The 57372-nt window shown below is 62.4% G+C and carries 51 protein-coding genes and 2 pseudogenes (1 of these 53 only partly in view); 34 read left to right on the top strand and 19 right to left on the bottom strand.

Annotated features, from left to right (window positions below; all coding sequences use genetic code 11):
- Window positions 1-820 carry the 3' portion of a LysR substrate-binding domain-containing protein gene (locus PQR42_RS00265; RefSeq protein WP_408385101.1) on the top strand. Its footprint begins 95 nt before the window's first position, so only the last 820 of its 915 coding nucleotides appear in the window; the start codon falls outside the window, past its left edge; it ends in the stop codon at window positions 818-820.
- 252 nt (window positions 821-1072) lie between these two features.
- The gene (locus PQR42_RS00260) at window positions 1073-1909 is read left to right on the top strand and encodes an aldo/keto reductase (protein ID WP_408385103.1); all 837 of its coding nucleotides are present in this window, start codon (window positions 1073-1075) and stop codon (window positions 1907-1909) included.
- 132 nt (window positions 1910-2041) lie between these two features.
- Here PQR42_RS00260 and PQR42_RS00255 read toward each other — a convergent pair whose 3' ends face one another.
- Entirely contained in the window at window positions 2042-2656 is a 615-nt protein-coding gene (locus tag PQR42_RS00255; protein ID WP_408385105.1) for an O-methyltransferase, read from the bottom strand.
- Window positions 2657-2659: 3 nt separating this feature from the next.
- Window positions 2660-2791, bottom strand: a complete 132-nt coding sequence (locus PQR42_RS00250) for a hypothetical protein (RefSeq protein WP_408217603.1) — start codon at window positions 2789-2791, stop codon at window positions 2660-2662.
- Between the two features lie 321 nt (window positions 2792-3112).
- On the opposite strand from PQR42_RS00250, the gene PQR42_RS00245 reads away from it, so the two are divergent.
- Window positions 3113-3391 (top strand): DUF1488 family protein, encoded by a 279-nt coding sequence (locus PQR42_RS00245; protein WP_408217600.1) that lies wholly within the window; start codon window positions 3113-3115, stop codon window positions 3389-3391.
- Window positions 3392-3416: 25 nt separating this feature from the next.
- On the top strand, window positions 3417-4208 hold the full coding sequence (locus PQR42_RS00240) for a phosphate/phosphite/phosphonate ABC transporter substrate-binding protein (RefSeq protein WP_408217597.1): 792 nt from the start codon (window positions 3417-3419) through the stop codon (window positions 4206-4208).
- Window positions 4209-4217: 9 nt separating this feature from the next.
- On the opposite strand, the gene PQR42_RS00235 is transcribed toward PQR42_RS00240, so the two are convergent.
- From PQR42_RS00235 to PQR42_RS00220, 4 genes are all read right to left on the bottom strand, one after another.
- The gene (locus PQR42_RS00235) at window positions 4218-6272 is read right to left on the bottom strand and encodes an acetyl/propionyl/methylcrotonyl-CoA carboxylase subunit alpha (RefSeq protein WP_408385107.1); all 2055 of its coding nucleotides are present in this window, start codon (window positions 6270-6272) and stop codon (window positions 4218-4220) included.
- 80 nt (window positions 6273-6352) lie between these two features.
- The gene (locus PQR42_RS00230; protein ID WP_408385109.1) at window positions 6353-7138 is read right to left on the bottom strand and encodes an enoyl-CoA hydratase/isomerase family protein; all 786 of its coding nucleotides are present in this window, start codon (window positions 7136-7138) and stop codon (window positions 6353-6355) included.
- A 31-nt stretch (window positions 7139-7169) separates the two neighbouring features.
- Window positions 7170-8777: a carboxyl transferase domain-containing protein gene (locus PQR42_RS00225; protein WP_408178183.1), complete on the bottom strand. Its 1608-nt coding sequence runs from the start codon at window positions 8775-8777 to the stop codon at window positions 7170-7172.
- 49 nt (window positions 8778-8826) lie between these two features.
- Entirely contained in the window at window positions 8827-10008 is a 1182-nt protein-coding gene (locus PQR42_RS00220; protein WP_132377550.1) for an isovaleryl-CoA dehydrogenase, read from the bottom strand.
- Between the two features lie 298 nt (window positions 10009-10306).
- On the opposite strand from PQR42_RS00220, the gene PQR42_RS00215 reads away from it, so the two are divergent.
- From PQR42_RS00215 to PQR42_RS00205, 3 genes are all read left to right on the top strand, one after another.
- On the top strand, window positions 10307-11056 hold the full coding sequence (locus PQR42_RS00215) for a TetR/AcrR family transcriptional regulator (RefSeq protein ID WP_408217585.1): 750 nt from the start codon (window positions 10307-10309) through the stop codon (window positions 11054-11056).
- A gap of 91 nt (window positions 11057-11147) precedes the next feature.
- On the top strand, window positions 11148-11978 hold the full coding sequence (locus tag PQR42_RS00210; RefSeq protein WP_408385111.1) for a DUF72 domain-containing protein: 831 nt from the start codon (window positions 11148-11150) through the stop codon (window positions 11976-11978).
- 127 nt (window positions 11979-12105) lie between these two features.
- Window positions 12106-13224: a 3-deoxy-7-phosphoheptulonate synthase gene (locus tag PQR42_RS00205; RefSeq protein WP_408217579.1), complete on the top strand. Its 1119-nt coding sequence runs from the start codon at window positions 12106-12108 to the stop codon at window positions 13222-13224.
- A gap of 203 nt (window positions 13225-13427) precedes the next feature.
- Here PQR42_RS00205 and PQR42_RS00200 read toward each other — a convergent pair whose 3' ends face one another.
- Window positions 13428-13706, bottom strand: coding sequence for an HU family DNA-binding protein (locus tag PQR42_RS00200; protein ID WP_006049832.1), 279 nt, complete (start codon window positions 13704-13706; stop codon window positions 13428-13430).
- 350 nt (window positions 13707-14056) lie between these two features.
- Between PQR42_RS00200 and PQR42_RS00195 the strand changes: the two genes are divergently transcribed.
- Together PQR42_RS00195 and PQR42_RS00190 are read left to right on the top strand one after the other, a co-directional pair.
- Window positions 14057-14440, top strand: a complete 384-nt coding sequence (locus PQR42_RS00195) for a hypothetical protein (RefSeq protein WP_408385113.1) — start codon at window positions 14057-14059, stop codon at window positions 14438-14440.
- Window positions 14441-14624: 184 nt separating this feature from the next.
- On the top strand, window positions 14625-16598 hold the full coding sequence (locus PQR42_RS00190) for a putative bifunctional diguanylate cyclase/phosphodiesterase (protein ID WP_408385115.1): 1974 nt from the start codon (window positions 14625-14627) through the stop codon (window positions 16596-16598).
- A gap of 35 nt (window positions 16599-16633) precedes the next feature.
- On the opposite strand, the gene PQR42_RS00185 is transcribed toward PQR42_RS00190, so the two are convergent.
- Window positions 16634-17365, bottom strand: a complete 732-nt coding sequence (locus tag PQR42_RS00185) for a DUF899 family protein (RefSeq protein ID WP_408217571.1) — start codon at window positions 17363-17365, stop codon at window positions 16634-16636.
- Window positions 17366-17600: 235 nt separating this feature from the next.
- Between PQR42_RS00185 and PQR42_RS00180 the strand changes: the two genes are divergently transcribed.
- A complete protein-coding gene (locus PQR42_RS00180) occupies window positions 17601-18539 on the top strand; it encodes a LysR substrate-binding domain-containing protein (RefSeq protein WP_408385117.1) in 939 nt (312 codons plus the stop codon).
- Window positions 18540-18647: 108 nt separating this feature from the next.
- Window positions 18648-19898 carry an MFS transporter gene (locus tag PQR42_RS00175; RefSeq protein WP_408385119.1) on the top strand — a complete coding sequence of 417 codons (1251 nt, stop codon included), beginning with the start codon at window positions 18648-18650 and terminating at the stop codon, window positions 19896-19898.
- A gap of 76 nt (window positions 19899-19974) precedes the next feature.
- Here PQR42_RS00175 and PQR42_RS00170 read toward each other — a convergent pair whose 3' ends face one another.
- Window positions 19975-20580, bottom strand: a complete 606-nt coding sequence (locus PQR42_RS00170) for a peroxidase-related enzyme (protein WP_408385121.1) — start codon at window positions 20578-20580, stop codon at window positions 19975-19977.
- Between the two features lie 180 nt (window positions 20581-20760).
- Between PQR42_RS00170 and PQR42_RS00165 the strand changes: the two genes are divergently transcribed.
- From PQR42_RS00165 to PQR42_RS00150, 4 genes are all read left to right on the top strand, one after another.
- Window positions 20761-21177 carry a cupin domain-containing protein gene (locus PQR42_RS00165; RefSeq protein ID WP_408217561.1) on the top strand — a complete coding sequence of 139 codons (417 nt, stop codon included), beginning with the start codon at window positions 20761-20763 and terminating at the stop codon, window positions 21175-21177.
- A gap of 334 nt (window positions 21178-21511) precedes the next feature.
- Window positions 21512-22531: a VTT domain-containing protein gene (locus PQR42_RS00160; RefSeq protein ID WP_408217559.1), complete on the top strand. Its 1020-nt coding sequence runs from the start codon at window positions 21512-21514 to the stop codon at window positions 22529-22531.
- A 108-nt stretch (window positions 22532-22639) separates the two neighbouring features.
- Window positions 22640-23173, top strand: a complete 534-nt coding sequence (locus PQR42_RS00155; protein ID WP_408217556.1) for a MarR family winged helix-turn-helix transcriptional regulator — start codon at window positions 22640-22642, stop codon at window positions 23171-23173.
- A complete protein-coding gene (locus tag PQR42_RS00150) occupies window positions 23170-24366 on the top strand; it encodes an MFS transporter (RefSeq protein WP_408385123.1) in 1197 nt (398 codons plus the stop codon). Before PQR42_RS00155 ends, PQR42_RS00150 begins: the two co-directional genes overlap by 4 nt.
- Window positions 24367-24407: 41 nt before the next feature.
- Here the strand turns inward: PQR42_RS00150 and speB are convergent, their stop codons facing one another.
- From speB to PQR42_RS00135, 3 genes are all read right to left on the bottom strand, one after another.
- Window positions 24408-25376, bottom strand: a complete 969-nt coding sequence (gene speB, locus PQR42_RS00145; RefSeq protein ID WP_408217549.1) for an agmatinase — start codon at window positions 25374-25376, stop codon at window positions 24408-24410.
- A gap of 137 nt (window positions 25377-25513) precedes the next feature.
- Window positions 25514-27007, bottom strand: a complete 1494-nt coding sequence (locus tag PQR42_RS00140; RefSeq protein ID WP_408217546.1) for an aldehyde dehydrogenase — start codon at window positions 27005-27007, stop codon at window positions 25514-25516.
- Between the two features lie 102 nt (window positions 27008-27109).
- Window positions 27110-27661: a cupin domain-containing protein gene (locus PQR42_RS00135; RefSeq protein ID WP_408217543.1), complete on the bottom strand. Its 552-nt coding sequence runs from the start codon at window positions 27659-27661 to the stop codon at window positions 27110-27112.
- 444 nt (window positions 27662-28105) lie between these two features.
- Between PQR42_RS00135 and PQR42_RS00130 the strand changes: the two genes are divergently transcribed.
- The 11 genes from PQR42_RS00130 to PQR42_RS00080 all read left to right on the top strand — a co-directional run bounded on the left by PQR42_RS00130 (window position 28106) and on the right by PQR42_RS00080 (window position 41017).
- Entirely contained in the window at window positions 28106-28327 is a 222-nt protein-coding gene (locus PQR42_RS00130; RefSeq protein ID WP_370577238.1) for a hypothetical protein, read from the top strand.
- 304 nt (window positions 28328-28631) lie between these two features.
- Complete coding sequence (locus PQR42_RS00125) at window positions 28632-29426, top strand: gamma-glutamyl-gamma-aminobutyrate hydrolase family protein (RefSeq protein WP_408217539.1); 795 nt, start codon at window positions 28632-28634, stop codon at window positions 29424-29426.
- A 32-nt stretch (window positions 29427-29458) separates the two neighbouring features.
- The gene (locus tag PQR42_RS00120) at window positions 29459-30793 is read left to right on the top strand and encodes a glutamine synthetase family protein (RefSeq protein WP_106277425.1); all 1335 of its coding nucleotides are present in this window, start codon (window positions 29459-29461) and stop codon (window positions 30791-30793) included.
- 27 nt (window positions 30794-30820) lie between these two features.
- Complete coding sequence (locus tag PQR42_RS00115; protein ID WP_408385125.1) at window positions 30821-32260, top strand: aspartate aminotransferase family protein; 1440 nt, start codon at window positions 30821-30823, stop codon at window positions 32258-32260.
- A gap of 73 nt (window positions 32261-32333) precedes the next feature.
- Entirely contained in the window at window positions 32334-33455 is a 1122-nt protein-coding gene (locus PQR42_RS00110; RefSeq protein ID WP_408217530.1) for a polyamine ABC transporter substrate-binding protein, read from the top strand.
- 215 nt (window positions 33456-33670) lie between these two features.
- Window positions 33671-34834 (top strand): ABC transporter ATP-binding protein, encoded by a 1164-nt coding sequence (locus PQR42_RS00105; RefSeq protein ID WP_408385127.1) that lies wholly within the window; start codon window positions 33671-33673, stop codon window positions 34832-34834.
- Complete coding sequence (locus PQR42_RS00100; protein WP_408385129.1) at window positions 34831-35805, top strand: ABC transporter permease subunit; 975 nt, start codon at window positions 34831-34833, stop codon at window positions 35803-35805. The genes PQR42_RS00105 and PQR42_RS00100 overlap by 4 nt, the downstream gene beginning before the upstream one ends.
- Complete coding sequence (locus PQR42_RS00095; RefSeq protein ID WP_408178201.1) at window positions 35802-36713, top strand: ABC transporter permease subunit; 912 nt, start codon at window positions 35802-35804, stop codon at window positions 36711-36713. Before PQR42_RS00100 ends, PQR42_RS00095 begins: the two co-directional genes overlap by 4 nt.
- A 39-nt stretch (window positions 36714-36752) precedes the next feature.
- On the top strand, window positions 36753-38321 hold the full coding sequence (locus PQR42_RS00090) for a DUF3138 family protein (protein ID WP_408385131.1): 1569 nt from the start codon (window positions 36753-36755) through the stop codon (window positions 38319-38321).
- 72 nt (window positions 38322-38393) lie between these two features.
- A complete protein-coding gene (locus PQR42_RS00085) occupies window positions 38394-39686 on the top strand; it encodes an NAD(P)/FAD-dependent oxidoreductase (protein WP_408385132.1) in 1293 nt (430 codons plus the stop codon).
- Entirely contained in the window at window positions 39686-41017 is a 1332-nt protein-coding gene (locus tag PQR42_RS00080; RefSeq protein ID WP_408385135.1) for an NAD(P)/FAD-dependent oxidoreductase, read from the top strand. Before PQR42_RS00085 ends, PQR42_RS00080 begins: the two co-directional genes overlap by 1 nt.
- Before the next feature lie 47 nt (window positions 41018-41064).
- Here the strand turns inward: PQR42_RS00080 and PQR42_RS00075 are convergent, their stop codons facing one another.
- Window positions 41065-41550 (bottom strand): hypothetical protein, encoded by a 486-nt coding sequence (locus tag PQR42_RS00075; RefSeq protein ID WP_408385136.1) that lies wholly within the window; start codon window positions 41548-41550, stop codon window positions 41065-41067.
- Window positions 41551-41837: 287 nt separating this feature from the next.
- Here PQR42_RS00075 and PQR42_RS00070 point away from each other — a divergent pair, with 287 nt between their 5' ends.
- Window positions 41838-42848, top strand: coding sequence for a DUF2891 domain-containing protein (locus tag PQR42_RS00070; protein ID WP_408217508.1), 1011 nt, complete (start codon window positions 41838-41840; stop codon window positions 42846-42848).
- Between the two features lie 196 nt (window positions 42849-43044).
- On the opposite strand, the gene PQR42_RS00065 is transcribed toward PQR42_RS00070, so the two are convergent.
- Window positions 43045-43470 carry a PRC-barrel domain-containing protein gene (locus PQR42_RS00065; protein ID WP_408217505.1) on the bottom strand — a complete coding sequence of 142 codons (426 nt, stop codon included), beginning with the start codon at window positions 43468-43470 and terminating at the stop codon, window positions 43045-43047.
- A 230-nt stretch (window positions 43471-43700) separates the two neighbouring features.
- Here PQR42_RS00065 and PQR42_RS00060 point away from each other — a divergent pair, with 230 nt between their 5' ends.
- Together PQR42_RS00060 and PQR42_RS00055 are read left to right on the top strand one after the other, a co-directional pair.
- Window positions 43701-46076, top strand: coding sequence for a DNA polymerase II (locus PQR42_RS00060; RefSeq protein ID WP_408217502.1), 2376 nt, complete (start codon window positions 43701-43703; stop codon window positions 46074-46076).
- Between the two features lie 59 nt (window positions 46077-46135).
- The gene (locus PQR42_RS00055) at window positions 46136-47101 is read left to right on the top strand and encodes an LLM class oxidoreductase (RefSeq protein ID WP_408385138.1); all 966 of its coding nucleotides are present in this window, start codon (window positions 46136-46138) and stop codon (window positions 47099-47101) included.
- A 26-nt stretch (window positions 47102-47127) separates the two neighbouring features.
- Here the strand turns inward: PQR42_RS00055 and PQR42_RS00050 are convergent, their stop codons facing one another.
- The 4 genes from PQR42_RS00050 to PQR42_RS00035 are packed head-to-tail and all read right to left on the bottom strand — an operon-like array spanning window position 47128 to window position 52231.
- Window positions 47128-48396, bottom strand: a complete 1269-nt coding sequence (locus tag PQR42_RS00050; RefSeq protein WP_408385140.1) for an MFS transporter — start codon at window positions 48394-48396, stop codon at window positions 47128-47130.
- Between the two features lies 1 nt (window position 48397).
- Window positions 48398-48952, bottom strand: coding sequence for a GAF domain-containing protein (locus PQR42_RS00045; protein WP_408385142.1), 555 nt, complete (start codon window positions 48950-48952; stop codon window positions 48398-48400).
- A 33-nt stretch (window positions 48953-48985) separates the two neighbouring features.
- Entirely contained in the window at window positions 48986-50398 is a 1413-nt protein-coding gene (locus tag PQR42_RS00040) for an MFS transporter (RefSeq protein WP_408385145.1), read from the bottom strand.
- 48 nt (window positions 50399-50446) lie between these two features.
- Complete coding sequence (locus PQR42_RS00035; protein ID WP_408385147.1) at window positions 50447-52231, bottom strand: gamma-glutamyltransferase family protein; 1785 nt, start codon at window positions 52229-52231, stop codon at window positions 50447-50449.
- A 231-nt stretch (window positions 52232-52462) separates the two neighbouring features.
- On the opposite strand from PQR42_RS00035, the gene PQR42_RS00030 reads away from it, so the two are divergent.
- Window positions 52463-53119, top strand: coding sequence for a FadR/GntR family transcriptional regulator (locus PQR42_RS00030; RefSeq protein WP_408385149.1), 657 nt, complete (start codon window positions 52463-52465; stop codon window positions 53117-53119).
- 17 nt (window positions 53120-53136) lie between these two features.
- On the opposite strand, the pseudogene PQR42_RS00025 reads toward PQR42_RS00030, so the two are convergent.
- A pseudogene (locus PQR42_RS00025) lies at window positions 53137-53436 on the bottom strand (MFS transporter); the annotation flags it as partial.
- A 215-nt stretch (window positions 53437-53651) separates the two neighbouring features.
- Between PQR42_RS00025 and PQR42_RS00020 the strand changes: the two are divergent.
- From PQR42_RS00020 to PQR42_RS00005, 4 genes and pseudogenes are all read left to right on the top strand, one after another.
- Complete coding sequence (locus tag PQR42_RS00020; protein ID WP_408385151.1) at window positions 53652-55100, top strand: aldehyde dehydrogenase family protein; 1449 nt, start codon at window positions 53652-53654, stop codon at window positions 55098-55100.
- 70 nt (window positions 55101-55170) lie between these two features.
- Window positions 55171-56313: an alkene reductase gene (locus PQR42_RS00015; protein WP_408385154.1), complete on the top strand. Its 1143-nt coding sequence runs from the start codon at window positions 55171-55173 to the stop codon at window positions 56311-56313.
- 26 nt (window positions 56314-56339) lie between these two features.
- Window positions 56340-56861, top strand: a complete 522-nt coding sequence (locus tag PQR42_RS00010) for a 6,7-dimethyl-8-ribityllumazine synthase (protein ID WP_408217476.1) — start codon at window positions 56340-56342, stop codon at window positions 56859-56861.
- Window positions 56862-57234: 373 nt separating this feature from the next.
- Window positions 57235-57372 (top strand): annotated as a pseudogene (locus PQR42_RS00005) (helix-turn-helix domain-containing protein); the annotation flags it as partial.

Raw genomic sequence — 57372 nt, 5'->3', positions numbered from 1 at the left:
GACGTCGAAACTCAGCCGGCGTGTTCGCGCACTGGAGGAGGAGCTTGGCGTTCGTCTGCTCAATCGCACCAGCAGAAGCCTGTCCCTGACGGAAACCGGGCGGCGGTTCCACCAGCATTGCCTCGCCCTGGTAGCGGAATCGAAGGCCGCCAGGGATTTTGTGGACCAGACGCGCTCAAAGCCGCAGGGCACCATACGGATAAGCTGCCCCGTGGGCCTGCTGACCTCCGGCATCTCCGCGATCATTGCGCAGTATGTCCAGGACAACCCGCAAGTGCAGGTCCTCGTCGATGCAACCAACCGGCGCGTGGATGTGGTCGAGGAAGGTCTGGACTTCGCCATCCGCGTCAGGCTTCCTCCTTTGGAAGACACCGATCTCGCGGTCAGGCAACTCGGCTTATCCGCTCAGATTCTCGTCGCCAGTCCGGATCTGGCGGCGCGCCATCCGGTGCCCACGTCCCTTGAATCGCTCAAGGAATGGCCCACTCTTGCCATGTCCAGCAGCAGCGAGCGGTTTGCGTGGAATCTGGTGGACGCAGAGGGTCGCACGACGTCATGGGCGCATCGGCCTCGTCTGGCGACAGACGACCTGGCGAGCTTGCGGGTTGCCGCCTTGCGAGGCGTCGGCGTGGCCATGCTGCCCCGTGAACTGGTCGACGCCGATATTCAGGCCGGCCGGTTGCAGCATCTGCTGGCGGGCCTGGCCACGGCGCCAGGCCTCGTTCACGCGATCTTCCCCACGCGACGCGGCATGGTTCCGGCCGTCCGGCAGCTACTGGACGCCCTGGTTGCGGGATTCGAAGATCTGAACCGCAAGTGATAGTGCGCGCGTACTTGCCCGTGGCATGGCGAATGGCCTCACGTCGATAAATCCTGCTCAATATGTATAGCCTGTGACGATGGGTCGCATCGAAACATATAGGCTTCTTTCCCGACACGCCAACGCTTACTCTTCCTTCCACCCTGATCGGAGGCACCTCTCACGATTCAACGCACAGGATTCCTACGTGCGACCTTCGAACGAATTCTTCCGTCTCATCTTCCTTGGCACTTAGTCAATAAGGAATAGTTCATGCAAAACGTCCGTGCCGGTAACGCGCTCATTCCGGCCATAGGCTTTGGCACCTACGGGATGAATGGCGACGACATCTATCGAATGATCCCTGCAGCCCTTCGCGCTGGCTTCCGCCATATCGACACCGCGCAGATCTACCGTAACGAGGCCGAAATCGGCGAGTGCGTCGCCGAATCCGGCATCCCAAGAAGCGAAATATTTCTGACGACCAAGGTCTGGGTTAGCAACTACTCCGCAAGACACTTCGATGCGTCCGTGAACGAGAGCCTGCGCAAGCTCAAGACGGACTATATCGATCTGCTCCTGCTGCACTGGCCGGGTTCGGATGTGCCCCTGGCCGAACCGATCGCGCAGCTCAATGCGGTCGTGCGCGCCGGCAAGGTCCGGCACATAGGCGTCAGCAATTTCAACCGTGCATTGATGGCGGAAGCTATCCGGCTTTCGGCGGCTCCGCTGGTCACGAATCAGTTCGAATACCATCCGTACCTGAACCAGTCCTTGCTCATAGAAAGCACGCGCCAGGCTGGGCTTGCCGTGACAGGATATTGCGGCATGGCGATTGGCCGCGTGTTCCCGGACCCGACGCTCAAGGAGATCGCGGCCCGTCATGACAAGACCATCGCCCAGATCGTCTTACGGTGGCTAGTTCAACAGCCCGGCGTGGTGGCGCTTTCGAGAACCACGCGGATCGATCGACTGGCACAAAACCTGGCGGTATTCGACTTCGAGTTAGACGGTGCGGACATGGCAGCCATACGCGCATTGGCGGCGGCAAACAGCCGAATCGTAGATCCGACCGGTCTTGCCCCACTGTGGGATAGTACGGACGCTTGACGGCCTGGTCTCCGGCGCGATACCGGCAACGCCGATCTCGAACACAGCGGGTGTTTGCTGGTAAGAGGATTTAAGGAATGGATGGCGAACCATGCACTGACATCGGTCAGTCGCTGGCAGCCACTCGAACCGTCAGCGATACCGGCTGATCTCCAGACCGGAACCGACCGGCAACGTTAAGCTCCTCATGCCCGGCTTCGCGCGAACCGCGCGGATATAACGCAAAGCGTTCTCGCCGCCCGGCCGGATCATATTGTCGGCGACGATGATCGCCCCCGGATTGAGCTTCGGGTAGAACGCGTCGAGACACGGCACGTACAGATCTTTCCAGAGATCGATGAAGACGAAATCCGGCTTGATCGGCATATCCTCGATTAGCGTGATCGCATTGCCGACCTTGAAATCGACATAAGCGGCAAGGCCGGCGCGTGCCGCCATCGCGCGTGCGTAGGCCGATTTGTCGTCGTGCAATTCCATGGTGGTCAAGCGGCCGCCCGCCGCTCGCGCGGCTTGCGCGAGCCAGAGCGTCGCATAGCCATCCGACGTGCCGAGTTCGAGAATGTGCGGCGCGTGCAGGCTTGCCGCGAGGATGTTGATGAAACGCGCGGTCTCCACGCCCGCCGCGCGAACATGGCGACTTTTCGTTTCCTTCTGCTTGCGTCGCGGGCGCGGCCTGCGTTCTTTCGTCTGCTCTTCTTCGGCGCGCTCCTGATAGGCGTCGAGCACGGCCAGAAAGTCCGGGTCCATCCGTTAGCGGCAACCGATCGCGCAGCCGAGCAGACTGAACGCGCCGACAATCCCGACACCCGCGCCGAGCCCGAACGTTTCGAGCGATGTGGCGCAGCCCTGCAGCCCGCAGGCGCACGCCAGCGCGGTTATCATGAGAAGTTGCCGCGTGCGGCTGCGCGCAAGCCCGCTGTATCGACTGCTATGGATCATTGTTCCCCCTTCCGTGTTGATTGGCCTGAGCCAACGCGAAATCGCTGAAACGAGTGTAGCCAGCGAGTTCCACCGCAGAACGGTCGAATACCGGGGACAAAGACGGCGCCGATTACAAAAGCTTCCGCAGACTATTCAGCTTCTGCTCGGCGCAGCCAATGAGGTCGTGGCCATTTCACCGAAAATGCCGGTTTTCCCACATACCGCCAGCTTACGACTTGTCATCCTGATGGCTCAGGCGTGTGTGTGTGGCGGGAGATGGCTATGTCGGTCTATGTCGATGAAGGGTTCAGGCCCTGTGTGACGGAATGCGCGACGGTCGCGTTCCGGGTGTGCTGCGATGATCGGGCGCAAATCTTCGAGGTCAGTGCCGAGGCACTCGTGACCTATTGTGGCGCGGCGAGCAAGCGCAAGGAAGATCTGCTCGTCGCCTTCGAGGATGCGCAGTTCGAGATCCTGTCGGTCGCGGCGCAGAAATGGGCATTCAGACCGACAGAGCCGGTGCGTCTCGGCCTCGACGAATTCCGAATGGTCAGACATTAAACAGCAGGTATGCCAGAATCGCATCATGACCTGGATCGCCGCCCTGCCGATGTATAACGTCACGCCCGCGCTCGACCTCGAGTGGCGCGAGTGGCTTGCCCACGTACTGCGCATGGTCAAGCCCGCGTGCCGCATCGTCGAACCGGACGAGGAATTGCACGGCTTCTGGCGGCGCCCCAATCTGCTGATCTCGCAGACCTGCGGTTATCCGTTGATGCACGGCTTGCACGAACAGGTTCAACTGATCGCGACGCCGCGCTTCGACGCGCCGGGCTGCGAGGGCGCGCATTATTCGAGCGTGCTGGTGACACGCGCGGACGCGCGGTTCGATACGCTCGCGGCCTGCCGCGGCGCACGCGCCGCCTACAACCAGGACGATTCGAATAGCGGCATGAACGTGTTTCGCCACGCCGTGGCGCCTCTCTCGAGCGGCGGCATGTTCTTTAGCTCAGTGTTGCGAACCGGCTCGCATCTCGGCTCGTTGCGCGCGGTGGCGGAAAATCGCGCGGATGTCGCCGCGATCGATTGCGTGACCTTCGCTTTCGTGTGCGACGAAATGCCGGAACTGGCCCGCCAGGTTCGCCGGATCGGCACGACGGCGCCGTCGCCGGGCTTGCCTTTGATCGCCTCCGACACGGTGCCCTCGGCGACGATCGAGGCATTGCGCGAAGCGCTGAACGAGGCGCTCGTCAACCAGCCCGAGCGCGCGAAACGCCTGCGTTTGCAGGGCTTTTCCGTGTTGCCGCCGTCGGACTACGAACGCATCGAGCAGCTCGAAAACGAGGCGCGCGCCGTCGGCTATACGCGCCTCGCCTGAGCCGCGAATTTACTGCTGCTTCACGTCCAGCACCAGAAGCTGCGCGCCGTCGGTAACCTGGTCGCCGACTGCATACAGCACCTCCGACACCGTGCCGGCCGCTGGCGCACCGATCGTGTGCTCCATCTTCATCGCTTCCATCACGATCAGCGGCGTGCCCTTCTCCACCACGGTGCCTGGCTCGACCAGCACCGCGATCACCTTGCCCGGCATCGGCGCGGTCAAACGGCCTTCGCCGCCTTCGGCGTCCGCGGCATGCGCGAGCAGGTTCTGCCACTCGAACGACAGCGCTTCGCCGAGGCAGAACACATGGAACGTATCGCCGTCGACGAACACGCGGCCCGTTGCGCGCGCGTCGCCGATCGTCGCGCGGAATTCATGCGGACCGTTGCCGCCCGACCAGCTGAAATCCCGGCGCACGCCGTCGTGTTCGAGCGTTTGCGTGCCGCCGTCGCGCGCGAACGTGACGGTGAAGGTGCTTTCGCTGTCGTTACCCGCACTGCCGCTGTCCAGATCGCGCCAGCCGAGCGTCTGCGTATAACCGCCGTTCAGGCGCCAGTGCGACAGCGCATCCCACGGCGACGCGCCGTGCGCCGTGCCGCCCTCGCGCTTGAGCAACGCCGCGCAAGCCAGCGCCAACGCTTCCTTGAACGGCTTCTTGCGCGGTGCGAATAAGGCGTCGTGATGACGTTCGATCAGGCCCGTGTCGAGATCGCCCGTTGCAAACGGCTCGCTCGCGACGATGCTTTGCAGGAACTCGACGTTGGTATGCGGGCCGACCACTTCGCATGCATGCAGCGCGCGGCTCAGACGCGCGAGCGCCTCCTCGCGCGTGGCGCCGTGCACGATCAGCTTGGCGATCATCGGGTCGTAGAACGGCGTGATGGTGTCGCCTTCACGCACGCCGCTGTCGATACGCACCGGCGCCTTGCGTCCGGACTCGCCGAGGCCCGCCGCGTCGAGGGTGAACTCCACGCCTTCCGGCATGCGCAGATGCTTGAGCGTGCCCGTCGACGGCAGGAAGCCGCGCGCCGGATGTTCGGCATAGATACGCGCCTCGATCGCGTGACCGTCGATCTTCAACTGAGCCTGCGTGAGCGGCAGCGGTTCGTCGGCGGCGACGCGCAATTGCCATTCCACCAGGTCCTGGCCGGTCACCATCTCCGTGACCGGATGCTCGACCTGCAGGCGCGTGTTCATTTCCATGAAGTAGAAGTCGCCCGTGCCGGTCATGATGAACTCGACCGTGCCCGCGCCGACGTAATTCACGGCACGCGCGGCCGCTACCGCCGCCTCGCCCATTTCACGCTTGATTTCACCGGACAATCCGGGCGCCGGCGCTTCTTCCAGAACTTTCTGATGACGCCGCTGCACCGAGCAATCGCGATCGAACAGATAGACCGCGCCGCCGTGACGATCCGCGAACACCTGCACTTCCACGTGACGCGGCCGCGTCAGGTACTTTTCGATCAGCACGCGATCGTTGCCGAAGCTGCTTGCCGCTTCCCGCTTGCACGAAGCCAGCGCCGCCGCGAAATCCTCGCTGCGTTCGACCACGCGCATGCCCTTGCCGCCGCCACCGGCGCTGGCTTTGAGCAACACCGGATAACCGATCGCATCCGCCTCGCGGTGCAGCAGTGGCGGGTCCTGATCGTCGCCGTGATAGCCCGGCACGAGCGGCACGGCCGCTGCATGCATCAGCGCCTTCGCGGCGGCTTTCGAACCCATCGCGGCAATCGCTTCAACCGGCGGTCCGATGAAGACGATGCCGGCCGCCTCGCACGCATGCGCGAAGTCCTCGTTTTCCGACAGAAAGCCGTAACCCGGATGCACCGCCTGCGCGCCGGTGGCGCGCGCGGCTTCGATAATGCGTTCGACGCGCAGATAACTCTCCGCTGCTGTCGAGCCGCCGATGTGCACCGCCTCATCGCACGCGGCCACGTGTTTCGCGTTGGCGTCCGCATCGGAATAGACGGCCACGCTCGCGATGCCGAGCCGCTTGCAGGTCGCGGCGACGCGGCACGCAATCTCGCCCCGGTTGGCAATCAGGATCTTGTTGAACATGAAGTGTCTCGATGAAGTGTGCCGCTTGTTCGGGGCTGTTGTTCTGGTCAAGGCGCGGCGAGCGCCCTGGAATGTGTGCTTCAGTTGCGCCAGACCGGCGTGCGTTTTTCAAGGAACGACGCGACGCCTTCGCGGCCTTCCGCGCCGGCACGCGTACGCGCGATGCGCGCCGCCGTATCCTCGATCATCGCGTCGTTCAACTCGTGGCCCGCGATGTCCTGCACGAGCTGCTTGCACGCGCGCACCGCTTGCGGACCGTTCGCGCAGAGCGTCTCGGCAATCTGCCGCACAGTGGCGTCGAGTTGCTCCACGCTCACCGCTTCGCTGACGAGCCCGAGGCGCAACGCCGTCGCGCAATCGAATTGCTCGGCGGTCGTGAAATAGCGGCGCGATGCCTGCTCACCCAGCGCGCGAATCACGTACGGCGCGATGGTGGCCGGAATCAGACCGAGCCGCGCCTCCGAGAGGCAGAAGCGCGCGCTTTCGACAGCCACCACGATATCGCACGCCGAGATCAAACCCATGCCGCCCGCGTACGCATCGCCGTTCACGCGCGCGATCACCGGCTTGTTGCAGCGATAGATCGACGACAGCATGTTCGCCAGCAGCATCGCGTCGGCGCGGTTCTCGTCGTCCGAGTAACCGGCCATCTTCTTCATCCAGTTCAGATCCGCGCCCGCGCAGAACGCCTTGCCGTTCGCGGCGAGCACGACCGCGCGCACGTCGTCGCGATCGTTGAGCGCCGTGAAGGCCGAGGTCACTTCGGCGATCATCGTTTCGTTGAACGCGTTGCGCACGTCCGGACGATTCAGCGTGACCGTGGCGACCTGTCCGGCGAATTCGACATTCAGTGTTTCGTATTGCATCGTCGCAGCTCCCGCGCTTCGTCGCGCATCGTCACATTCTGAACACGCCGAAACGCGTGTCTTCGATCGGCGCATTCATCGCCGCCGACAAGCCGAGACCGAGCACGTCGCGCGTTTGCGCCGGATCGATCACGCCGTCGTCCCACAGACGCGCGCTCGCGTAGTACGGGTGGCCCTGATGTTCGTATTGGTCGCGGATCGGCTGCTTGAACGCCTCTTCTTCTTCAGCGCTCCACGAGCCGCCCTTGCCTTCGATGCCGTCGCGCTTGACCGTGGCCAGCACCGATGCCGCCTGCTCGCCGCCCATCACCGAGATGCGCGCGTTCGGCCACATCCACAGGAAGCGCGGCGAATACGCGCGGCCGCACATGCCGTAATTGCCCGCGCCGAACGAACCGCCGATGATCACCGTGAACTTCGGCACCTTGGCCGTGGCCACGGCCGTCACCATCTTCGCGCCGTTGCGCGCGATGCCTTCGTTTTCGTATTTGCGGCCCACCATGAAGCCGGTGATGTTCTGCAGGAACACCAGCGGAATCTTGCGCTGGCAGCACAGCTCGATGAAGTGCGCGCCCTTGAGCGCCGACTCGGAAAACAGAATGCCGTTGTTCGCGATGATGCCGACCGGATGCCCCCAGATATGCGCGAAGCCGGTGACGAGCGTGGTGCCGTAGCGCGCCTTGAATTCATCGAACGCCGAGTCGTCGACAATACGCGCGATCACCTCGCGGATATCGAACGGCTTGCGGGTATCCACGGGAATCACGCCGTACATGCTCTTGACGTCGTAGCGCGGCGGCTTCGGTTCCTGCAACGCGACCGGCACCTGCTTGCCGCGATTCAGATTGCCGACGATGCTGCGCGCGATCCCCAACGCATGCGCGTCGTTCTGCGCGAGATGATCGACCACGCCCGACAGACGCGTATGCACGTCGCCGCCGCCGAGGTCTTCCGCGCTCACCACTTCACCAGTCGCCGCTTTCACCAAAGGCGGACCGCCGAGAAAAATCGTCCCCTGATTCTTGACGATGATCGACTCGTCGCTCATGGCCGGCACATACGCGCCGCCCGCGGTACACGAACCCATCACGACGGCGATCTGCGGAATGCCCGCAGCGGACAGATTCGCCTGGTTGTAGAAGATGCGGCCGAAGTGATCGCGGTCTGGAAACACATCGTCCTGGTTCGGCAGATTCGCGCCGCCCGAGTCGACCAGATACACGCAGGGCAAGTGATTTTCAGCGGCGATTTCCTGCGCCCGCACGTGTTTTTTCACGGTGACCGGATAGTAGGTGCCGCCCTTGACCGTTGCATCGTTGCAGACGATCACGCATTCCTGGCCGGCGATCCGGCCAATGCCGGTGATCACGCCCGCGCCCGGCGCATCGTTGTGGTACATGCCGTAGGCTGCGAGTTGCGAGAACTCGAGAAACGGCGTGCCCGGATCGAGCAGCTTCTCGATGCGATCGCGCGGCAGCAGTTTGCCGCGTCCCGTGTGTTTGTCGCGGGCCGCCTGACCTCCGCCCAGCGCGAGCTTCTCGACCTTCGCGCGAAGGTCGGCGACCAGCGCTTCGAGCGCCGTCGCGTTGGCGCGGAAGTCGTCCGAGCGCGGATTCAACTTTGATTCGATGATCGGCATTACGTGGCTCTCCTGTTCGCCGCTTCTTATTCGCTTCGAGCCGTTGCGCTCATGCCGTTTCGGCAAACAACTCGCGACCGATCAGCATGCGGCGGATTTCGCTGGTACCGGCGCCGATTTCATAGAGCTTCGCGTCGCGCCACAAACGGCCAACCGGATATTCGTTGATATAGCCATTGCCGCCGAGAATCTGGATCGCCTCGCCCGCCATCCACGTGGCTTTTTCCGCCGTGTAGAGAATCACGCCCGCGCAGTCCTTGCGCACCTGGCGCACATGTTCCTTACCGAGCGTATCGAGTTGACGGCCCACCGCGTAGAGATACGCGCGGCACGCCTGCAACGTGGTGTAGAGATCGGCCACCTTGCCTTGAATGAGCTGGAATTCGCCGATCGGCTGACCGAACTGCTTACGGTCGTGGATATACGGCACGACCGCGTCCATGACCGCGACCATGATGCCGGTCGGGCCGCCCGCGAGCACCGCGCGCTCGTAGTCGAGGCCGCTCATCAGCACCTTCGCGCCGCCGTTCAACTGGCCGAGAATGTTTTCTTCCGGCACTTCCACGTCCTGGAATACCAGTTCGCCGGTGTGCGAGCCGCGCATGCCGAGCTTGTCGAGCTTCTGCGCAACGGAGAAACCCTTCATGCCCTTCTCGACGATAAACGCGGTGATGCCGCGCGAATTCGCTTCGGGATCGGTTTTGGCGTAGACAACCAGCGTGTCGCAATCCGGGCCGTTGGTGATCCACATCTTCGTGCCGTTGAGCACATAGTGGTCGCCCTTTTTCTCCGCGCGCAGCTTCATGCTGACCACATCCGAACCCGCGTTCGGCTCGCTCATGGCGAGTGCGCCGATATGTTCGCCCGACACGAGTTTGGGCAGATACTTCTGTTTTTGCGCTTCCGTGCCGTTGCGATGAATCTGGTTGACGCACAGGTTCGAATGCGCGCCGTACGAGAGACCGACCGAGGCCGACGCTCGCGAGATTTCCTCCATGGCGATCATGTGCGCCGTGTAGCCCATGTTCGCGCCGCCGTATTCCTCCGAGACCGTCATGCCGAGCACGCCCAGATCGCCGAACTTGCGCCACAGGTCCATGGGGAACTGATCCGTGCGATCGATTTCCGCGGCACGCGGGGCGATTTCTTTGGCAGCGAATCCCGCGATGCTGTCGCGCAGCATTTCGATTTCTTCGCCGAGCGGGAATTGCAAACCGGGCAGGTTGCTCATTGCTGTGTCTCCAGAGTTCATTGGCGGCCGGCCTTGGGTGGGCGCCGGCTGGTCCGGTTGCGGCTCGGCGGACGGCGGCGGCCTTGTGGGCCGCCCCTGTCGTCCCGCACGAGGCGCGAAACGTTCAAGGCGCATTTCACGCTAGATTTACGTAAGCGTCAATAGGTATTTTTGAGTGTTACTCAGAAAATGGTGCAACCGCCTACAAACCCGATAAGGCGTGATAGCATCGTCGTCCACAGGCTCATTCCGCGCTCCTGCGAGCCGAATTCGCTTCATAAATCTGAACTGGACTCATATGACGGTTGCCACGAAGGCCGAGTTACCCGCCTCGCGCCGCCAGCCGGCCGGGCGCAAGTCGCAGCAACGCGTGAAGGAAATCCTTCAGGCGGGGCGCGACGTGTTCTCCGAAAAGGGCTACGAGCGCGCGACGACCGCCGAGATCGCGCAGCGCCTCGGCATTTCCGAGGCGACTGTGTTCAGCTACTTCCGCGGCAAACGCGAGTTGTGCGCGCGAGTGATCGGCGACTGGTACGACGAGATCATCGAAGCGATCGAATCCGGCTTGCCGCGCGACGGCAATGTGCGCCAGCAGTTCGCGTTCATTGTGCGCACGCATTTGCGGTTGATGCTGGTGAACGGCACTGATCTGTGCGCGCTGGTGTTGTCCGAAGGTCGAGCGCGGCATCATGAACTAAGCGAGGCGCTCACCGAATTGCAGCGCCGCTATACCGCGCCGTTGATGCGCGTGCTGGCGCAAGGCCAGGAAAGCGGCCAGATTCGCGCCGACATGCCATTGCGCTTGTTGCGTTCGATGGTGTTCGGGCCGATGGAGCATGTGTTGTGGGACGCCACGCTCGCGAACCGGCACATCGATATCGATGCGACGGCGGATCAGCTCATCGACGTGTTGTGGGCCGCGCTGACGCCGCCGAATCTGGCGGTGAGCGCGTTGCAGCAGTTCCGGGTGGAAGTGGCTGAGGCGAACCGGCGGTTTGAAGAAGCGGCGCGTGGTGCAACGGATACGCCTGTTGGCGGCAGCGAATAGCGGCCGCAATTTCGTAGCTGCGCGCTCCAGTTCTTCGGCGAAAAAACGGCTAATCTACTGCTTCCCGGGCGAAGTCAGATGGAGAAGCCAAGTGCCGAAAGAACCAGCCGCAAAGACCGCCAAGCCAGCCAAAATCTCAAACATCCGCATCGGCATAGGCGGCTGGACCTACGCGCCCTGGCGCGGCACCTTCTACCCCTCCGACCTCACGCAAAGCCGCGAACTCGAATACGCGAGCCAGAACCTCACATCGATTGAAATCAACGGCACGTTTTACGGTTTGCAGAAACCGGCGAGCTACGAAAAGTGGTACCAGGAAACGCCGGACGATTTCGTCTTTTCGCTGAAGGCGCCGCGTTACGCGACCAACAGAAAAGTCCTCGCCGACGCGGGCGAAACGATCGAACGCTTCTTCGGCAGCGGTGTGCTGCTGCTCAAGCAGAAGCTCGGCCCGATCAACTGGCAATTCGCGCCCACCAAGAAATTCGACAAGGAAGACTTCGAAGCCTTTCTGAAGTTACTGCCGGCCAGTATCGAAGGCCAGAAGCTCAGACATGCGATCGAAGTCCGCAACGACACCTTCAAGACGCCCGACTTCATCGCGCTCGCCCGCAAATACAAAGTCGCCGTCGTCTTGGCTGGCGACGCCGAATACCCGCAGATCGCCGACATCACGGCGCCCTTCGTGTACGCGCGCATCATGGGCACGACGGACAAACAGGCCAAAGGCTATTCGACCAAAGCGCTCGACGCATGGGCCGAACGGGCGCGGCAATTGGCAGCAGGCACGACACCGGACGACCTGGAAACCTCCGCGGATGCACCCGCGAAAACGGCCTCACGCGACGTCTATCTCTACGTGATCAGTGGTTTCAAGGAACGCAATCCGGCGGCCGCCATGGCGCTGATCAAACGTCTCTGACACGCGCCTCCCGGCCGCATCGCGCGAGTGTCATAATCCCGGCAGCGAAGACAAGCACGATCGACGCACCCACACTCACGCAGTCAGGCCGCGAGGCCGCTTCATCACCAAGGTCCGGGAGAATATTTTGAGCGCCATCGACAATCCTTTGCACGATCAGGAAGTCGGCTCGGCCGACGCCACCCAGGACACCACGCGCATCGACGACGTTCGGATCGGCGCGGTACGTCCACTGATTTCCCCTGCGCTGTTGCAGGATGAGTTGCCCGTGCCGCCTTCGGTGCAGACGCTGGTCGAGAAAACCCGCGCGGAAATCGCCGACATTCTGCATGGCCGTGACGACCGGCTCGTGATGATCGTCGGACCGTGTTCGATTCACGACCACGACCAGGCGATCGAATACGCACACAAACTGAAGGTCGCCGCCGACACCTACAAGGACGATCTTCTGATCGTGATGCGGGTCTACTTCGAGAAGCCGCGCACCACGGTCGGCTGGAAAGGCTATATCAACGACCCGCGTCTGGACGGCAGTTTCCGCATCAACGAAGGCCTGCGTCTTGCACGGCAACTGCTGCTCGACATCAACGGTCTCGGCTTGTCCACGGCCACCGAGTTTCTCGACCTGCTGAGCCCGCAGTACATCGCCGACCTGATCGCGTGGGGCGCCATCGGCGCGCGCACGACGGAGAGCCAGAGCCATCGTCAACTGGCGTCAGGCCTGAGCTGCCCGATCGGTTTCAAGAACGGCACGGACGGCGGCGTGCAGATCGCCGCGGACGCAATCGTCGCCGCGCGCGCGAGCCACGCGTTCATGGGCATGACGAAAATGGGCATGGCCGCGATCTTCGAAACGCGCGGCAACGACGACGCGCATGTGATCCTGCGTGGTGGCAAGAAAGGGCCGAACTACGACAGCGCGTCGGTGGAAGCCACCTGCGTGGCGCTCAAATCAGCGGGTTTGCGCGAGCAGGTCATGGTCGACTGTTCGCATGCGAACTCGGGCAAGTCGCATCTGCGTCAACTGGAGGTGGTGCAGGATCTGGCGCAGCAACTGTCGCAGCGCGAGCGCCGCATCATCGGCGTCATGCTGGAAAGTCATCTGGAAGAAGGCCGTCAGGATCTGAAGCCTGGCGTGCCGTTGCGTCACGGCGTATCGATCACGGATGCCTGCGTCAGTTGGGCGCAGACCGAGCCGGCGCTCGAGACGCTCGCCGAGGCCACCCGCAAACGTCGCGCGGGCTGAGCGCGAGCCGGGCCGCAAGCGCTGCGTCGAGCACGCCCCCCAGGAAGCCCCTTGGGGGAGAGCACAAAAACACACGCGCCGCACCAGCCGCCGATCGATCCACCTTACCGGGGTTGGGCAGCGCGTGATTCCTCACGCCCGATGCATCGCTCGCCGCGCGCCGGGTTGGCGCGTGTGGATGCTCCGGCGTGAAGCGCGTTGCATTACGACGCGTTGACGGCTTCCTTGAACGCCTTGCCGGCGGTGAACTTCACCGTCTTGGCAGCCGCGATCTGGATCTCGGCACCCGTCGACGGATTGCGGCCCACGCGTGCTGCGCGCGCGCCAGTCGAGAAAGAACCGAAACCGACCAGTTGCACCGTATCACCACCCACCACGGCTTTGGTCACCGCTTCGACAATCGCGTCGATGGTTTGGCCGGTGGCCGCTTTGCTTTCGCCCGTCGCTGCGGCGACTGCATCAATCAGTTCCTGTTTGTTCATAGCACTTCCCGTATGGTAATCATGGAACCGGCGCCACATCTGTTGCGCCGGGACCGACACACTAACGCATAGGCGCGGGTTCGCGCAAACCTTGGGTGTAAGCCTTGTATCACCCGCCCACAGGGAATTTGACGATTTTTTGGTGCAAAGTGCCATAAGAATCGCGCGCTTAGACGTTTCCTGGGCTTGATGCGCGCTTTCGCGTTATCACAATCCGTTGCAATTTCAGTGCTTTAGCGCGTCGCAAGCCACTACCGGCGGGCTTTTTTCGTATGTTATGGTGGATCGCAGAGAGTCGGCATTTGTCAGCGCGGCGTCCGGTAAATAAAGAATCCGGGAGGAATAAAAAAATGAAATTTCGCCATATTGCAACATGTGCGCTGCTCGCCGCGACGTCCTGCGCGGCCTTCGCAGCCGACGACAAAGGCTGCGCCACGCTCGTCGGCACGGCAAATTCACCCGCGCCGCAGAGCTTTCGGATACGTGACGGCGAGCCGGTCGACCTCGTCAGCGGCGCTGGAACCGTGCACGGCAAGCTGCTGGTTTTTGGCGACAGCGGCGTTTTCCGGGCCTATTGGCAGCCCGAGAACAGCCCGGAAAAATATGTGCTGGCGAACGCCGGCGTGAATACCGTGCGACTCGTCTCCACCCCGCCGCAAGGCACGCCGGCACAAAACGGCCAACCCGGTACGACGCTCACGCCGCAACGCGTGCTCTCATGTCCGGTGCTCTGATGCGACGAGCTGTCACGTCGGCCGTCCGGACGCGGCACAAATGACACACGACGCCTTGCCGACCGGTCGTACTTACCGTTTATTCGCAGGCCGATTGATTTCTGTCTGACACGGCCTCAAGGTCTCACCCGCCCTGCCGATATACCAAGCTGCGTGCGCTGCGCAAACGTTTAAAGGGACGGGGATGGTTCTGCTAACCAAATTGAGGGATGCGCTGTCGGTCGCGGAACGCGACCCCGAGCTCGTGCGTTCGCAACTCGAAGCATTCGGCCACCAGGTCCCGCTCCTCTACTTCATCCTGCTCGTCAACACCGCAGCCGTCGCGGTCACGCACGTCAGCTGCGCGCCGGCATGGTTGTCGATCTACTTTCCCGCGACGCTGTGCACGCTGTGCATCATCCGGTGCATACGATGGTGGCACCTTCGGCACCGCGTCCTGACGCTCGACAAGGCGGTGCCCGAACTGCGCAAGCTGACCTGGCTTGCCGGCCTCTTCGCCGTCGCATTCAGCAGCTGGTCGTTGCTCCTCTTTCCCTACGGCACCGCGTACGAACAGACGCAGGTCGCGTTTTACATGGCGACCACGCTGGTCGGCTGCGTGTTCTGCCTGATGCACCTGCGCGCGGCCGCCATGCTGCTGCTGTCGATCGTCATCCTAAGCTTCTCGACGTTTCTGGTTTTCACCGGCTATCCGGTCTTCATTGCGATGGCCGTCGACATGACACTGGTCGGCGTCGCGCTCGCCTTCATCATTCAGTTGTATTGCCGGACCTTTGCCGACGTGGTGCACGCGCAGCGCGAGTTGCAGGCGAGCCAGCAAAAAACGCAACGCCTGAGCGACGACAACTTCCGGCTCGCGAGCATCGACAGTCTGACGGACCTGCCCAACCGGCGCAGTTTCTTCGCCTCGCTGCGCGCGCTGTCCGAGCAGGCGCTCGGCACCCATGGCGGCTTCAATGTCGGGCTGATCGATCTCGACGGCTTCAAACAGGTCAACGATATCTACGGCCACGCCAGCGGCGATCTGGTGCTGCAGGAAGTCGGCTCGCGTCTGCTGGCGCTCGCCGAGCCGGGCATTTTCTTCGCGCGACTCGGCGGCGACGAATTCGGCGTGCTCGCGCAGCACAAACTGGCAAACGAGACGCTCGTCGAGTTGGGCGAGCGCATCTGCGCGGCACTCGGTCAGCCCTATCGGGTCGCCGGCAACGTCGCCGAGTTGTCGGGCACGATCGGCTGGGCCGCGTTCCCCGAAGCCGGCACGACGGTGGCGCAAGTGTTCGAACGCGCCGACGCGGCGCTGTACGTCGGCAAGGAAAGCCGGCGCGGCACGCCGGTCATCTTCTCGACCGAACATGAAACGCGCATCCGGCGTTCGAGTCTCGTGACCCAGGAGCTCCGCCATGCCGACCTCGAATCGGAACTGTTTCTGGAGTTTCAGCCGATTTACGACGTGGCCACGCAATGCACCCTCGGTCTGGAAGCGCTCGGGCGTTGGCATAACGCGCGGCTCGGCGCGGTCAGGCCGGAAGAATTCATCCGGATCGCCGAGCGTACCGAACTGATTCTGCGCATCACGGAAGTACTGCTGCATAAAGCGCTCGACGAAGCGGCGCGCTGGCCGTCCGAGCTTTATCTCTCGTTCAATCTGTCGGCGATCGATATCTGCACGTCGGCGCGCGCCCGCCGGCTGATCGATATCGTCATCGCAAGCGGCGTGCCGCCGCATCGCGTGTCGTTCGAAATCACCGAGACCGCCGTGACGCGTGATTTCGAACAGGCCCGCTGTTCGCTCAACTTGATCAAGAAAGCCGGCTGCCGCGTGTCGCTCGACGACTTCGGCACCGGTTATTCGAGCCTCAGCTATGTGCACCGCCTGCCCTTCGATACGATCAAGATCGACCGCAGCTTCATGACAGACGTGGATACCAACAGCGCGTCGAAGAAGATCGTCAAGTCGGTGCTCGACCTGTGCCGCAACCTTGGGCTCGAATGCGTGGTGGAAGGACTCGAGACGGCATCGCAAGTCGAGGTCGTGAAGGCGCTCGGCGCACGCGCGGTGCAGGGTTATCTGTTCAGCCGGCCGATGCGGGCAAGCGCGATTGCCGCGTATTTGAAGACGGCGCGCGGGCGCGACTTTGCGCTCGAGGCGCCGCCTTAGCTCTATCGACCCGCCACGAAGCCTTCACAAGCGCCCTAACGGCCCGCAGTACCGTATTCCAGCTTCGGATACCAGTCCGTGCCACGGCCACCGGGCGTCATGTCGAGCACGGTCCAGATCGGCATCACATCCGGCGCGCCGCGCGGATCCTGCCCGGGGTCCGCAGTCGACGGCCCCATCTCCTCTGCCCAGAAGTGCCGCACCGTGCCGCCCGAGCGCGTGAATACGTTGAACGCGGGATTGTCATCCCCGGCCGGATCTTCCGCCGCGTAGTCACGATTGAAGGTGTTGCCGCCCGACGAATACAGCCGCAGATGCCGCCAGCCCCGCTCCTTCTTGAACGCAACCAGCTTCTCGATCGGCGAGCGGCCGATCACGGCGAACGCCACACGCTGCAGGATGTCGGGCATTTCGCCGTCGTACGCGCTCAGAAGCGACGTGCACATCGGACACGGCCGGGCGCGCTGCGGGCCGAACATCCAGTTGTAGGTGACGAGCGTGTCATGCTCGCCGAACATTTCCGATAACTTCACCGGGCCGGCTTCGCCCATGAACAGATAATCCTCGGGCACGACGCCGCCGGGCGGCAGCGCGCGGCGCTGGGCGGCGACCCGTTCGATATGGCGGCGCAACTCGATTTCCTCGGCGAGCAGGTCGTTGCGCGCGCGGCGATAGTCGGCGCTTTCGCCGGGAAAGCGGCTTGGCGTGTCGGCCGCTAGTTGCCGGGCCGGCTTCAACGTTGGTGCGGATGCGTGTACGTCAGTCATCAGCCATCTCCTCTTACGGAACAAGGATAAAGGGCGCAGCAGTGCACCGCGACCGCGGGCGCGTTCTCGTCCTCTATATAGCCACGACGAACCGTGCGGCGGCAAATCGACAGCATCGGTCGAAATTTTTTGCTGCAACGCTCGCACCCGCCGCAACGGCAACCAAAAGCGCCCGGCAAGGTATCCTTGAGCGCAACAGTACGCGCGCTGGGCGCGCCGTCCATGGGGATGCAACATGCCGCTTCGTCTGCCACCGCTGCCGGCGCTTCGTTTTTTTGAAGCGGCCGGCAGGCATCAGAGTTTCAAACTTGCCGCCGCGGAACTGAATGTCACGCCGAGCGCGATCAGCCACGGCATTGTCGGACTGGAACAGGCGCTCGGCGTCGAACTGTTCGTGCGCGAGCCGCGCGGCATCTCGCTCACGGCGAGCGGCGCGGACTATCTGTCGTATGTCGCCGAAGCGTTTTCGCTGATCGCCATCGGCACGCAGCGCCTGCCGAATCACCGCGCGGATCGCCCGATCGCATTGAGTTGCGCGCCGACCTTCGCGTCGCGCTGGCTGCTGCCGCGCCTCGCCGGTTTTCGCGCGCGTTGGCCGAACGTGAACGTGAGCGTCGACACCTCGCACCGTCAGGTCGGCTTTCCCGTCGACGGTTTCGACTTCGCGATCCGCATGAGCCGTGCGCCGGTTGCAGGCACCGCGTGGACGCGGCTGTTCGGCGAGCGCTTCGTGCCCGTGTGCAGCCCCGGTTATCTGGCGAGTCTGCGCGACGAGCATGGCAATGCGGACCTGCATCGCGCGACGCTCATTCATGTGAACGCCGCCAGCGAGGACTGGCAGGCGTGGCTGGACGCGACCGGCACCGAAGGCATCGACACCACCACGGGCCTGCGCGTCGACACGATCCAGCTCGCCTTCGAAGCCGCCGCGATGGGCCTCGGCGTCGCGCTCGGCAGACGGCCGCTCGTGGATCGAGATATCGACAGCGGCGTGCTCGCGCTGGCTCATCCGGCGACGATCGCTTCCACCACGGCCTACTGGCTCGTCAGCGCGGAAAACGCGGATCGCCGGCCGGAGCTTTTCGATTTCAAACGCTGGCTGGTGAGCGAGGCCGAGCAGTTCGACGCGCACTCCGATGCTGCCGACCAGGCACTGCAGAGCACCGCCAACTGACTCGCATGTCCCGTTCGCACAGGTGAGCCACGCTCACCTGTCGTCGAAAACTTATCTTTTGCCGCTTCTGACGCTCGCTGCGACCATGTGTCGAAGGAGATCAGAACCATGTCCACCGCCAACAACAGACGCTTCGCCCCCGCCTTCAATCAGACCACGCTCGTGATCCTCGCCGGCGCGCTCATTCTGAGCGCCGCGATGGGCATCCGGCAGACCTTCGGCCTCTTCATCGGACCGTTTTCGTTCGACCGCGGCTTGCCGGTCACACTGATCGCCTTCGCGATCGCGCTGCACAATCTCGTGTGGGGTTTCGCCCAGCCGTTCGCGGGCGCCGCCGCGGATCGCTACGGTTCGGCGCCGGTGGTCGCGTTCGGCGCGACGACGTTCGCGGCGGGGCTCGGCCTCGCGGCAGTCGCGCCCAGCGGCGCCATGTTGATCGTCGGCATGGGACTGCTGGTGGGCATCGGCGTGAGTTGCACGACCTTCGGCGTGGTGCTGCCAGCGGTCGGCCGCATCGCCTCGCCCGAAAAACGCAGCATGGCGATGGGTCTGGTCAGCGCCGGCGGCTCCGCGGGCCAGGTGCTGATGGTCCCGCTCGTGCAAGGCATCCGGCTCAGCTCCGGCATTGCCACGTCGCTCTTCGTACTGGCTTTCCTGATGCTGCTGATCGCCCCGCTCGGCATGGTGCTCGACCGGCGCGCGCGGGTCGGGACGCCCGTTACGGAAGAGCATGTCGCGCCGCTTCGCAAGGTGCTGGGTCAAGCGGCCGGGCATCGTGGCTACCGGCTGCTGACGCTCGGTTTCTTCACCTGCGGGTTCCAGCTTGCCTTTATCGCCACGCATCTGCCCGAATATCTGTCGCTTTGCCATATGCCGGTCGGGCTCGGCGCCACCGCGCTCGCGCTGATCGGCCTGTTCAACATGGCGGGCAGTTGGGCGTGCGGCTGGCTGGGCGGCCGCTTCCGGCAACATCATGTGCTCGGCTGGCTTTACCTGATTCGCAGCGTAACGATCGGCGCGTTCTTTCTGCTGCCGAAAAGCCCGGCGTCGGTGGTGATCTTCGCGGCCGTGATGGGTCTGACCTGGCTTGGCACCGTGCCGCTCACGAGCGGACTCGTCGCGAAGGTGTTCGGCACGCGCCACCTCGGCAGCCTGTTCGGAGTCTGCTTTTTGAGCCATCAGATTGGCTCGTTTCTCGGCGCATGGCTCGGCGGCCTGGTGTTCGACCTGACCGGTTCGTATTCGCTGTTGTGGGAAGCGACGGTGGTCGCCGGCCTCGTCGCCGCGATGCTGCACTTTCCGATCGACGACACCACGGTTAGCACGCCCGCGCTTCGGGCTGAACCAGCGGCGGCGTGAGTGCGCATGCCGGTGGTCGCCGCGGACGCAGCCACCGGCACTGAGTCAAAAGCAGCGGGAAAAGCCCTTTGCGCTGCTATTTTTTCGGCGTCTCCGCCGCGGCTTTCGGCACGCGTCCCATCAAAAAGAACTCGTCGTTCGGACGCATGGAAATGACGTTGGCCATGCGATTCGACAGCCCGAAAAATGCCGTAATCGCCGCGATATCCCAGATGTCTTCGTCGGAAAAGCCGTGTTCGCGCAGCGTCTGAAAATCGGCGTCGCCGACTGTGCCGGACTCGCTGCAAACTTTGACCGCGAAGTCGAGCATCGCCTTCTGACGCGGCGTGATGTCCGCCTTGCGATGATTGACGGCGACCTGATCGGCCACCAACGGCGCCTTTTCGTAGATGCGCAGAATCGCACCGTGCGCGACCACGCAATACAAGCATTGGTTGATCGCGCTGGTGGCGACCACGATCATCTCACGCTCGCCTTTGCTGAGGCCGCCCTCTTTCAGCATCAACGCGTCGTGATAGGCGAAGAACGCGCGGAACTCGTCCGGGCGGTGCGCCAGCGTCAGAAACACGTTCGGCACGAAACCGGCCTTTTCCTGCACTTCGAGAATGCGCGCGCGAATGTCGTCCGGCCATGCGTCCGGTTTGGGCACGGGGTAGCGGCTGATCGGATGATGCTTTGCCATGCTATGTCTCCGTCGTATCTGTTTGGGTATAAAGACGATTCTAGCAAGCCGCACAGCCGCGGCACGGCCACGCTCGACAAGGTCCGATATCGACGCCCATTTCGTCTAGACTTTCCACTCAAGGGAGCATGAGCCACGCCGCGACGACCGGCGCCGGCCAGATTTCAGCAGGAGCTGACCATGTCAGACGTTTTGCACGACGCGCGAGCGCCCGTCGTCAAGGTGCGCCCCGATCGGGAAATGGCGACGTCCCAGCGGCTGCCTTACTTTGTCGGTATTTCCGCCGGTACCGCGGGCACGAAGGGTTTGTCGATGTATATGGTCGTGGTGCCGCCGGGCGGCCATGCCGAGCCGCACTTTCACGCCGACTACGAAACCGCGATCTACCAGCTCGAAGGCAAGATCGAAACCCGCTACGGACCCGGCTTGCGCGAGTCCGTCATCACCGAACCGGGCGATTTCCTGTTCATTCCGCCCGGCGTGCCACATCAGCCGTTCAATCTGGACGCGACCACCGCGGCACGCGCGATCGTGGCGCGCAACCATGCGGACGAGCACGAACGCGTCGTGCCGTACGATCCGGCCTCGGACGCGTGATCAGCTGCAGACGCGTGATCCAGCAAATGAAGGCGGCGGGGCTAGTACCGGCTAACGGCCCGCCACCCAGGTCTCGCCGCCGACCGCGACCACGCGCATTCTCCTCCCCGCCCTCCTGCGTCGAGCGTCCCGGCATTCGGCCTTCACCGCAGCGCCGTTTTGCCACCTGTGCTTAAATCCGCTTTTCATATCCTTCTTGTACCATGGCGGCCGCCTGCCGACGCAGCACGGCGCTCGCCGTCGTGCGGGAACGGAACATGCGCGGACTGTTCGCCATGCGCCACCCGGGCGCGGACGTTTCAAATCCCAACATTCCATTCTCAGGAGCGCGGTTGTGTGGCATTTTCCGGTTGCTATTCCACCCTCGCTGGGCGTGTGGGCCGTCTTCATGAGCGTGCTCGTCACGCAACTCGGCGTGCCGATTCCGGCCGCGCCGATGCTGATTCTCGGTGGAACCATGGCCGCCATGGGGCAAACCTCCTATGCGAGCGTCGTGTGCGCCGCGGTCGCCGCCACGCTGATCGCCGACTCGCTGTGGTTCTTCACCGGACGGGTCCATGGCCGCCGTCTGCTGAACTATCTCGTACGCTTCTCCCTTTCGCTCGACACCACAGTGCGGCTCGCGCGCAATACCTATGAACGGTACGGCGCGCCGATTCTCACCGTCGCGAAGTTCCTGCCTGGACTCGGCCTGATTTCCGCGCCGCTGCTCGGCACGACGGCCATCAATGTCGGCGTGTTTCTGCTGTGGGATTTTGTCGGCGCGACGCTGTGGGCGAGCGTATGGGTGATCGGCGGCGCCGCGCTGCACGATGAGATCGTGCAACTGATGCTGCTCGTGCGCCACAACGGCGGCACGATTTTCGATGCGTTCGCGGCGATCTTCCTGGCCGTCCTACTGTATCGCTGGGTGCGCCGCTGGCAGTTCCGCCGCTGGCTCGCCCACACGCGCATTTCGCCGGACCAACTCGACGAGATGATGAAGTCGAACGAGCCGCCGCTCATTTTCGACGCGCGTCCACGCAGCATCCGCGAAAAGGAATCGCACCGGATTGCCGGTGCGCGTCGGCTGGATCTCGATTCGCCTGACCCGATCGATCCCGAGTTGCTGAAGCGGCCGATCGTCGTCTACTGCGTGTGTCCCAACGAAGCGACGGCGAAGCGGATCGTCGACCAGTTGCATCGCAAGAATATCCACCATATCCGCGCGCTCAAGGGCGGCCTCGACGCGTGGCAGAAACGCGGTTATCCGGTCGAACCGTTGCCGCCCGACTTCCACACGGCGAAGGCCCACATGATCGAGGACGAGGGCGAGGAAGGCGAATACACGGTGCGGGCGCGGCTGGCGAAGTAACGACGCCGCGCCTCGAAGGCCACGCAACGCTCATCAAAAACCGCTTGCGCTTCACGCCCGATGTGTGCAACATGCATATATGCACGTTGCACACATTGAGGCATCCCCATGACGCAGCGCACAGAAAATCTGCTCGGCGTGCTCGCCCTGCTGGTCACGGACGAAATGAACGCGCAACCCACGGTGGACGCGCTCGCCGGCCCCACCGCCCGCGCCATGCTCAACGCGGTCGGCCAATATCCCGATTCATCGATTGAAGTGCTGCGCGAGGCGGTGGATCTGTCGCATCCGGCCGCCGTGCGCGCCGTCGCGGGGCTGGTCGAGGCGGGCCTCGTCGAGAAAAAAGCGGGTTCGGACAAACGTGCGGTGGCGCTTGCCTTGACCGCATCTGGCAAGCGTGAGGCCAAACGCCTGCAGACGGCGCGCGACAAAACGCTGCAACGCATTGTCGGACGGCTCGAAGACAGCGAGCGCGATCTGCTGGAAAGCCTGCTGATCAAGATCTTGTGGAACGAAACCCGCGACCCCGCGCACGCGATGCAATTGTGCCGCCTGTGCGACGACGGTCCGTGCCTGAAAGCCGGCTGTCCGGTCGAATGCCGCGAACAGGGCCTGCCCATGCCCGCGCGGAGCAACACATGAAATCCGCCGCGCCGGTGCGCTGGCCGGCAATCGCGGCATTGACCGCGGTGTCGGCGCTCTCGCAGGTCGGCCAGTTCGGCATCGGCTTCATGGTGCTGCCGGTGTGGCTCGCCCATCGCGGGCTGGACGCGCCACGCGCCGGCCTCTTCTCCGCCGCGCAATGGACCGGCATGCTGGCCGGCTTGCTGATCGCGCCGTGGCTGATGGCGCGCATCGGCGCGAAACGTACCGTGTCGATGGGTCTACTGGCCACGCTCGTGGCGTTCGCGACCATGAATGCGCTGTCGTGGCCGCTGTGGCTCGTGCCCGGTCTGCTGACGGGGCTGGGTATCGGCTTGCGCTGGATCGCCAACGAAACCTGGCTCTATAGTCTGGTCCCCGCCGAATCGAGCGGACGTGTGGTGGGTGTGCACGAAGCGCTGATCGCCACGGCAGGTGTGATCGGCCCGGCGCTGGCAGTCTGGTGCGATGTCGATGGACGCATCACGTTCGCGGCCGGTGCGGCCTTTACGTTCGCCGCCGCGCTGCCGCTGTGGCTAACTGCATCGGACGAGAAACGGCCTGCCTTGCAAGAAGCAAGGCCCGTGCGAAGAGAACGCGCTCAACAACGCTTGGCCGTCGGCCCGCTGGTGAGCCTCGGCATGGTGGTCATCGCAGCGGGCGGTATCGGCGACGGCGCGCTTTACGGCCTCTTCCCGCTATTCGCCGACGCGCACGGCCTCAGCGCCACGCAAACCGCCACGCTGCTGACGCTGTTCGGCGTCGGCGGCATGGCGTTGCAATTTCCGGTCGGCTGGCTGGCGGATCGCGCGGGGCTGGCGGCCACAGTGATCGTGTGCGCCGCGCTCAGCACGCTGGCCATCTGCGGCTTCGCGCTGGCCGCGCCCGCATCGCCGCTTGCGGCCGCAAGCGCGCTCTTGCTCGGCGGCATGAACAGTTCGTTCATCACACTCGGCATGTATGCAGCGGCTTGCAGCGACAAGGCCGCGCTCACGCGCAACATGCGGCTGGTGTCGCTCACGTTCACCGCGAGTTCGATCGTGGGGCCGCTCGCCGCAGGCTTCGCCATGAACGCGCGCGGCAGCGACATGCTGATGTGGCAACTCGCACTCATGAGCGGCGCGCTGGTGGTCTACACGCTCGGCTTGCGCGAAGGCCGGCGCCAGCCCGAACATTCTTCGTCGATGGGCTGAGCCGGTTTTTTTGCATCGATTGGCAGGAAAGTTGGACGCGTCTAAGCCTCGCGTCCTGCAACCTTGCGCTGCCGCCACAAACACAGCAGATCGCACGCGATATGCGCGGCGGCGATTGCCGTGATCTCGCTCTGGTCGTAAGCCGGCGCGACTTCCACGACGTCCGCGCCCACCAGATTCAACGCGCCGAGCGCGCGCACGATCGCGAGTCCTTGCGCCGACGACAAACCGCCCGCCACCGGCGTCCCCGTACCCGGCGCGAACGCCGGATCGAGACAGTCGATATCGAAGGTCAAATACGCGGGACGTGCACCCACAATCGACACAATCCTCTCCACCGCCGCTCGCGTGCCATGCTCGTGCACCCAGGCGGCATCGAGAATATTGATGCCCATGAAATCATCGTTCCATGTGCGAATGCCGATCTGCACCGAGGTCTTCGGATCAATCAGACCATCCTTCACAGCCTTGTAGAACATCGAGCCGTGGTTCAGGCTGTCGGGACTGTCGTCGGCCCAGGTATCGCAATGGGCGTCGAAATGAATCAGCGAGAGCGGTTTGCCGTACTTCTCCGCGTGCGCGATCAACAGCGGGTAGGTGATGTAGTGATCGCCGCCGAGCGTTAGCATCCTGGCGTCCGAGCGCAGGATCGTGCGCGCATGCTCGACGATGGATTCCTTGATCGTGAGCGGATTGTGCGCGTCGAACCAGCAATCGCCATAGTCGGTCACGGCGAGGTCGTCGAACGGATTGAAACCCCACGGATACGGGTGCAACTCCGACAACTGCACGCTGGCCGCGCGCACCGCCGCGGGCCCGAGACGCGCGCCCGCGCGGAACGTGGTAGCCAGATCGAGCGGTACGCCGGAGACCACCACGTCGACGCCGTCGAGTTCACGCGTGTACTTGCGGCGCATGAACGACAGCACGCCCGCATAAGTGTTTTCGATCGATGAGCCATAAAGCGACGCACGGCGGATCGCGCCGTCGCCGTAGACGAGTTCAGTCATGGATGAGCTGATACCTGATAGACAATCCAGCGTCACGCGCGAGGACTCCAAGGGGACACGCGTTATGCCGGCTTCGGATTCATTGGGAACGCGACGGCGCGCATCACACGCGCCGCCGCGCTGGCTGCGCGAATCCTTTAGCGCAGCCGCACCAGCGTGGACTTCAGCTCGGTGTATTTTTCCAAAGCATGCAGCGACTTGTCGCGGCCGTTGCCCGATTGCTTGTAGCCGCCGAACGGGAAGTTCATGTCGCCGCCTTCGTCGTAACAATTGACCCACACCGTGCCGGCGCGGAGTTTGCGTGACACCTCATGCGCGGTGGTCAGGTTCGAGGTCCAGACCGCGGCGGCGAGACCATATTCGCTGTCATTAGCGATCCTGATCGCCTCCTCCACCGTGTCGAACGTGATCACCGACAACACCGGCCCGAAGATTTCCTCGCGCGCGACCTTCGCGCCGGAAGCCGGTATTTCGAAGATGGTCGGCTCGATATAGAAGCCGCCCGTTTCTTCTTTCACGCGCGCGCCGCCGAGCAGCAGTTTGGCTTCGGCGCGGCCCGCTTCGATATAGCCGAGCACGCGTTCGAGCTGAACCTTATCGACGATCGCGCCCATCGACGTCTTCGGGTCGAGCGGATTGCCCGGCGTATAGCTGCGCGCCGCGGCGATCAGCTTGTCGAGGAACGCGTCCTTGATGTCTCGATGCACGAGCAGGCGCGAACCCGCGGTACACATTTCACCCATGTTGTAGAAGATCGCACCCGCCGCCGCATTCGCCGCGCGATCCATATCCGGGCAATCCGGCATCACGATGTTCGGCGACTTGCCGCCGAGTTCGAGCCACACGCGTTTCAGGTTCGATTGCCCGGCGTACTGCATGATCAGCTTGCCGACGTTGGTCGAGCCGGTGAAGGCAAGGCAGTCCACGTCCTGATGCAGCGCCAGCAGCTTGCCCGGCTCGCCCGCGCCCGGCACGACGTTGAACACGCCGGCGGGAATGCCGGCGTCGAGTGCGAGCTGCGCGAGGCGGATCGCGGTGAGCGGCGACTTCTCCGAGGGTTTGAGCACCACGCTATTGCCCGCCGCCAACGCCGGGCCGAATTTCCACGATGCCATCAGGATCGGGAAATTCCACGGCACGACCGCGGCCACCACGCCGATCGGCTCGCGCGTGACGAGTCCGACCAGATGATGATCGGCCGGCGCGACTTCGCCGCCGATTTTGTCGATGGCTTCAGCGAACCATTCGACGCAATAGGCCGCACCCGGCACGTCCACGCTGGTGGTGTCGGCGATCGGCTTGCCCGCGTCGAGCGTTTCGAGCAGCGCGAGTTCGTCCATGTGCTCGCGAATCGACGCGGCCCAGCGCAGCAGAATGGCTTTACGCTGGCGCGGATTGAGGCCCGACCACACGCCGGAGTCGAACGCGCGGCGCGCGGCGGCCACGGCGGCGTCGACGTCGGCCGCGCCGCTGTCGGCGACCTTGGCGAGCAACTTGCCGTCGATCGGGCTCAGGCAGTCGAACGTGCGGCCGCCTTCGGCATCACGGTATTCGCCGTCGATAAACGCGCGGCCTTCGATCGATAGCTTAGCGGCCTTGTCCTGCCAGAAAGCGAGAGATTTATTGTCCATCAGGATGCCTCATTGTTATGCGCTCGACGCAAACCTGCATCGACTTCATGCGGCACTGAACTGCGGCACTGAGTTGAGTCGAGGCGCGTTGGCGCGGAGTCTTCAGAAGGTGGGCGGCGAGTTGGCCGACACGATCTCGCAGAGATGCTCCGCGCTGGGATTGCGAAAACGGTGCGGAAGACGGCTTTCGAAGTAGTAGCTGTCACCGGGGTCGAGCAGCCACGTGGTGCCGTCCACCGTCAGTTCGATCTGACCGCTGACCACCACCCCGCCCTCGTGCCCTTCGTGCTCCAGCATTTCCGGCCCCGTGTCCGACAACGGCTGATAGACCTCGCGCAGAATGCCCATATTGCGGTCTCTCACGCTCGAACCCGCGAGATAGAACTCGATCGACTCATTGCCGAGGTTCGGCATGTCGGCACGGCGCGACACCACCGAGCGCTCCGCTTCCACTTCGAAGGTGAAGAATTCGGCGAGACTCATGGGTATGCATTCGAGCAGTTTCTTCAGCGAGCCGACCGAGGGGCTCACACGATTCTGTTCGATCAGCGAGATCGTGCCATTTGTCACTCCCGCCCGTTTCGCCAGTTCACGCTGGGACAAGCCGTTCTTCTTGCGGATGTATTGCAGACGGGTCGCTACTTCTATGGACATCGCTAGGTTCTCTGACATTGAAGACAATCGGGGCGCTAAGTGACCAGATGAATGGAACACATGACTCGGGCAATGAGGTGCCCGCGAGTGTTGAATATTCTAATCACTTTGATTATTGCGCCGCTGGGGAAAACCCTGAAAGCTTTCCGAAATATGAATTGCGCAACGAACGTTCCCAGCGGGCCGGATTCTAGTCGAACCCTCGGGAAAGCCCTGATAAATGTTTTATCAAAAAGGGTTTGACGGCTTTATTGGCTCGTATATGCTGGTTCCCAGGCGATCGTCATGCCGACGTCACGAGGCACCCAAGTGTGTTTCGCGGCGCAGCGAATTTACTTCGCGTCGGCTCAAGGCGATCATCCCAGCGTCCTGTTTCTTTAAACGCCCCGTGCGGATTTCGAGCAGGCCGTTCAATACTTTCAACGTCGCTAGTCGAGTGTAATCGTGAGAGTCCGAGGCCCTTTGGTGAGATGGAATCGTAGTCAGGCGAGTTGTCCTCGCGCTGACGGCGCCATCGCCGACGGCAGCAGCGGCAGCCTTGCGTTCCGCCGCTTTCTGTCCGTCTTCACGATCCTGTCCCGCCGTTCAGTTCGACGTCACAACTCCATCTCCGCGCGCGCCTTCATTGCCGTGCGCACGGACGAAGTCGCCTCGCTGCTGCCGTAGCGCCTCCCTCTTTTCGCCGTTCGATTCATCCGTTTGCGTGAGCGCGCTCTTTCGAGCCGTGCGTTCCTGCATGTGCGGTGCCGTCCGCCGCCTGCGTGTTTCACGCCCATCGGATCAGTTGCGCACCGCAGCGGATCGAATCGAACAGCCCATCTGACTATCACGCGCGGCGCGTTTCAGTTGACGACGACCGCCTGCACCACCCCGGTGGCCTCGCGCCTTGCGCACGGCTACGGAATTGTGCCGCGCTGTGTTTAACGTTGTTCATGCCGCGTCCCGCGGGGAACACACACGTCTATTCGTTATGCGAAATAAACCTCTGGTCGGCATCAGCGCTGACAGAACAATGATGGGAGTCCACGCGTCGCACGTGGTCGGCGAGAAATACATCGCCGCGATCGTGGACGGTTCACAGGCGCTGGCCATGCTGCTGCCGGCGCTCGGCGAGCGTCAGTCCGCCGAAGACGTGCTGGCGACAGTCGACGGCCTGTTGTTTACAGGCAGCTATTCGAACGTCGAGCCACACCGCTACGGCGGCCATCCCAGCACGCCGGGCACGCTGCACGACGCCGCACGCGATGCGACGACGCTACCGCTGATGCGTGCGGCGATCGCCGCCGGCGTGCCGGTGCTAGCCGTATGCCGGGGCTTCCAGGAAATGAACGTGGTTTTCGGTGGGACGTTGCATCAAAGCGTTCACGCGGTGGACGGTCTGAACGACCATCGCGAGAACAAGGAAGACGACCTCGACGTGCAATACGCACCGTCGCATTCGATCACGCTGACGCAGGGCGGCTTGTTGCAGCGCCTCGCGGGCGGCACGAATGAAGCGCGTGTGAATTCATTGCACGGCCAGGGCGTCGAGCGGCTGGGCGTGGGCCTCACGGCCGAAGCCACCGCGCCGGACGGATTGATCGAAGCGGTGAGCGTGAAAGATGCGCGCGCCTTCGCGCTGGGTGTGCAGTGGCACCCGGAGTGGAAGCATGCCAACGACGCACTATCTACCGCGATCTTTCGGGCGTTCGGCGACGCCTGCCGCGATCGAATGCGCACCAAGGCCGGCTATGGCGCGGCATCCGCCGCTGCCACGCATGCCTGAGCCGGTCGCGCACCAAAACAGAGAGAATAGACATGCATGACATCGACGATTTTCTGAAGAAGAACCGTGTCACCGAAATCGAAGCGATCATTCCGGATATGGCCGGGATCGCGCGCGGCAAGATCATTCCGCGCAGCAAGTTCGAGTCCGGCGAGTCCATGCGCTTGCCGCAGGCGGTGATGATCCAGACCGTCACAGGAGACTATCCGGAAGACGGCACGCTCACCGGCGTCACCGATCCGGACATGGTGTGCGTGCCCGACGCCAGCACTATCCGCATGATTCCGTGGGCCGTCGATCCGACCGCTCAGGTGATCCATGATTGCGTTCACTTCGACGGCACGCCCGTCGCGATCTCGCCGCGCCGCGTGCTGCGCCGCGTGCTCGAACTGTACAAGGCCAAAGGCTGGAAGCCGGTCATCGCACCCGAGCTCGAGTTCTATCTGGTCGATATGAACAAGGACCCGGATCTGCCGCTGCAACCGCCGATCGGCCGTACGGGTCGTCCGGAGACCGGCCGTCAGGCTTACTCGATCGAAGCCGTCAATGAGTTCGATCCGCTTTTCGAAGATATCTACGAATACTGCGAGGTGCAGGAACTGGAAGTCGACACGCTGATTCACGAAGTCGGCGCCGCGCAGATGGAAATCAACTTCATGCACGGCGATCCGCTCAAGCTCGCCGACAGCGTGTTCCTCTTCAAGCGCACGGTGCGGGAAGCCGCGCTGCGTCACAAGATGTACGCGACCTTCATGGCCAAGCCGATGGAAGGTGAACCGGGCTCGGCGATGCACATGCATCAAAGCCTCGTGGACGAAGAAACCGGTCACAACCTGTTCACCGGCCCCGACGGCAAACCCACTTCTTTGTTTACGGGTTATATCGCCGGTCTGCAGAAATACACGCCGGCACTGATGCCGATTTTCGCGCCGTATATCAACTCGTATCGCCGTCTGTCGCGTTTCATGGCCGCGCCGATCAACGTGGCATGGGGTTACGACAACCGCACAGTGGGCTTCCGCATTCCGCATTCGGGGCCGGCCGCGCGCCGCATCGAAAACCGAATTCCCGGCGTGGACTGCAACCCGTATCTGGCGATTGCCGCGACGCTCGCCGCCGGCTATCTCGGCATGACGCAGAAACTCGAAGCCACCGAGCCGCTGCTCAGCGACGGTTACGAATTGCCGTACCAGTTGCCGCGCAATCTCGAAGAGGGTTTGACGTTGATGGGCGCGTGCGAGCCGATCGCCGAAGTGCTCGGCGAAAAATTCGTGAAAGCCTACCTCGCTCTGAAAGAAACCGAATATGAAGCGTTCTTCCGCGTGATCAGTTCGTGGGAACGCCGGCATTTGCTGCTGCACGTGTAAGGCAAACGCAAAAAAATTGGAGGCAGTATGAGCTACAGAACAGAAGAAATCGCTTACGTGCAACCGGCTCAGCCGGCCGCAAGCGCGCAAGCCGTGCAACAACAACGCAGCACCGCAGAATACCGCGCGCTCGACGCGGCGCACCACATCCATCCGTTCTCGGATATGGGCTCGCTCAATCGCAGCGGCAGCCGCGTGATCGTCAAGGCGCAAGGCGTGTATCTGTGGGACTCGGAAGGCAACAAGGTGATCGACGGCATGGCCGGCCTGTGGTGCGTGAACGTGGGTTATGGCCGCAAGGAACTGGCCGACGCCGCGTACAAGCAGATGCAGGAACTGCCGTACTACAACACCTTCTTCAAGACGACGCACCCGCCGGTGATCGAACTGTCGGCCTTGCTTGCGGAGTTGGCGCCGGAGCCGTTCAATCATTTCTTCTACTGCAACAGTGGTTCGGAAGGCAACGACACGGTGCTGCGGATCGTCCACCAGTACTGGGCGACGCAAGGCAAGCACTCGAAGAAGTTCGTCATCTCGCGCAAGAACGGCTATCACGGTTCGACGATCGCGGGCGGCACGCTCGGCGGCATGGGCTACATGCATGAACAGATGCCTTCGAAGGTCGAGAACATCGTGCATATCGACCAACCGTATTTCTTCGGCGAAGCGCAAGGCAACCTGACGCCGGAAGAATTCGCGCTGGCCCGTGCGCAGCAACTGGAAGCGAAGATTCTCGAAATCGGCGCGGACAACGTCGCCGCGTTCATCGGTGAGCCTTTCCAGGGAGCGGGCGGCGTGATCTTCCCGGCTTCGACGTATTGGCCGGAAATCCAGCGCATCTGCCGCAAGTACGACATTCTGCTCGTCGCGGACGAAGTTATCGGTGGTTTCGGCCGCACCGGCGAATGGTTCGCGCATCAGCACTTCGGTTTCGAACCGGATCTGATCACGCTAGCCAAGGGCTTGACGAGCGGCTACGTGCCGATGGGCGCGGTCGGCCTGCATGACCGCGTCGCCAAGGCGATCATCGAAAACGGCGACTTCAATCACGGTCTCACGTATTCGGGTCACCCGGTCGCGGCCGCCGTCGCGGTCGCCAACCTCAAGCTGCTGCGCGACGAGAAGATCGTCGATCGTGTGAAGAACGACACCGGTCCGTATTTCCAGAAGAAGTTGCGCGAAACCTTCGCCAATCACCCGATCATCGGCGAAATCTCCGGTGCGGGTCTGGTGGCCGGTCTGCAACTCGCGCAAGACCCGAAGGCACGCAAGCGTTTCGCTAATGGCGGCGACGTCGGCACGATCTGCCGCGACTTCTGCTTCAACGGCAACCTCATCATGCGCGCCACCGGCGATCGCATGCTGCTATCGCCACCGCTCGTGATCACTAAGCTGGAAATCGACGAAATCGTTTCGAAGGCCAAGAAAGCCATCGATGCGACAGCACAACAACTCGGCATTTCGTAACGGCAGTCCGTTCCGGCATGGGCACACCCACAAATCACGCTCATGCCGGTTCTTCACATCAAGGGAAAAAACCATGAGCGTTAGTCATCTTCGTCATGCGGTCGCGGGGGCCGCGCTTCTCGCCTTCACGGGTTTTGCGGCGCTGTCGGTTACGCCGGCCCTTGCGGCCGACACGGAACTGAATGTGTATAACTGGTCGGACTACATCGCGAAGGACACGATTCCGAACTTTGAGAAGCAGGACGGCATCAAGGTCAAATACGACAACTACGATAGCGACGACACCTTGCAGGCCAAGCTGCTCGCCGGCAGCTCGGGCTACGACATCGTGGTGCCGACCTCGAACTACATGGCCAAGCAGATTCAGGCCGGCGTGTACCAGAAGCTCGACAAATCGAAGCTGCCGAACCTCGCGAACCTCGACCCCGTGCTGATGAAGATGATTGCCGACGCGGACCCGGGCAACCAGTACGGCGTGCCTTGGGCATACGGTACGGACGGCATCGGTTACAACGTGCAAGCCGTGCAGAAAGCGCTCGGCGCCAATGCACCCGTGGATAGCTGGGCACTGATTTTCGATCCGGCCAATCTCTCCAAGCTGAAAGGCTGCGGCGTTTCGATCCTCGACCAGGCCGTCGACGTGTTTGCCGCCACGCTGCAATACATGCACAAGGATCCGAATAGCACGAACCCCGCCGACTATCAGGCCGCGTTCGAAGTGCTGAAAAAGATCCGCCCGTATATCACTCAATTCAATTCGTCCGGCTACATCAACGACCTCGCCAATAACGACGTGTGCGTCGCGCTGGGCTGGTCGGGCGACGTCGGCATTGCCAGCCGCCGCACCGAAGAAGCCAAACGCTCGTACCAGATCAAGTTCTCGAACGTGAAGGAAGGAGGCCTGCTATGGTTCGACGTGATGGTGATCCCGAAAGACGCGCCGCATCCGGAAGCCGCGTTGAAGTGGATCAACTACATCTCGGACCCGAAGGTCAACGCCGCGATCACCAACGAAGTGTTCTACCCGACTGCGAACAAGGCCGCGCGCCAGTTCGTGACGCCAGCTGTCGCACAGGACAAGACCGTTTATCCGGGCGATGAAGTGTTGAGCAAGATGACGCTGATGAAGCCGATGCCGACCGACATTCTGCGCCTTGAAAACCGTCTTTGGGCGCAGCTTAAAACCGGCCATTAATCCAGCCACTCAAAATCGATTATTGATCCCACGCTCAGGGATCGCTCGAACCCTGAGCGCATGAATCGCAGTAACGGTAGTCAGCCTGCGCGCTTTTTTTAAAGTCCCACCCGCGCGCAGTCCCATGTTTTCCGATCGCAGCGCACGTTCCGAGACGCTTCCCGCGCCTCGTATGGAGACACTTGCGCCCGCGATCCGCAAGGAACGGTTACATCATGAACTCGACGACCTCAAAAAGCGCAGCCGGCGCCACCCAGATGGCCCGCCCCGCAGTGACGACAAAATCGAAATCGGACGAATTCGTTCGGATTGAAAATGTCGTGAAGAAATTCGGCGACAGCACCGCTGTCGACAACGTCAATCTGAGCATCGCCAAGAACGAGTTGTTCGCGCTGCTCGGCAGCTCCGGCTGCGGCAAGTCCACGCTCCTGCGCATGCTCGCGGGGCTCGAGACGGTGACCTCCGGGCGTATTTTCGTCGACGGCGAAGATCTCGCCGCGATGCCGCCGTACAAGCGGCCGGTCAACATGATGTTCCAGTCGTACGCCCTCTTCCCGCACATGAGCGTGGAGGCGAATATCGCTTTCGGCCTGAAGCAGGAAGGCACGCCGAAGAACGAGATCAAGGAACGCGTGGCCGATGCGCTCAATCTCGTGCAGATGAGCAAATACGCGCAGCGTAAGCCGCATCAACTGTCAGGCGGCCAGCAGCAGCGTGTGGCGCTCGCGCGTTCGCTCGTCAAGCGCCCCAAGCTGCTGCTGCTCGACGAGCCGATGTCGGCGCTCGATAAAAAGATTCGCCAGAAGACCCAGCTCGAACTCGTGAACATCATCGAGAAGGTCGACGTGACCTGCGTGATGGTTACGCACGATCAGGAAGAAGCGATGACGATGGCCGGGCGCCTCGCCGTGATGAGCGAAGGCCGCATCGTGCAGATCGGCTCGCCGAGCCAGGTCTATGAGTTTCCGAATAGCCGCTTCTCCGCCGAATTCATCGGCTCGACCAATCTGTTCGAAGGCACCGTGGTCGCGGATGAACCGGACCATATCTTCGTCGAAAGCGAAGAGCTCGAATCGCGTATCTACGTGAGCCACGGCATTACCGGGCCGCTCGGCATGCCGGTGGGTATCTCGGTGCGTCCGGAGCGCATCAAGGTCTCGCTCGACAAACCGTCGACGCCGCACAACTGGGCACGCGGCGTGGTCTCGGATGTGGCGTACATGGGCAGCTATTCGCTGTATCACGTGCGTCTGCCGAGCGGCAAGACCGTCGTGTCGAATCTCTCCAGCTCGCACCTGATGAGCGAAGGTGCGCCTTCCTATAACGACGACGTGTTCGTCTACTGGTCGCCCGCTAGCGGCGTGGTGCTGACGCAATGAGCAATCCCACTACCTCCTCCCCTGCGGCGCTCGGCGCGCCGTCCGGCAGCCGCCTGCTCGGCTCGCTGAAAAAACGCCTGTCGATGCTGCTGCCGTCGGGCCGCACGACCGTGATCGGCGTGCCGTTCCTCTGGCTCACGGTGTTCTTCGCGTTGCCGTTCGTGCTGGTGCTGAAGATCAGTTTCGCCGATCTGCGTCTCGGCATTCCGCCGTACACGGATCTCGTGACGATCAAGGACGGCATGGTGCATTTCGCCATGCAGCTCAGCCACTACGCGTTCCTGCTGCAGGACGACCTATACGTCGCCACGTATCTCAGCTCACTGAAGATGGCCGCGGTCTCGACCTTCTTTTGTCTGCTGATCGGCTATCCAATTGCGTACTACATCGCCCGCTCGGAACCGACGAAACGCAACCTGCTGATGATGGGCGTGATGCTGCCGTTCTGGACGTCGTTCCTGATTCGCGTCTACGCATGGATCGGCATTCTGAAGGACGACGGCCTGCTCAATCACACGCTGATGGCGGTCGGCATGATTCATTCGCCGTTGCGCCTCTACCACACGGATATTGGCGTCTATATCGGCATGGTCTATTCGTACCTGCCTTTCATGGTGATGCCGCTGTATGCGCACCTCGTGAAGATGGACTTGACACTGCTCGAGGCGGCCTACGACCTCGGCTGCAAGCCGTGGACCGCGTTCACTCGCATCACGTTGCCGCTGTCGAAGAACGGCGTCATCGCCGGCAGTCTACTGGTGTTCATTCCGGCGGTCGGCGAATACGTGATTCCGGAACTGCTCGGCGGCGCCGACACGTTGATGATCGGCCGCGTGATGTGGGATGAATTCTTCAACGATATGGACTGGCCGATGGCATCCGCCGTCACCGTCGCGATGGTGCTACTGCTGCTCGTGCCGATGGCCGTGTTCCAGTACTACCAGGTCAAGGAACTGGAGGGCGCGAAATGATCAAGCCTAATAAGACGCTGTCCAATAGCGTGCTGACGTTCGGATTTCTGTTTCTCTACATTCCGATCATCAGCCTGGTAGTGTATTCATTCAACGAGTCGAAGCTCGTCACGGTGTGGTCGGGCTTCTCGCTCAAATGGTATGGCGCGCTGTTGCAGGACGGCGAACTGCTCAACGCCGCATGGCTCTCGCTGAAGATCGGTCTGCTGACCGCGTGCGCCTCGGTCGTGATCGGCACGTGGGCCGGTTTCGTGCTCGCGCGCTTCGGACGCTTTCGCGGCTTCACGCTGTTCGCCGGCATGATCAACGCGCCGCTCGTGATTCCTGAAGTGATTCAGGGCATCTCGCTGCTGCTGCTGTTCGTCGCGCTCGAACAGATGCTCGGCTGGCCGAAGGGCCGCGGTCTCTTCACGATCTGGATCGGCCACGTGATGCTGTGCGTGTCGTATGTGGCGATCATCGTGCAATCGCGTGTCAAAGAGCTGAACAAGTCGCTCGAAGAAGCCGCGCTCGATCTCGGCGCCACACCCTTCAAGGTCTTCTTCCTGATCACCCTGCCGCTGATCTCGCAGGCGCTGATGTCGGGCTGGCTGCTGTCGTTCACGCTGTCCTTCGACGACCTCGTGCTCTCCGCGTTCCTCTCCGGTCCCGGCTCGACCACGCTACCGCTCGTCGTCTTCTCGCGGGTGCGTCTCGGCCTGAATCCGGAAATGAATGCGCTCGCCACGATCTTCATCACCACGGTGACGATCGGCGTGATTGCCGTGAATCGCTGGATGCAGTTGCGCGAACGCAAGCGCAACCGCGACATGCAGATGGCTTTCGCACTCGCCGAAGCCGCCGACCCCTTGCCCGCGGCACCACAACAAGCCGCCGTACGAAAGTCGCTCGATACGGCACGCGCATAAGAAGTCCTTTTTGCAATACGACCAATAAGGAGAATTTGAATGAGAAAGAAGCTTATCTGTCTGTTGGTGGCGGGGAGTCTGCCTGGCATGGCCATGGCGGACGCCACCAGCGACCAGATCAAGGCGCTGCAGGCCCAACTCAATGCGCTGCAAAAGGAGGTCAAGCAGTTGCGGGCAGAAGTCGCCACCAAGCCTAAGGCAGCCACCGCGGCGACAGCGGCCCCTGCTCCGGCGGTAGTAGCCGCGCCGGTGGATGTCTCGTCGCCTGATTACGGCAAGGCTCAGGCGACGTTGACCAACGACGACGTGACGGCGATGAAGCAACAGATCGCCAATCAGCAGTTGAAGGTCGATTCGCTCGAAGACGCGGCGCAGACCGGGCCGATCGCCGGTTTGTCGGTAACGGGTTATATCGACCCGACCTACCTCTATAACCGCGCGCAGAGCAGCTCGTCGTTCCTGTTCGCGAACCACGAAAGCAGCTACAACTACTTTAACAGCACGTTCGGCGATCTGTACCTCGACATCAAGAAGACCTTCGGTGTCGGCCCGATGGCGCCGTCGGCCGAGATCACCTTGATGCCGAACCGCGGCAACGGCATTACGCTGCTGCAGAATTCGCACGGCGATATCGGCAACAACATCCTGAATACCGCGGTGGTCAACGTGCCGTTGACGGCGACCACGACACTCGTGGCCGGTTTGATTCCGAGCTTCGGCGGCTATGAAGTGCAGCAGTCGAATCAGATGCTCACGCTCACCCACAACCTGCTGTACGACTTCTCGGATCCGGGCAGCTATGTCGGGATCGGCGCGAACTACACGGCAGGCAACTGGGCGTGGAAGTTCTTCCTCGGCAACGAACAGTACCGCACGTACGGTGCGACGACGCAGATCGGCACCAATGCGTTGGGCGATCCGATCACGACCAGCAACAAGATCCCGACCTTCACCGCACGTACCGACTACACGTGGTCGAGCGCACTGGATATCGGCGGTTCGTTCAACATCGGCCGTCAGACCTTGCCTAGCTCGATCGACGCGAACGGCGCAGTCAGCTACGGCGTAGGCGGCCAGGCACCGAGCTCGGGCGGCACGTTCTTCTTCACCGAAGCCGATCTGACCTACACGCTCGCCGACGTGCAGTACAACGCCGAGCTGGACTACGGTCAGCAGCAGAATGCCGCGTACAACGGCGGCCAGGCGCAATGGTACGGCCTGTCGCTGCTCGCGCACCGCAAGTTCAATCTGCCGGTGGTGGGCCGTATGGGCGCGACCTTGCGTTACGACCTGCTGGTCGACAGCAAGAACGGCGGCGGCGGTGGTGGCATCGCGTTGAACGGCAACGGCATGGACACGGCCAACGGCTTCGGTATCGGCGCGGACTGTCTCGCCAATTCGCAGGCGAACGGTGGCCTCGGTTTCGAATGCAAGGGCGCGACCCGCCAGGACGTATCGCTCGACCTGCTGTTCTATCCGACCCAGCAGATCACGGTCAAGGTGGAATACCGCCACGACTGGGCCAACAAGCAGGTGTTCCTGAAGAACGACGGTTCGTATGGCAAGTCCAACGACCTGCTCGCGACACAGTTCATCTACTCGTTCTAATCCGACTTGCCGGCGCGTGGCCTTGTTGTCTAAATAGGCCACGCGCACAGGCTCTTTCCGCATGCTCTGCCTATGCTCCGATTCTCGAACCAGCCTCACGTCGCCTCGTATTACGCCGCCACCGCCAACGACACCACGCGCCATCCCGCGCTCGACGAAACCATCAGCGCCGACGTGTGCGTGATCGGCGCGGGACTGACCGGCATTTCCGCAGCACTGAATCTCGCCGAACGCGGCCATTCGGTCGTGGTGCTCGAAGCATCGAAAGTCGGATGGGCGGCGAGCGGCCGCAACGGCGGCCAGTTGATCGGCGGCTTTGCCTGCGATATCGATACGTTCGCGAAGTACCTGCCCGCGGACGACGTGAAGCGTGTTTGGGACATGGGGATCGAAACCCTCGACATCGTCAAGGAACGCGTCGCGAAGCATCAGATCGACTGCGATCTGACCATTGGTTATCTGACCGCGGCGAACAAGCCGCGCGATACCGACGCGCTGCAAAAATGGCGTGACGAAGCACAACGGCGCTTCGGCTACGACCGCTTCAGTTATGTCGACGCCGACGGCGTCGGCAACTATGTTCAGTCGCAGCGCTACCTGGGCGGCCTGTTCGACGCCGACAGCGGCCATCTGCATCCGTTGAATTACACGCTGGGCCTGGCGCGCGCGGCGCGCGAGGCCGGCGCGCGGATTTTCGAGGACAGTTGCGTCACGGCCTTGCGCGAAGAAAACGGCCGACATGTCGTCGAAACCGCGCACGGCCAGGTGCAAGCACGCTTCGTCGTGCTTGCCTGCAACGCCTATCTCGGCCAGCTTGCGCCGGGCGTGGCGAACAAGATCATGCCGGTCGGCACCTATGTGATCGCCACCGAACCGCTCGACCCCGATCGCGCCGAAGCGCTAATGCCCGCCAAAGCCGCCGTGTGCGATAGTCGCTTCGTGCTCGACTACTTCCGTCCCGCGCCCGATCACCGCTTGCTGTGGGGCGGCAAGGTGAGTTATTCGAAGCTCGCGCCGCGCAACCTGGGCGAAGCGATGCGCCGCGACATGTTGAAGACTTTCCCGCAACTCGACGATGTCAAAATCGACTATGCGTGGGGCGGTTTCGTCGATATCACCATGAACCGCGCGCCGCATTTCGGGCGCCTCTCGCCGACCGTGTATTTCGCGCAAGGTTTCTCGGGGCACGGCGTGAATACCACCGGTCTCGCGGGTAAACTGATCGCCGAGGCGATCGACGGCCAGGCGTCGCGCTTCGATCTGTTCGGCAAGATTCGTCACCGCGACTTTCCCGGCGGCGCTACACTGCGCACCCCTGCCCTCGTACTCGCGATGGCCTGGTATCGAATGAAGGACCTGCTTTGATGAATGCTCCGACTCCCGGCCTCAACACGCTTAATACGCTCGACCGCCGCGCCGATGCGCTGATCGCCAACTCCTACTACGAAGCGAGCGCCGTGCGTCCGCTCGCCGACGACCCCGCGCTCGACGGCACGCTGGAAGCCGACGTGTGCGTGATCGGCGCGGGCTTCGCCGGTTTGTCGGTGGCGCTGGAGTGCCGGGCGCGCGGCTTGTCGGTGGTCGTGCTCGACGCGCATCGTCCCGGTTGGGGCGCGTCGGGCCGCAATGGCGGCCAGACGCTGGTGGGTTTCGCGAAAGACGAGGTCATGGAGCGCCAACTCGGTCTCGACGGCGCGCGCGCCGCGTGGGCGATGTCGGTGGAAGGCGTGGCGCTGGTTCGCGAGCGCATCGAGCGTTATCGCATCGAATGCGATTTCACGTCGGGCTATCTGACGGTCGCCACCAAACCGAAACGTGTGCCCGATTTGCGCTCGTGGATGGAATCGGCTTCGCAACGCTGGGGTTATACGAAGCTCTCGTGGCTCGATACCGACGAGGTCCGTTCGCGCGTCGCTTCGAAGCGCTATCTGGCCGGTGTCTACGATCCGTTTTCCGGCCATCTTCATCCGCTCAAATACTGCCTCGGTCTCGCGGATGCCGCACGCCGCGAGGGCGCGCAACTGTTCGCGCATTCGCCGGTGATCGAGGTCGTGCGGGGTGCCCGGCCTGTCGTGCGGACCGCTCGCGGCGAAGTGCGCTGCCGTTTCGTCGCGGCGTGCGGCAACGCCACGATCGGCGACGTGCTGCCCGCGCCGGTGGCCGCGCGGATCGCGCCGATTGCGTCGTATATCGTCGCCACGGAACCGCTCGGCAAGGATCGCGCGGATGCGTTGATCAAAGGGCGCGAGGCGGTTTGCGACAACAACTTCTTCCTCGACTATTTCCGTTTGTCAGCTGACCATCGCGTGCTGTTCGGCGGGCGGGCGAGTTCGACCGGGGCTTCACCGGTGCAACTTGGCGAAGAGATTCGGCAGCGCATGATCGGCGTGTTCCCGCAACTCGGCGATGTGAGAATCGACTATGCGTGGGGCGGTTTTGTCGACGTGACGCGTAATCGCGCGCCCGATTTTGGGTCGATCGATCCGAATTACTTCTATGTGCAGGGGTTTTCGGGGCACGGCGTCGCGTTGACCGGCATTGCCGGGCGCGTGGTTGCCAAAGCGATGGCGGGCGAGACAGCGGCCTTCGATCTGTTCGCGCAGTTGCGGCATGCGCGCTTTCCAGGCGGGCCGGCGTTGCGGGGGCCCGCGCTAGAACTCGGGATGATGTATCACCGGATTCTGGAATTGTTTTAGGCATCGTCGCATGGTGGCGGCACTCCGCCGCCCCATGCAAACAGCTGCTACGCAACCGTATCGATGTTAGTACCCGTATGGTCAAAGCGGAACGGTGCAGATCCGTTTTGCGCCGGCGAGTCAGACGCGGAAGCCATGATCACCGCCTGACTATTCGCCGCTTGAGTCGAGTCACCGGCCGCAGCGCCGGATTCCACAGCACTCGACTGTTTGGCAGTGGCTTCAGCCGCGGCAACCGTTCGAAGCATCTCCGCATGCGCCGTGGCCGCGGACGCCGAGGAGGCGCCCGTATTCGTGATCTGCGTGATGTCCCGCTGCAAAGCGGTAATCTGGCTGGTGAGCATCATGACTCGCGCATGAGTCTCGGGCGACTGCCCCGCCGTTTTCCACGCCTCTTGCAGTTGCTTGCTGAGCGCTTCCATCTGCTTCTTCAGGCTTTCGACGTCGGGCGTGCTCTCAGCGCTATTCTTTTTCGGGTCCCATGGATACGGAACGGGGGTATCGGTAGCCGTTGAAGTAGAGCTGACTCGCATGGAAACCTCGTTTATAACCTCGAACACGCATGAAGGCCCGCTCAGGGTATCTATTGAGTATCTGGGGTAGAAAGCCGGCCGTCAGATTACCAGAAAACCACTGTTTTCAAGTATTTACCATTCAAGCTCGCCTGAATCAGGCGCTCTGCTATCGTGCCGTTTGCGCTGCTGAAGCTCAAAAAATCAGAACCGCATAATCAAGGCACAATAGCCCACCGCTTTACTATTGTTGATCATCAACACCATACTGTCATATCTGTTCGTATTCCGCTTTTGAGGAGGCGCCGATGACTATTCAACTCACTCGCCAATTCGCATCAAAATTCGCCAACCTCGCGCTTGCCCATCTCACGCGCGAATACCCGAACAAGCTGACGCATTCGCTCGCCGGGCCACAAGACGTGCAAGGTCCGCGTGCGCTGCATCCGATTTTTTACGGCAGCTACGACTGGCATTCGTGCGTGCACGGCTACTGGTTGATTCTGCATCTACTCGAGCGCTTTCCCGATCTGCCTGAAGCGGCGCGCATCGTCGCGGTAGTCGATGAGCATTTCACCGCGGCGAATGTAGCCGGAGAAATTGCCTATCTCGAGCTGCCGCACAACCGTGGTTTCGAGCGTCCATATGGTTGGGCCTGGCTGCTCGCGCTTAGCGCGCAGCTCAGTTCGCTGAAGCTCTCGGAAGCCGCGCGCTGGTCGAAGACCTTTGCGCCGCTCACCAAGGTGTTTGTGGAACGCTTCGAGGACTTTCTTCCGAAAGCGACCTACCCGCTGCGCGTGGGCACACACTTCAACATGGCCTTCGCGTTAGCGCTGACGCTGGATTTCGCGCGGCAAACGTCGCGTGAATCGTTGGAAGCGCTAGTCGTGAATACCGCGGAACGCTGGTTTATGAACGACGTCGCGTGTCAGGCATGGGAGCCTGCCGGCGACGAATTCCTCTCGCCATCGCTCATGGAAGCCGAGTTGATGCGCCGCATCTTGCCGCCCGCGCAATTCGTCGACTGGTTCGGCCGCTTTCTGCCGGATCTCGGCGTGAAAAAGCCCGCTACGCTGTTCGAGCCCGTCACCGTGACGGATCGCACTGACGGCAAGATCGCTCATCTCGACGGCCTGAATCTCAGCCGCGCATGGTGCCAACGTTCGCTGGCGCGCGCACTGCCCGCAGGCGATATTCGCCGGACGATACTGTTCGATGCAGCCGAGCGGCATCTGCAAACCGCACTGCCGCACGTGGCCGGCGATTATATGGGCGAGCACTGGCTGGGCACATTCGCCACGCTTGCATTGGAAGCCTGAACGAAGGCCTGATTCAAGGCTTCGAATCGAACCCAACCCAGCGGCATGGTCCGCTGAAAATACGAAAGCGGCGCCGCACGCGCGAAACGGTTTCTCCCACCAACCGGTTCACGCCGCGAGCACCGCTTTTCCATGATTGCGTCAATCCAGAGCCGCTTCCTGCGGCTCAGCCGGCGAGCGCGCCGGCCTCCTGCATTTACTGCCCCGTCAGCTTTTTAGGCTTCGGCGGCGCCTGAACCTTGTTGTACTGGAACTCGGGCGTCGCCTTCAGCGCGTCCTTGGTGGCGCCGGCCAGATAGAAATTCCCCTGCCGGATGTCCAGCGCTGCGATCGGCACCGCCACGTCGTGCGACGCCACACCGAGGAAGCCGCCAGCGGAGACGATGGCTGCGGACAACGAACCGTCCGGTGCAATCACCAGATCACGGACCGTGCCGATTTTCGCGTTCTGGTCGTTGTACACCGATTTGCCGAGAATGCTCTTCTTCACACTCCAGCCGCTCAGCAGCGCATTCGACTGCTCGACCGTGACGCTCAGCGGTTGCGTGCCGGCGACTTGCGCCTGTGCACCGAGGCTGGTTGCAGCTACTGCGACGACAACAACAAGTTTGCCCAATGTCATATCGTTCACTCCACTCTTAGTAGACTTGACCGGCGCATGGCGTGCGCCGGAAGGAATCGCTGCACCACGATCATACAGACTGCGCGGCGCGGTTGCATCCAGCGTGCCGGAAGGCCGCACGCGGGCACCGCAACGAGCCTGAGCGACAACGCTCGGGGATGGCGTCACGGCCCACGGCGCATGGCGGTAAAATCGCGCAAGGCGATCACGCCGGTTTTAGAGGTGGCAGTTTGACTGAGCTTGAACAGGGTTTCATTTTGACCCGACATTGGCGGGACACGCCCGCCGGCACGGAAGTCGATTTCTGGCTGGCAACGGACAGCGGGCCGCGGCACGTGCGCTTGCGCCCTCAGCCTTCGGTGGCGTTCATTCCCGCCGAACATCGCGAGCGCGCCGAAACGATCCTGCGCCGCGAAGCGCCACTCGATCTGCGTACGCTCGATCTGTGCGACTTTCAGCATCGGCCGGTCATGGGACTTTATTGCCCGCAGTACCGGCAATTGACGGGCTTCGAAAAACGCCTCAAACAAGGCGGCGTCGACGTCTACGAAGCCGATATTTTTCCGCCCGAGCGCTACATGATGGAGCGCTTCATCACGGCGCCGGTATGGTTCGGCGGCGACGCGCAGAACACCGGAAAGAGCGGCCCGCTCCTGAACAGCGAACTCAAGCCGGTCACCGGCTATCGTCCGCCCTTGAAGCTGGTCTCGCTCGATATCGAAACCAGCGCTCACGCCGAGTTGTATTCGATCGCGCTGGAAGGTTGCGGACAGCGCCAGGTGTATATGCTGGGGGCGCCCAACGGCGACGCGAGCACGCTCGACTTCGACCTCGAATACTGCGAATCGCGCGCACAGTTGCTGGAAAAACTGAACGCGTGGATGGAGCGGCACGATCCCGATGCGATCATCGGCTGGAATCTGGTGCAGTTCGATCTGCGTGTGCTGCAGCAGCATGCCGAACAATATCGCGTACCGCTGCGGCTCGGGCGCGGCGGTGCGGTGATGGAATGGCGCGAGCACGGACTCAAGCAGAACCATTTTTTTGCCGGCGCCGCGGGACGCTTGATCATCGACGGCATCGAGGCGCTGCGCTCCGCGACGTGGAGTTTCCCTTCGTTCAGTCTCGAACATGTCGCGCGCTCAGTGCTAGGCGAAGGCAAGGCGATCGACAATCCGTATCAGCGCATGGACGAAATCCAGCGCCGCTTCGACGAGGACAAGCCCGCGCTCGCGCGCTACAACCTGAAAGACTGCGAACTGGTCACACGCATCTTCGCCAAAACGGAGTTGCTGCCGTTCCTGCTGGAACGCGCGAGCGTCACCGGTTTGCCGGCGGATCGCAGCGGCGGATCGGTGGCCGCGTTCACGCATCTGTATATGCCGCGCATGCATCGGCAAGGCTATGTCGCGCCCAATCTCGGCGACGTGGCCGGCGCCGCGAGCCCCGGCGGCTTCGTGATGGATTCGCGCCCCGGTCTCTACGATTCCGTGCTCGTGCTGGACTACAAGAGCCTGTATCCGTCCATCATTCGCACCTTTCTGATCGATCCGGTCGGCCTCGTCGAAGGCATGCTGAATCCGGCCGACGATCAGTCGGTGCCCGGCTTTCTCGGCGCGCGCTTCTCACGCACGCGCCATTGTTTGCCGTCGATCGTCGGGCAAGTATGGCAAGGCCGCGAAACGGCGAAACGCGAGAACAACAAGCCGCTTTCGCAGGCATTGAAGATCATCATGAACGCCTTTTACGGCGTATTGGGATCGACCGGTTGCCGCTTCTTCGATCCGCGCCTCGCGTCGTCGATCACCATGCGCGGCCACGAAATCATGCATGCGACGCGCGAACTGATTCAGGGCGAAGGCTACGAGGTCATTTACGGCGACACGGATTCGACCTTCGTGTGGTTGAAGCACGCGCACAGCGAGGAAGACGCGAGCCGCATCGGCCGCGCGCTGGTCGAGCATATCAATGCATGGTGGCGGCAGAATCTGCAGGAACGGTTCGGGCTCGACAGTGCGCTCGAACTGCAATTCGAGCGGCACTATCGGCGCTTCTTCATGCCGACGATTCGCGGCGCCGAGGAAGGCAGCAAAAAACGTTATGCCGGCCTCACCGTTTTGCCTGACGGCAGCGAAGACATCGTCTACAAAGGACTCGAAACGGTACGCACCGACTGGACGCCGCTTGCGCAGCAGTTTCAGCAGGAACTCTATCGGCGCATTTTCACGCAGCAGCCGTATCAGGACTATGTGCGCGACTATGTGCGTGACACGCTCGAAGGCAAGCTCGACGATCAACTCGTGTATCGCAAGCGCCTGCGCCGGCCGCTCGAAGAATACGAGCGCAATGTGCCGCCGCATGTGCGCGCGGCGCGTGTGGCGGACGAGTTCAATCGGCGGCAAGGGCGCCCGCTGCAATACCAGAACGGCGGCTGGATCAGCTATGTGATGACGGTTGCCGGACCCGAGCCGTTGGAAACGCTGCGCTCGGCCATCGATTACGAACACTATCTGACGCGGCAATTGCAGCCCGTCGCCGACGCTATTCTGCCGCTGCTGCGCGACGACTTCACGACCTTGATGTCAGGGCAAAAGCAGTTGTTCTGAGGCGGTGCTAGCATCGAGCGTATCGAGTCAAAGGCCGCGTGCGCGAAGGGGAGTCGAATTTGAAAACGGCAGGCGAGCTACAACATCAGGCGCAAACCGCCGCGAACCGCGTGTTTTCAGACGGTGCGCTCAGCCTCGGACTCACCCTGCCGATGCAGCGCACCGGCACCATCGTGGCCGATTTCGACGAGCAGCTGGCGCTCGCGCGTCTTGCCGACGAACGCGGCTTTCGCGCGCTCTGGATACGCGACGTCCCGTTGAACAGCGCGGACTACCCGGACCCTGTCGGCCACCTCGACCCGTGGGTGTTGCTCGGCGCGCTCGCCGCGAACACGCGGCGTATCGCGCTCGTGAGCGGCGCCATTGTGCTCACGCTGCGTCATCCGCTGCATATCGCCAAAGCAGCGCTCTCCGTCGATACGCTCAGTCACGGACGCTTCATTCTGGGTCTGGGTTCCGGCGACCGTCCGCCGGAATATGCCGCATTCGGACGAGATTCCGAGGAGCGGCGCGAACTGTATCGCAGTCACTGGGAGACGGTTGCCGCCGCGCTCGGTGAACCGTCTCGCGTGATTCCCGATCGCACGCCTGAAGGTGCGCCGACCTTTCAGCTGTTGCCCGAGAATTCGCACGCGGTGCCGCTGCTTGCAGTGGGTTCGGGCGGTCAGAGCGTCGACTGGATCGCGCGCCATTCGCTGGGGTGGATGACCTATCATCGCGAACCCGACGCACAGCGTGCCCGTTACAGCATGTGGCGCGCCGCCGTCGAACGCGTGGCGCCCGAGGCCTTTCGTGCGTTCGGTGTCGCGATGCGGCTCGAACTCAGCAGCGATCCGCATGAGCCGGCTCAGGCCGTGTCGCTTGGCTATCGGACCGGCCGGCATGCGTTGATCGACATACTCAAAGCGCTACGCGCGGACGGGACACATCATGTGACGTTCAATCTGTCGTCGGAGCGTCCCGTCGCCGAGATCGTCAATGAACTCGCCGACGAGGTGTTGCCGCAGTTTCATCAAGAGAAATAGAAAGCGCGTTGTGCACCTGCTTCGACTCACGGTGTGGACGGACGATCCGTGTCGTACAGGCGGTCCGGGATGAACAGCGCGGTCACGCCGCTCAGGAAGAACACCGCGCCGACCACGAGGAAGCCCAGACCGATGGAGAACTGCGTGGCCAGGAAGCCGATGACGATAGGCGCCGCGCCCGAGCAGAAGCGGCCCAGATTGTAGGAGCCGCCCACAGCAGTGCCGCGGATGGAAGTGGCGAAACTCTCGGACATGAACGTGCCAATCGTGCCCAGTGGTACGCCGTACAGAAAACCGAAGAAAAGCATGAGCACAGCAATGTTCTCCCGCGTATGCGAGAAGATGATCACCGGCAGAAAAATCGCGGCGCCCACGCAGCCGAGGACATACACGCCACGCCGGCTCCAGCGGTCGCCCAGCCAGCCGGCGAAAATCTTGCCGACGAAGGCGACGACGTAAGTGCCGATCATGTACCCAGTCAGCGCGCTGAACTTGATATGCAGTTCTTTTTCGAGGTACGTCGGTAGCCAGTTATTCAATCCATAGAACCCGGAAAGAATGAAAACCGAAGCCAGGGTCCACAGGATAAACAGGGTTCGTGTCTGTCGATTGCTGAAAATCACGTGGTAGCGGCTATCGCGCCATCGACGTTGGCTCGTGCGCTCGACGGCGTGGCTCGCCCGCCAGCTAGCCGGCTCGGGCACCGCGAACTTGATCGCCAAAGCAAACACCACAGGCAGCGCCGACACGTAGTACAGGGTGCGCCAACCGTAGTGCGGCAATATCCAGCTGCTCAGCGCAATGACGACGATGTAGCCGGCCGAAATGCCGGTCTGCAATGCACCCAGAATCAGCGAGCGCCGTTCCGTGGGGACGTATTCGGCAACGAGCGTAGTGACCAGCACCATGGAGCCGATGCCCAACGAACTGATAAAGCGGACGATCGCGAATTCCAGAAAGCTGTGCGTGAGCCCAAGCAGCCCCGCGCCGAGCGAAAAAAGCGCCAGCGCCCAGACCACCACCCTCACCCGCCCTATGCGATCGCTCGCCCAGCCGCCGAAAATCCCCCCGACCGCCATGCCTAACAACGTCAGGCTGCCCAATGCGCCGGCCTGGACATTGCTCAATCCAAAGTCGTCCTTGATGCGCGTCAGCGTGAGGCCGTACATCATGACATCGGCGCCATCCGCCATGAGCGCAAGATAGCCGAGAATGAAAACAAGCAGCCAGCGTCCCTGCGATTCGGAGGTTTGGCTCACCGATGACGCGGTTGCAACACGATGGGTAGTGGTCATGTCAGAGAGGCGTCAAGCTGTTGGCGGATATCGTCTGGCGCGAAATGAGAGCGGGAGCCAGGAAGGAACCGATCAGCAATCCCAACTCTTCATGTCTCGTCGTGTACCACCTCTCCTGATGCGTCAGGTTCATCGTGCCGATGCACACGCCGTCGTACGCGATCGGGATATTCAGTATCGATCCGAGACCCATCTCGGTCATCACGGTGTGATCGTCGAACGCTTCGCGAATGCCTTGCGGCGTCTCCGCGCGAAATGGCTTGAGATCGTGCAGTATCTGTCGGGCCCACGGGGTGCCGTGCTTTTTCTTGCGCCCGCCGACCGGATAGACATCGGGCATGTTCGTATAGACGCGCTCCACCTCCTGGTTTTGCGCGTCGTAGGACATGATCGTGAACAGGCTGAAGCCGATTGCGCTTGCCGCCACCTCATGCACCGCACGGAAAATCGCCATCGGCTGCCCCGTGAGCCGCATGGCCTTCGCGAGATGCTCAAGGTTCGATATGTCCAGCGCTTGCGGGGTTGGCGGCGCAGTTTCGATCCGGTTGCCTTGCATCGTCTGTATGGGAAAGTTGGCAAATCACGGCATTCAGCCGTGTATTTCAGTGGAATTGAGCGGGCCTCGAACATCCTGCGTGCGTCCGAGCTCCTCGGCCTCGATGTCTTCGAGCGAGCGGTTGCGAGTCTCGATACCCAGGAAGAAAACCACGCAGGCCCCGATGAGCAGAACTGTCGTGGTCATCGCGAACACGCCCAGGAATCCGAGCACGGGATAGACGAGCCCGACCAGAATCGGCGCGCTCACCGAGCCGATGCGGCCGAACGATGAAGACGATCCGGTGCCAGTCGTGCGCACCGCAGTCGGGAATACTTCGGGGGTGTACGCATACACGCCTGCGAACGCGCCATTCATGAAGAACGACAGGCATATGCCCGCGACCATGATCCCGATTCCCGTGTGAGAGAACGCAAGCGCAATCGCCGCGATGCCCCCCAGCAGCATGTAGGATGCGACCACGGCCTTCCGGCCGATCCGTTCATTGAGCCATGCGGCCGAGAAATACCCCGGAATCTGCGCCCCATAGATCGCGATGGAATAGCCGAAGCTCTTCGTCATGGTGAGCCCCTCTTTGAGGAGCAAGCTCGGAATCCAGGAGAAGAACGAGTAGTACGCGAATGCAACCGAGAACCACATCAGCCAACTGACTGCCGTGGTGCGCGCGAGTCGCGGCGACCACAACGTCAGCACGTTCTGCAATGCGCTACCGCTTGCACGTGGCGATGCGGAAAGCATGCCGACGGAGGCGACAGGCGGAAGATGAATGCCTTTGTCGGCAAACCATGACTCGATCGTGCTCACGATGCGGTTCGCTTCATCCGTTCGCCCCTGGCTCTCGAGCCATCGTGGCGACTCAGGCAGCGTCCTGCGCCACCACAGCAGCATGACGACGGGCAACGACGTCACCACGGCCAGATAGCGCCAGCCATCGACAAAATTTCGCACCACGACGAAGCCGAGGATAGACGAACTCAGATAACCGAACGACATGAAGCCGACCAGCGCGCCGCAAAACATGCCCCTGTAACGACGCGGCACGAATTCCGCAAGGAACGGCGCGATCACCACGGTCTCCGCGCCAGAACCAAATCCCGCGACGATGCGCAACGCGAAGAACGTGTGCCAGTCCGTAGCGGCGGCACTCGCGAGCGACGCGACACAGTAGATTGCCAGCGCCGTCATCATGATGCGGCGACGGCCGATCAGATCGGCGAATACGCCCGACAGGAAAGCCCCGAAGAAGTAACCGATATAGGTGCTGCTCGCAACGAGGCCGGTCTCGGCGCTCGTCAGGTGCCACAGCTTGCTCACGACCGGCAACAGGAATGCGAGTGACGATGAATCGAGTCCATCGAACAGATATCCCAAACCACCAATGAGCAGGAGTTTGCGATGAAAGCCCGATAACGGAAGTCTTTCAAGACGAGCGGCTACGGCAGACACGGTAACTTTCTCCTTGAAGGAATGGACACGATCTCCGCCATGCCGACGTTATCGCCCGACCGCATAGGCCTGCATCTGGCGCGGCGTCGCTGCGCCACGCATCAGACCGTTTCTGATCCCGACCGCGCAGACCCGCCCCAGCGCCCACGGTTCGGCCACGGTCAGGTCGTGCCCACGCGCGCGTAACTCGGCGATGGTGCTTTCCGGGAAACGGGACTCGGCGGACATCTTGCCGAGATGCATTGCGCGCGGGTAGAACGAACCTGGAAAGTGAGCAGTCTGGAACGAGGGCGAATCCGCGGCTGCCTGAAAATTCATGCCGGCGTGCACGTGTTTGAGGAATAGCTGGAGCGACCATTGATCCTGCTGGTCGCCACCGGGCGTGCCGAACGCCGCATAGGGTTTGCCCGCGCGGGTGACGAGCGTCGGCGACAGTGTCGTGCGCGGACGGCGCGCCGGTCCGAGCGATGAGGGCAAGCCTTCTTCCATCCAGAACATCTGCGCGCGCGTGGTGACGTTGAAGCCGAGACCGGGCACCGCCGGCGATGCCTGCAGCCAGCCGCCCGACGGCGTGGCCGACACCATGTTGCCCCAGCGGTCGACGACATCGAGATGAACCGTATCGCCTCGCAGTTCGGGCAACGGGGCGAAGGTCGGCTCGCCCTGGCCAAAGCCGCCGGATTGTTCCTTGCCAGCCAATGCCATGATGCGCGCGGCGCGCTGCTCGCTGTCGCCCAGCCTGCCGGGACGGAATTCAAGTGACGCCCGGTGCGGATCGATCAGCCGGCGACGTTCGTTGTTGTACGCGTCGCTCAGCAGCACATCCATTGGCACATGGGCGAACGCAGGGTCGCCGTAAAACACCTCGCGATCGGCGAACGCGAGCTTCGAGCATTCGATGATCGTATGGACGAAGTCCGGTCCCATCGGGTCCATGGCCGCGAGATCGAAGCCCTTGAGCAGCGCGAGCTGCTGCAGGAACATCGGCCCCTGGCCCCACGGACCGGTCTTGTGGACACGGAGATCCCCATAGTCGTACGACACGGGGTCTTCATAGGACGGTTCCCAGCGAGCGAGGTCGCCAGCATCGAGCAGGCCGCGGTTGCGCTGGCCCGACGTGTCGAGAACGGCCGTCGAACCAAAATACTGGTCGATGGCGTCAGCCACGAAGCCGCGATAAAAGACCTCGCGGGCGCGTTCGCACTGTTCGCCGCGGTCACGCCGGGTATTCGCTTCTCGCAGAATGCGCTTGTAGGTGTTGGCAATGGCCGGATTGGCGAATAGCTGGTTCGGCATTGGTGCATCGCCGTCGCGCAGCCATTGCTCGGCCGAAGTCGGCCATTCGGTCCGGAAGAAATCCTTGATGGCGAGGATCGATGACGTCATGCGAGGCAGCACCGGATAGCCGTTTTCCGCATACCCGATCGCATAACTCAGCACGTCCTCGAGCGGCAACTGGCCGTAATCGCGCAGCATGGCCATCCATGCGCCGAATGCACCGGGCACCACGGCAGGCAACAATCCCGTACCCGGAACGACTTCCAACCCTAACTTCCGCATGCGCTCGATGGTCATGGCCGCGGGCGTCACGCCCTGCCCGCAAAGCACACGCACGCGGTCTTCGCGCGCGCTGTAGAACACGACCGGCAGTTCACCGCCCGGACCGTTCAGATGCGGCTCGACGATCTGCAGAACAAAACCGGCGGCGGCCGCCGCATCGAATGCGTTACCGCCTTTCTCGAGCACGGCCATGGCCGATGCGCTGGCGAGCCAGTGCGTGGAAGCCACCATGCCGAATGTGCCGATCAGTTCCGGGCGGGTTGTGAACGACATGCGCTGCTCCTTTGCGATCGCGGGTGACTGGTAACTGTTGGGTGAACCAATCACCATAGGTACGGGTTAAACAAACGACAAAGATACTGCTGAAACCAATCAGTTTCACTTGATGCTAACCCGAAATCTCCTTGCAATATACCGAGTCAAAAAGTTTTCTGTAAACTGCGCGTCACGGCGTGCTAATTCTGCTATGGTTTGAACCAATGATCATTGGTTCTAGCGAAGAAATTGGAAAAAACCGTACTGGAAGGGTTACTCGGCTATATCGCCGACCATCAACTCAAGGACGGCGACGCGTTGCCGCCTGAAAGAAAGCTGGCCGAAGACCTTGGCGTCAGTCGAAGGGAACTGCGCTCGGTGCTGGCTTCGCTGGAGGCGTCAGGCCGGGTCTGGCGCGGTGTCGGGCGCGGCACCTATCTGGGCGCGCGGCCGCTGAAGTTCGGTCCCACGCTGCGTGGACTGCGCGCGGGGACCAGTCCGGCGGATATCGCCGAAATGCGGCTGCTGTTCGAGCCCGCTCTCGCGGAACTCGCCGCTACGAAAGCCAGTTGGGACGATCTGCTGGAACTGGAAAAGTGCGCACGCAAAAACGCTGCGGCGAAAAACGACGAAGAGTGGCAACAATGGGATCATCGCTTTCACTTGCTGATCGGCCAGGCCACCCGCAATCCCGCACTCATCGCGCTGATGGAAGTCATCAACGGCATGCGCGTAAAACCGGACGTGCGTGAGAAGACGGTCGCCCAGGAGACCCGGCAGTATTTCGCCCAGCAGCATCAGGCTATCGTCAATGCCATGAAGGCCCGTGATGGAGAGACGGCGGCCCGGTGCATGCGCGAGCATCTGCTGAGTGTTCAGGGGCGCGCATCGGGTAACGTGAACTGATTTTCGCGAAGGCCAGGTTATTGGGAGATCTTCTCCAACTCAATCCCCTTCGTGCGCGGCCCCATCAATCCAATCGCCAGCATCACGATCAGCATCGCCCCGGCGATGAACACGAACACGCCGCTAGTGCCGAAGTGCTTCAACACCGCTGCAATCAGAAAGGCCGTGAAGATCGCCGAGAAGCGACTCCACGAATAGACGAAGCCCACCGCGCGCGCCCGAATGCTGGTCGGAAAAAGCTCCGTCTGATACGCGTGGAAGCTGTACGAAATGATGTTGCCCGCGAGCGTCAGGCAGACGCCGAGACTCACCAGCAACACCGGACCCGCGCGCGCGGATACTGACGCGATCGCGCTGTCGTTGGGCTGGTAAAGATCCTCACGATCAGATCTGGTTGCTGCGCTTCGTCCGCTCAAGCGCACCGGTGCGCTTCTCACCGCCGATTAAAACTGTTTTTTCCCATGACCCGCTTATCGCACTGCCGGGACGAAGATAGTCTCAGTCGACTCGCAACCTAGCAACAGGACTTTTCGTGGAACGACAGGCAACTCACTGGATAAACGGAGAATGGCTGGAAACCGGCACACCCCGGGAAAGCATCGACCCGGCAACCGGCCAGGCATTCGCATCGTATTTTGACGGCGGACTCGACGAAGCGAAGCGCGCCGTCGCGGCCGCCCGTAGGACCTTTCTCGAGACCGACTGGAAAGTCGATCCGATGAAGCGCGCGACCGCGCTGAGCCATCTCGCCGATGCCTACGAGCAACGTGCCCAGGACATCATCGACTGCCTCTCGACCGAAAACGGCAAGCCCAAAGTCGAAGCCGGTTTTGAAGCCATGCAGATCGTGCGCGCGCTGCGGTTTGCGTCCGGCCTCGCGTTGCATACATACGGGCGCGTGTCGGAGCCGCGCCCCGGAACACAGTCGATGGTGCTCCGCCAGCCGGTGGGCGTGGCGGGGCTGATCGTGCCATGGAATTCGCCGGCCTATCTGCTGATCCGCGCGCTGGCGCCCGCGCTCGCGGCAGGCTGCACCGCAGTCGTCAAGCTGCCGGCCCAGGCGGCGCAGACCGCGCGGCTTTCGGCCGAGATACTCGCGAGCGTGCCGGAAATTCCCCGCGGGACAATCAATCTGTTCGTCGAAAGCGGTGCGGACGGCGCGAAGTTTCTCGTTGAATCACTCGATGTCCCGGTCATCAGCTTCACGGGCAGCACCTCAACCGGACGTGCAATCGCCACGGCAGCTGCCGCCCGTTTCAAGCGGGTCGGGCTCGAACTTGGCGGAAAGACGCCGCATCTGGTTTTCGACGACGCGGATCTCGCACAGGCGGTGCCGACCATCGCGGCATCGTCCACCGTGTTCGCAGGTCAGTTCTGTGTGACGGGCAGCCGCATTCTGGTTCAGAGCGGAATCGCGGAGCAGTTCAAGGACCTGCTGGCGGAACGACTCGCCGCTGTGCAGCCCGGTGCATCCGCCGATGCATCAAGCCAGATGGGCCCGCTCATCGACCGCGCGTCGGTTGAGCGGGTCGACCGGATGGTCGTGGCCGCGCTGGCGGAAGGCGCGACAGCCATCGTGCGAGGCGGCCCGATTGTCGAAGGGCCACTCGCAGCAGGCGCCTTTTACCGCCCCACGCTGCTGGAAGTGCCCGCGTCGGGTCTTGCCATCTCGCGCGACGAAGTGTTCGGTCCGGTGCAGACGCTTCAGGTGTTCGACACGGAAGACGAAGCCATCGCACTAGCCAACGATAGCGAGTATGGCCTGAGCGCTTGCATCTGGACGCGAGACGCGGACCGGCCGATCCGCGTGGCGCGTCAGCTCGACGCCGGCCATATTTGCATCAACGAGTGGGCGGGCATGCAGGTCGAATTCGAGGAGGGCGGCCTCAAGAACAGCGGCCAGGGCCGGCTCGGCGGCCTCGCCGGCATCGACGACTTCCTCGAGTACAAGCAGATCCTTCAGGTCTTCCACCGCGCGTGACAGAAACGGCGACACCGGCAACGGAAAGACCGCCACTCCTCATTACCTAACGCATCCGGAGATTTCCCCCATGGCGTCCACCGCTTCGTCACTCTTCACGCCGACCGTTGTTTCACAGTTCCAACTCCCGCACCGCGTCGTCATGGCGCCGATGACACGCTCGCGCAGCACACAGCCGGGCGACGTGCCCAACGCGATGATGGCGCGCTACTATGCGCAGCGCGCATCGGCCGCATTGATCGTCACCGAGGCCACGCAGATTTCTCCGCAGGGCAAGGGCTATTCGTTCACGCCGGGGATTTACAGCGCCGCGCAGGTCGCGGGATGGCGTCTCGTCACCGATGCGGTTCACGCCGCCGGCGGCCGGATATTCCTGCAACTGTGGCACGTGGGGCGTATGTCGCATCCGGACTTCCATGACGGCGAACTGCCTGTCGCGCCGTCCGCCATTCCCTTTGACGGCCAGATCTGGAAGGTGGATCCGACGACGGGCGTAGGCGCAATGGTCGCGTGTCCGACGCCGCGCGCGTTGTCCATCGATGAAATCCGGGATGTCGTGGCCGACTTCCGTCGCGCAGCGCGTAACGCGATAGACGCAGGTTTCGACGGTGTGGAAATTCACGGCGCGAACGGCTATCTCGTCGACCAGTTCCTGCGGACGACCTCCAACACACGCACCGACGAATACGGTGGTTCGCGTGAAAACCGGCTGCGCTTTCTGAAGGACGTGGTCAACGCCGTGGCCGACGAAGTTGGCGCGGAGCGCACTGCCATCCGTCTCGCGCCGTTCCTGACCGCCCGCGGCATGGACTGTCCGGACATCCTGCCGACGATTCTCGAAGCGACCGAGTTTCTGCAAGCGCGCGGCATCGCCTATCTGCATCTCGTCGAAGCCGACTGGGACGACGCTCCTCAGTTTTCCGAAACATTCCGCAAGGCCATCCGCGAACGTTTTACGCGCCCAGTCATTGTTGCCGGTAAGTACGACTCGACCCGCGCCGAGTGGGTTCTGTCGCACGGCTATGCGGACCTGATCGCCTTCGGCCGCCCGTTCGTCGCGAACCCCGACTTTCCTCGCCGCCTGGCCGAGGGCTTGCCGCTTGCCGGCTTCGACGGCAGTACGTTGTTTGGCGGCACCGAACGCGGATACGGCGATTACCCGAACTGGAGCGGCGCCGCGACAACGGCGAAAGAAGGTGCGCTTGCGCCGTAAGCGACCATTCACCAGCAAAGCACGCCATGTTAAATTCTCACACTGCGACTCACACACCATCTTCATCGCGCTCCCGGCGCATCGCCTTCGTAGAGGCATGCTGGCATAAAGACATCGTCGATCGTTGTCGAACCTCGTTCATCGCGGAACTTGCTCAGGCTGGCTATGCCGAATCGGACTGCGATTTCTTCGAAGTTGCCGGAGCATTCGAAATTCCACTGCAGGCTAAAATTCTTGCGAAGAGCGGCAAGTATGCGGCGGTGGTCTGCGCCGGGCTCGTCGTTGACGGCGGGATCTATCGCCACGAATTCGTGGGTCAGGCAGTCATCTCCGGACTGATGCAGGTGCAACTGGAAACCGGAACACCGGTCCTGTCCGCCGTGTTGACACCGCATCACTTCCACAGCTCGGAGGAGCACATGAATTTCTTCCTCGCACACTTCGAAGTGAAAGGCGCCGAGGTCGCTCGCGCCTGCATCCAGACAGTGGAAACGATCGCTGCATTGCGCAACTCGCACGAGTGCGCGCCGGCAGCACAAGCGGGCTGAGGGAGGAAGGAAACGGCGACCGCACGCGAGCGGCCGCCGCATTTGTCAGTCAGAACGTTTCCCAGCCTTCTGTCCGCGAGTGAGCAGTGCTGGCACCGGAGTGGCCGCCCTCGCTGCAGAGGTTTGGGGCTCTTGTGCCCTTACGACCGGAGCCTTGGGTAGCGGGGCAGATCGAACCTGCAGCTTGGGCCGTTCGACACGTTCAAGTCCGCCAAGGCCGGCACCCGACTGGAATTGATAGGCGCCTGCAGAAATAAATCCGATGCGTTTGATGAACAAGACACCTTTTCCTATCAGGTTTCCCAGCACACCAACATAAAAGGAACCGAACTGTACGGCACTATTTCGCAAAACCAACAATCGCACCTGGCAGCGTGCAGCTACTGCCGGAAGCCTCTCCGCGGCCGCCCGGCAACTCGGCCTGTCGCCCGCCATGGCGACAAAGCATCTTGACGCGGTGGAGCAACGGCTGGGTGTGCGTCTGTTTCACCGCAGCACGCGCAAGCTCACA

It is taken from the genome of Paraburkholderia sediminicola (genome assembly GCF_046027355.1).
GTDB classification, from domain to species: domain Bacteria; phylum Pseudomonadota; class Gammaproteobacteria; order Burkholderiales; family Burkholderiaceae; genus Paraburkholderia; species Paraburkholderia sediminicola_B.
Note: the sequence above shows the minus strand (reverse complement) of the source record. Positions and strands in the feature narration are given on the sequence as shown.

What these genes read in the sequence shown, in the direction of transcription:
- PQR42_RS00260 (WP_408385103.1), top strand. Translation starts at nt 1,073, where the DNA reads ATGCAAAACGTCCGTGCCGGTAACGCGCTCATTCCGGCCATAGGCTTT.
- PQR42_RS00255 (WP_408385105.1), bottom strand. Translation starts at nt 2,656, where the DNA reads ATGGACCCGGACTTTCTGGCCGTGCTCGACGCCTATCAGGAGCGCGCC.
- PQR42_RS00250 (WP_408217603.1), bottom strand. Translation starts at nt 2,791, where the DNA reads ATGATAACCGCGCTGGCGTGCGCCTGCGGGCTGCAGGGCTGCGCCACA.
- PQR42_RS00245 (WP_408217600.1), top strand. Translation starts at nt 3,113, where the DNA reads ATGTCGGTCTATGTCGATGAAGGGTTCAGGCCCTGTGTGACGGAATGC.
- PQR42_RS00240 (WP_408217597.1), top strand. Translation starts at nt 3,417, where the DNA reads ATGACCTGGATCGCCGCCCTGCCGATGTATAACGTCACGCCCGCGCTC.
- PQR42_RS00235 (WP_408385107.1), bottom strand. Translation starts at nt 6,272, where the DNA reads ATGTTCAACAAGATCCTGATTGCCAACCGGGGCGAGATTGCGTGCCGC.
- PQR42_RS00230 (WP_408385109.1), bottom strand. Translation starts at nt 7,138, where the DNA reads ATGCAATACGAAACACTGAATGTCGAATTCGCCGGACAGGTCGCCACG.
- PQR42_RS00225 (WP_408178183.1), bottom strand. Translation starts at nt 8,777, where the DNA reads ATGCCGATCATCGAATCAAAGTTGAATCCGCGCTCGGACGACTTCCGC.
- PQR42_RS00220 (WP_132377550.1), bottom strand. Translation starts at nt 10,008, where the DNA reads ATGAGCAACCTGCCCGGTTTGCAATTCCCGCTCGGCGAAGAAATCGAA.
- PQR42_RS00215 (WP_408217585.1), top strand. Translation starts at nt 10,307, where the DNA reads ATGACGGTTGCCACGAAGGCCGAGTTACCCGCCTCGCGCCGCCAGCCG.
- PQR42_RS00200 (WP_006049832.1), bottom strand. Translation starts at nt 13,706, where the DNA reads ATGAACAAACAGGAACTGATTGATGCAGTCGCCGCAGCGACGGGCGAA.
- PQR42_RS00195 (WP_408385113.1), top strand. Translation starts at nt 14,057, where the DNA reads ATGAAATTTCGCCATATTGCAACATGTGCGCTGCTCGCCGCGACGTCC.
- PQR42_RS00190 (WP_408385115.1), top strand. Translation starts at nt 14,625, where the DNA reads ATGGTTCTGCTAACCAAATTGAGGGATGCGCTGTCGGTCGCGGAACGC.
- PQR42_RS00185 (WP_408217571.1), bottom strand. Translation starts at nt 17,365, where the DNA reads ATGACTGACGTACACGCATCCGCACCAACGTTGAAGCCGGCCCGGCAA.
- PQR42_RS00180 (WP_408385117.1), top strand. Translation starts at nt 17,601, where the DNA reads ATGCCGCTTCGTCTGCCACCGCTGCCGGCGCTTCGTTTTTTTGAAGCG.
- PQR42_RS00175 (WP_408385119.1), top strand. Translation starts at nt 18,648, where the DNA reads ATGTCCACCGCCAACAACAGACGCTTCGCCCCCGCCTTCAATCAGACC.
- PQR42_RS00170 (WP_408385121.1), bottom strand. Translation starts at nt 20,580, where the DNA reads ATGGCAAAGCATCATCCGATCAGCCGCTACCCCGTGCCCAAACCGGAC.
- PQR42_RS00165 (WP_408217561.1), top strand. Translation starts at nt 20,761, where the DNA reads ATGTCAGACGTTTTGCACGACGCGCGAGCGCCCGTCGTCAAGGTGCGC.
- PQR42_RS00155 (WP_408217556.1), top strand. Translation starts at nt 22,640, where the DNA reads ATGACGCAGCGCACAGAAAATCTGCTCGGCGTGCTCGCCCTGCTGGTC.
- PQR42_RS00150 (WP_408385123.1), top strand. Translation starts at nt 23,170, where the DNA reads ATGAAATCCGCCGCGCCGGTGCGCTGGCCGGCAATCGCGGCATTGACC.
- speB (WP_408217549.1), bottom strand. Translation starts at nt 25,376, where the DNA reads ATGACTGAACTCGTCTACGGCGACGGCGCGATCCGCCGTGCGTCGCTT.
- PQR42_RS00140 (WP_408217546.1), bottom strand. Translation starts at nt 27,007, where the DNA reads ATGGACAATAAATCTCTCGCTTTCTGGCAGGACAAGGCCGCTAAGCTA.
- PQR42_RS00135 (WP_408217543.1), bottom strand. Translation starts at nt 27,661, where the DNA reads ATGTCCATAGAAGTAGCGACCCGTCTGCAATACATCCGCAAGAAGAAC.
- PQR42_RS00125 (WP_408217539.1), top strand. Translation starts at nt 28,632, where the DNA reads ATGCGAAATAAACCTCTGGTCGGCATCAGCGCTGACAGAACAATGATG.
- PQR42_RS00120 (WP_106277425.1), top strand. Translation starts at nt 29,459, where the DNA reads ATGCATGACATCGACGATTTTCTGAAGAAGAACCGTGTCACCGAAATC.
- PQR42_RS00115 (WP_408385125.1), top strand. Translation starts at nt 30,821, where the DNA reads ATGAGCTACAGAACAGAAGAAATCGCTTACGTGCAACCGGCTCAGCCG.
- PQR42_RS00110 (WP_408217530.1), top strand. Translation starts at nt 32,334, where the DNA reads ATGAGCGTTAGTCATCTTCGTCATGCGGTCGCGGGGGCCGCGCTTCTC.
- PQR42_RS00105 (WP_408385127.1), top strand. Translation starts at nt 33,671, where the DNA reads ATGAACTCGACGACCTCAAAAAGCGCAGCCGGCGCCACCCAGATGGCC.
- PQR42_RS00100 (WP_408385129.1), top strand. Translation starts at nt 34,831, where the DNA reads ATGAGCAATCCCACTACCTCCTCCCCTGCGGCGCTCGGCGCGCCGTCC.
- PQR42_RS00095 (WP_408178201.1), top strand. Translation starts at nt 35,802, where the DNA reads ATGATCAAGCCTAATAAGACGCTGTCCAATAGCGTGCTGACGTTCGGA.
- PQR42_RS00090 (WP_408385131.1), top strand. Translation starts at nt 36,753, where the DNA reads ATGAGAAAGAAGCTTATCTGTCTGTTGGTGGCGGGGAGTCTGCCTGGC.
- PQR42_RS00085 (WP_408385132.1), top strand. Translation starts at nt 38,394, where the DNA reads ATGCTCCGATTCTCGAACCAGCCTCACGTCGCCTCGTATTACGCCGCC.
- PQR42_RS00080 (WP_408385135.1), top strand. Translation starts at nt 39,686, where the DNA reads ATGAATGCTCCGACTCCCGGCCTCAACACGCTTAATACGCTCGACCGC.
- PQR42_RS00075 (WP_408385136.1), bottom strand. Translation starts at nt 41,550, where the DNA reads ATGCGAGTCAGCTCTACTTCAACGGCTACCGATACCCCCGTTCCGTAT.
- PQR42_RS00070 (WP_408217508.1), top strand. Translation starts at nt 41,838, where the DNA reads ATGACTATTCAACTCACTCGCCAATTCGCATCAAAATTCGCCAACCTC.
- PQR42_RS00065 (WP_408217505.1), bottom strand. Translation starts at nt 43,470, where the DNA reads ATGACATTGGGCAAACTTGTTGTTGTCGTCGCAGTAGCTGCAACCAGC.
- PQR42_RS00050 (WP_408385140.1), bottom strand. Translation starts at nt 48,396, where the DNA reads ATGACCACTACCCATCGTGTTGCAACCGCGTCATCGGTGAGCCAAACC.
- PQR42_RS00045 (WP_408385142.1), bottom strand. Translation starts at nt 48,952, where the DNA reads ATGCAAGGCAACCGGATCGAAACTGCGCCGCCAACCCCGCAAGCGCTG.
- PQR42_RS00035 (WP_408385147.1), bottom strand. Translation starts at nt 52,231, where the DNA reads ATGTCGTTCACAACCCGCCCGGAACTGATCGGCACATTCGGCATGGTG.
- PQR42_RS00015 (WP_408385154.1), top strand. Translation starts at nt 55,171, where the DNA reads ATGGCGTCCACCGCTTCGTCACTCTTCACGCCGACCGTTGTTTCACAG.
- PQR42_RS00010 (WP_408217476.1), top strand. Translation starts at nt 56,340, where the DNA reads ATGTTAAATTCTCACACTGCGACTCACACACCATCTTCATCGCGCTCC.